General features: G+C 73.1%; 50 protein-coding genes and 1 pseudogene (1 of these 51 cut by a window edge). 24 read left to right on the forward strand and 27 right to left on the reverse strand.

Annotation, left to right across the window (positions count from 1 at the left end):
- Positions 1-291: pseudogene (locus ACH01S_RS44495) on the forward strand (sulfite exporter TauE/SafE family protein); the annotation flags it as partial.
- Positions 292-369: 78 nt separating this feature from the next.
- Positions 370-924: a G/U mismatch-specific DNA glycosylase gene (gene mug / locus ACH01S_RS19885; RefSeq protein ID WP_083980896.1), complete on the forward strand. Its 555-nt coding sequence runs from the start codon at positions 370-372 to the stop codon at positions 922-924.
- A 2-nt stretch (positions 925-926) separates the two neighbouring features.
- Here mug and ACH01S_RS19890 read toward each other — a convergent pair whose 3' ends face one another.
- From ACH01S_RS19890 to idi, 5 genes are all read right to left on the reverse strand, one after another.
- Complete coding sequence (locus tag ACH01S_RS19890; RefSeq protein WP_246237045.1) at positions 927-1,352, reverse strand: ASCH domain-containing protein; 426 nt, start codon at positions 1,350-1,352, stop codon at positions 927-929.
- Positions 1,353-1,545: 193 nt separating this feature from the next.
- Positions 1,546-2,367 (reverse strand): carbohydrate ABC transporter permease, encoded by an 822-nt coding sequence (locus ACH01S_RS19895; protein WP_067893535.1) that lies wholly within the window; start codon positions 2,365-2,367, stop codon positions 1,546-1,548.
- Positions 2,364-3,257 (reverse strand): carbohydrate ABC transporter permease, encoded by an 894-nt coding sequence (locus ACH01S_RS19900; protein WP_246237004.1) that lies wholly within the window; start codon positions 3,255-3,257, stop codon positions 2,364-2,366. Before ACH01S_RS19900 ends, ACH01S_RS19895 begins: the two co-directional genes overlap by 4 nt.
- A 4-nt stretch (positions 3,258-3,261) precedes the next feature.
- Positions 3,262-4,569: an ABC transporter substrate-binding protein gene (locus ACH01S_RS19905; RefSeq protein WP_067893376.1), complete on the reverse strand. Its 1,308-nt coding sequence runs from the start codon at positions 4,567-4,569 to the stop codon at positions 3,262-3,264.
- Positions 4,570-4,734: 165 nt separating this feature from the next.
- Positions 4,735-5,313, reverse strand: a complete 579-nt coding sequence (gene idi, locus ACH01S_RS19910) for an isopentenyl-diphosphate Delta-isomerase (protein ID WP_067893539.1) — start codon at positions 5,311-5,313, stop codon at positions 4,735-4,737.
- A gap of 168 nt (positions 5,314-5,481) precedes the next feature.
- Between idi and dxs the strand changes: the two genes are divergently transcribed.
- The gene (dxs, locus tag ACH01S_RS19915) at positions 5,482-7,431 is read left to right on the forward strand and encodes a 1-deoxy-D-xylulose-5-phosphate synthase (protein WP_067893378.1); all 1,950 of its coding nucleotides are present in this window, start codon (positions 5,482-5,484) and stop codon (positions 7,429-7,431) included.
- A gap of 236 nt (positions 7,432-7,667) precedes the next feature.
- Here the strand turns inward: dxs and ACH01S_RS19920 are convergent, their stop codons facing one another.
- From ACH01S_RS19920 to ACH01S_RS19940, 5 genes are all read right to left on the reverse strand, one after another.
- Positions 7,668-8,033 (reverse strand): hypothetical protein, encoded by a 366-nt coding sequence (locus ACH01S_RS19920; protein WP_067893380.1) that lies wholly within the window; start codon positions 8,031-8,033, stop codon positions 7,668-7,670.
- A gap of 71 nt (positions 8,034-8,104) precedes the next feature.
- On the reverse strand, positions 8,105-9,460 hold the full coding sequence (locus tag ACH01S_RS19925; RefSeq protein ID WP_148344609.1) for an FAD-dependent oxidoreductase: 1,356 nt from the start codon (positions 9,458-9,460) through the stop codon (positions 8,105-8,107).
- Positions 9,461-9,529: 69 nt separating this feature from the next.
- Entirely contained in the window at positions 9,530-11,002 is a 1,473-nt protein-coding gene (locus ACH01S_RS19930) for an amino acid permease (protein ID WP_067893384.1), read from the reverse strand.
- Positions 11,003-11,063: 61 nt separating this feature from the next.
- Complete coding sequence (locus ACH01S_RS19935) at positions 11,064-13,163, reverse strand: 3-hydroxyacyl-CoA dehydrogenase NAD-binding domain-containing protein (RefSeq protein ID WP_067893386.1); 2,100 nt, start codon at positions 13,161-13,163, stop codon at positions 11,064-11,066.
- Positions 13,160-14,362, reverse strand: a complete 1,203-nt coding sequence (locus ACH01S_RS19940) for a thiolase family protein (protein ID WP_067893389.1) — start codon at positions 14,360-14,362, stop codon at positions 13,160-13,162. The genes ACH01S_RS19935 and ACH01S_RS19940 overlap by 4 nt, the downstream gene beginning before the upstream one ends.
- Positions 14,363-14,545: 183 nt before the next feature.
- Here ACH01S_RS19940 and ACH01S_RS19945 point away from each other — a divergent pair, with 183 nt between their 5' ends.
- The gene (locus ACH01S_RS19945; protein ID WP_246237001.1) at positions 14,546-16,372 is read left to right on the forward strand and encodes an AMP-binding protein; all 1,827 of its coding nucleotides are present in this window, start codon (positions 14,546-14,548) and stop codon (positions 16,370-16,372) included.
- Here ACH01S_RS19945 and ACH01S_RS19950 read toward each other — a convergent pair.
- The 3 genes from ACH01S_RS19950 to ACH01S_RS19960 all read right to left on the reverse strand — a co-directional run bounded on the left by ACH01S_RS19950 (position 16,369) and on the right by ACH01S_RS19960 (position 19,237).
- Positions 16,369-17,613, reverse strand: coding sequence for a sensor histidine kinase (locus ACH01S_RS19950; RefSeq protein WP_255220282.1), 1,245 nt, complete (start codon positions 17,611-17,613; stop codon positions 16,369-16,371). The two genes, ACH01S_RS19945 and ACH01S_RS19950, sit on opposite strands and share 4 nt — an antisense overlap.
- Positions 17,610-18,272: a response regulator transcription factor gene (locus ACH01S_RS19955; protein WP_067893391.1), complete on the reverse strand. Its 663-nt coding sequence runs from the start codon at positions 18,270-18,272 to the stop codon at positions 17,610-17,612. The genes ACH01S_RS19950 and ACH01S_RS19955 overlap by 4 nt, the downstream gene beginning before the upstream one ends.
- 116 nt (positions 18,273-18,388) lie before the next feature.
- Positions 18,389-19,237, reverse strand: coding sequence for an NHL repeat-containing protein (locus ACH01S_RS19960; protein WP_218010327.1), 849 nt, complete (start codon positions 19,235-19,237; stop codon positions 18,389-18,391).
- 295 nt (positions 19,238-19,532) lie between these two features.
- On the opposite strand from ACH01S_RS19960, the gene ACH01S_RS19965 reads away from it, so the two are divergent.
- From ACH01S_RS19965 to ACH01S_RS19985, 5 genes are all read left to right on the forward strand, one after another.
- Positions 19,533-20,042, forward strand: a complete 510-nt coding sequence (locus tag ACH01S_RS19965; protein WP_067893544.1) for a hypothetical protein — start codon at positions 19,533-19,535, stop codon at positions 20,040-20,042.
- Positions 20,039-21,088 (forward strand): peptidoglycan-binding protein, encoded by a 1,050-nt coding sequence (locus ACH01S_RS19970; RefSeq protein ID WP_067893394.1) that lies wholly within the window; start codon positions 20,039-20,041, stop codon positions 21,086-21,088. The genes ACH01S_RS19965 and ACH01S_RS19970 overlap by 4 nt, the downstream gene beginning before the upstream one ends.
- Positions 21,085-21,771: an ABC transporter ATP-binding protein gene (locus ACH01S_RS19975; RefSeq protein ID WP_067893395.1), complete on the forward strand. Its 687-nt coding sequence runs from the start codon at positions 21,085-21,087 to the stop codon at positions 21,769-21,771. The genes ACH01S_RS19970 and ACH01S_RS19975 overlap by 4 nt, the downstream gene beginning before the upstream one ends.
- Positions 21,768-22,961 (forward strand): ABC transporter permease, encoded by a 1,194-nt coding sequence (locus ACH01S_RS19980; protein ID WP_067893398.1) that lies wholly within the window; start codon positions 21,768-21,770, stop codon positions 22,959-22,961. Before ACH01S_RS19975 ends, ACH01S_RS19980 begins: the two co-directional genes overlap by 4 nt.
- A gap of 102 nt (positions 22,962-23,063) precedes the next feature.
- A complete protein-coding gene (locus ACH01S_RS19985; RefSeq protein ID WP_067893400.1) occupies positions 23,064-23,426 on the forward strand; it encodes a hypothetical protein in 363 nt (120 codons plus the stop codon).
- 72 nt (positions 23,427-23,498) lie between these two features.
- Here ACH01S_RS19985 and efeU read toward each other — a convergent pair whose 3' ends face one another.
- The 4 genes from efeU to ACH01S_RS20005 form a co-directional block, all read right to left on the reverse strand.
- Positions 23,499-24,359 (reverse strand): iron uptake transporter permease EfeU, encoded by an 861-nt coding sequence (gene efeU, locus ACH01S_RS19990; RefSeq protein ID WP_067893402.1) that lies wholly within the window; start codon positions 24,357-24,359, stop codon positions 23,499-23,501.
- Positions 24,360-24,459: 100 nt separating this feature from the next.
- Positions 24,460-25,656 (reverse strand): ribonuclease D, encoded by a 1,197-nt coding sequence (locus ACH01S_RS19995; protein WP_067893546.1) that lies wholly within the window; start codon positions 25,654-25,656, stop codon positions 24,460-24,462.
- A gap of 282 nt (positions 25,657-25,938) precedes the next feature.
- Positions 25,939-26,505 carry a DUF3000 domain-containing protein gene (locus ACH01S_RS20000; RefSeq protein WP_067893403.1) on the reverse strand — a complete coding sequence of 189 codons (567 nt, stop codon included), beginning with the start codon at positions 26,503-26,505 and terminating at the stop codon, positions 25,939-25,941.
- Between the two features lie 154 nt (positions 26,506-26,659).
- Positions 26,660-26,866 (reverse strand): hypothetical protein, encoded by a 207-nt coding sequence (locus tag ACH01S_RS20005; protein ID WP_067893405.1) that lies wholly within the window; start codon positions 26,864-26,866, stop codon positions 26,660-26,662.
- 255 nt (positions 26,867-27,121) lie between these two features.
- Here ACH01S_RS20005 and hemE point away from each other — a divergent pair, with 255 nt between their 5' ends.
- On the forward strand, positions 27,122-28,138 hold the full coding sequence (gene hemE, locus ACH01S_RS20010; protein WP_370671580.1) for a uroporphyrinogen decarboxylase: 1,017 nt from the start codon (positions 27,122-27,124) through the stop codon (positions 28,136-28,138).
- On the opposite strand, the gene ACH01S_RS20015 is transcribed toward hemE, so the two are convergent.
- Positions 28,135-29,076 carry a DUF4349 domain-containing protein gene (locus tag ACH01S_RS20015; RefSeq protein WP_169809311.1) on the reverse strand — a complete coding sequence of 314 codons (942 nt, stop codon included), beginning with the start codon at positions 29,074-29,076 and terminating at the stop codon, positions 28,135-28,137. The genes hemE and ACH01S_RS20015 overlap by 4 nt on opposite strands.
- A gap of 193 nt (positions 29,077-29,269) precedes the next feature.
- Between ACH01S_RS20015 and hemG the strand changes: the two genes are divergently transcribed.
- From hemG to ACH01S_RS20030, 3 genes are all read left to right on the forward strand, one after another.
- Positions 29,270-30,769, forward strand: coding sequence for a protoporphyrinogen oxidase (hemG, locus tag ACH01S_RS20020; RefSeq protein ID WP_067893412.1), 1,500 nt, complete (start codon positions 29,270-29,272; stop codon positions 30,767-30,769).
- A complete protein-coding gene (hemQ, locus tag ACH01S_RS20025; protein ID WP_067893414.1) occupies positions 30,726-31,424 on the forward strand; it encodes a hydrogen peroxide-dependent heme synthase in 699 nt (232 codons plus the stop codon). The genes hemG and hemQ overlap by 44 nt, the downstream gene beginning before the upstream one ends.
- Positions 31,425-31,534: 110 nt before the next feature.
- Positions 31,535-32,125 carry a hypothetical protein gene (locus ACH01S_RS20030; RefSeq protein WP_148344607.1) on the forward strand — a complete coding sequence of 197 codons (591 nt, stop codon included), beginning with the start codon at positions 31,535-31,537 and terminating at the stop codon, positions 32,123-32,125.
- 21 nt (positions 32,126-32,146) lie between these two features.
- On the opposite strand, the gene msrB is transcribed toward ACH01S_RS20030, so the two are convergent.
- On the reverse strand, positions 32,147-32,548 hold the full coding sequence (gene msrB, locus ACH01S_RS20035) for a peptide-methionine (R)-S-oxide reductase MsrB (protein ID WP_067893418.1): 402 nt from the start codon (positions 32,546-32,548) through the stop codon (positions 32,147-32,149).
- A gap of 64 nt (positions 32,549-32,612) precedes the next feature.
- Here msrB and ACH01S_RS20040 point away from each other — a divergent pair, with 64 nt between their 5' ends.
- The 3 genes from ACH01S_RS20040 to ACH01S_RS20050 all read left to right on the forward strand — a co-directional run bounded on the left by ACH01S_RS20040 (position 32,613) and on the right by ACH01S_RS20050 (position 36,471).
- Positions 32,613-33,698 (forward strand): DNA polymerase domain-containing protein, encoded by a 1,086-nt coding sequence (locus tag ACH01S_RS20040; RefSeq protein ID WP_067893419.1) that lies wholly within the window; start codon positions 32,613-32,615, stop codon positions 33,696-33,698.
- Between the two features lie 71 nt (positions 33,699-33,769).
- On the forward strand, positions 33,770-34,549 hold the full coding sequence (locus ACH01S_RS20045; RefSeq protein WP_067893422.1) for an MBL fold metallo-hydrolase: 780 nt from the start codon (positions 33,770-33,772) through the stop codon (positions 34,547-34,549).
- A 299-nt stretch (positions 34,550-34,848) separates the two neighbouring features.
- Positions 34,849-36,471 carry a flavin monoamine oxidase family protein gene (locus ACH01S_RS20050; protein ID WP_169809312.1) on the forward strand — a complete coding sequence of 541 codons (1,623 nt, stop codon included), beginning with the start codon at positions 34,849-34,851 and terminating at the stop codon, positions 36,469-36,471.
- A gap of 75 nt (positions 36,472-36,546) precedes the next feature.
- Here the strand turns inward: ACH01S_RS20050 and ACH01S_RS20055 are convergent, their stop codons facing one another.
- Both ACH01S_RS20055 and leuA read right to left on the reverse strand, forming a co-directional pair.
- Positions 36,547-38,520 (reverse strand): Xaa-Pro dipeptidyl-peptidase, encoded by a 1,974-nt coding sequence (locus ACH01S_RS20055; protein ID WP_246236996.1) that lies wholly within the window; start codon positions 38,518-38,520, stop codon positions 36,547-36,549.
- Between the two features lie 192 nt (positions 38,521-38,712).
- Positions 38,713-40,386, reverse strand: a complete 1,674-nt coding sequence (gene leuA, locus ACH01S_RS20060; RefSeq protein WP_148344630.1) for a 2-isopropylmalate synthase — start codon at positions 40,384-40,386, stop codon at positions 38,713-38,715.
- A 319-nt stretch (positions 40,387-40,705) separates the two neighbouring features.
- Between leuA and ACH01S_RS20065 the strand changes: the two genes are divergently transcribed.
- A complete protein-coding gene (locus tag ACH01S_RS20065; RefSeq protein WP_067893430.1) occupies positions 40,706-41,401 on the forward strand; it encodes a FadR/GntR family transcriptional regulator in 696 nt (231 codons plus the stop codon).
- 12 nt (positions 41,402-41,413) lie between these two features.
- On the opposite strand, the gene ACH01S_RS20070 is transcribed toward ACH01S_RS20065, so the two are convergent.
- Positions 41,414-43,819: a HelD family protein gene (locus ACH01S_RS20070; RefSeq protein WP_067893432.1), complete on the reverse strand. Its 2,406-nt coding sequence runs from the start codon at positions 43,817-43,819 to the stop codon at positions 41,414-41,416.
- 218 nt (positions 43,820-44,037) lie between these two features.
- On the opposite strand from ACH01S_RS20070, the gene ACH01S_RS20075 reads away from it, so the two are divergent.
- Positions 44,038-45,732 carry an alkaline phosphatase D family protein gene (locus ACH01S_RS20075; RefSeq protein WP_067893434.1) on the forward strand — a complete coding sequence of 565 codons (1,695 nt, stop codon included), beginning with the start codon at positions 44,038-44,040 and terminating at the stop codon, positions 45,730-45,732.
- A gap of 51 nt (positions 45,733-45,783) precedes the next feature.
- On the opposite strand, the gene ACH01S_RS20080 is transcribed toward ACH01S_RS20075, so the two are convergent.
- Positions 45,784-46,875 carry an ATP-dependent DNA ligase gene (locus ACH01S_RS20080; RefSeq protein ID WP_067893436.1) on the reverse strand — a complete coding sequence of 364 codons (1,092 nt, stop codon included), beginning with the start codon at positions 46,873-46,875 and terminating at the stop codon, positions 45,784-45,786.
- A 75-nt stretch (positions 46,876-46,950) separates the two neighbouring features.
- On the opposite strand from ACH01S_RS20080, the gene ACH01S_RS20085 reads away from it, so the two are divergent.
- Entirely contained in the window at positions 46,951-47,652 is a 702-nt protein-coding gene (locus tag ACH01S_RS20085) for a dihydrofolate reductase family protein (RefSeq protein WP_067893438.1), read from the forward strand.
- Here the strand turns inward: ACH01S_RS20085 and ACH01S_RS20090 are convergent.
- A complete protein-coding gene (locus tag ACH01S_RS20090) occupies positions 47,634-48,359 on the reverse strand; it encodes a pyrimidine reductase family protein (RefSeq protein ID WP_067893441.1) in 726 nt (241 codons plus the stop codon). The genes ACH01S_RS20085 and ACH01S_RS20090 overlap by 19 nt on opposite strands.
- A 159-nt stretch (positions 48,360-48,518) precedes the next feature.
- Between ACH01S_RS20090 and ACH01S_RS20095 the strand changes: the two genes are divergently transcribed.
- On the forward strand, positions 48,519-48,920 hold the full coding sequence (locus ACH01S_RS20095) for a hypothetical protein (RefSeq protein WP_067893444.1): 402 nt from the start codon (positions 48,519-48,521) through the stop codon (positions 48,918-48,920).
- A 22-nt stretch (positions 48,921-48,942) separates the two neighbouring features.
- Here the strand turns inward: ACH01S_RS20095 and glgX are convergent, their stop codons facing one another.
- The 3 genes from glgX to ACH01S_RS20110 form a co-directional block, all read right to left on the reverse strand.
- Positions 48,943-51,033 carry a glycogen debranching protein GlgX gene (gene glgX, locus ACH01S_RS20100; protein ID WP_083980900.1) on the reverse strand — a complete coding sequence of 697 codons (2,091 nt, stop codon included), beginning with the start codon at positions 51,031-51,033 and terminating at the stop codon, positions 48,943-48,945.
- Positions 51,034-51,129: 96 nt separating this feature from the next.
- Positions 51,130-51,708, reverse strand: coding sequence for a GNAT family N-acetyltransferase (locus tag ACH01S_RS20105; RefSeq protein WP_067893447.1), 579 nt, complete (start codon positions 51,706-51,708; stop codon positions 51,130-51,132).
- Between the two features lie 50 nt (positions 51,709-51,758).
- The gene (locus tag ACH01S_RS20110; RefSeq protein ID WP_067893449.1) at positions 51,759-52,307 is read right to left on the reverse strand and encodes a DUF4262 domain-containing protein; all 549 of its coding nucleotides are present in this window, start codon (positions 52,305-52,307) and stop codon (positions 51,759-51,761) included.
- Between the two features lie 112 nt (positions 52,308-52,419).
- Here ACH01S_RS20110 and ACH01S_RS20115 point away from each other — a divergent pair, with 112 nt between their 5' ends.
- From ACH01S_RS20115 to ACH01S_RS20130, 4 genes are all read left to right on the forward strand, one after another.
- A complete protein-coding gene (locus tag ACH01S_RS20115; protein ID WP_067893453.1) occupies positions 52,420-53,211 on the forward strand; it encodes an SAM-dependent methyltransferase in 792 nt (263 codons plus the stop codon).
- A gap of 129 nt (positions 53,212-53,340) precedes the next feature.
- Positions 53,341-54,141: an SAM-dependent methyltransferase gene (locus tag ACH01S_RS20120; protein ID WP_067893455.1), complete on the forward strand. Its 801-nt coding sequence runs from the start codon at positions 53,341-53,343 to the stop codon at positions 54,139-54,141.
- Positions 54,138-55,136, forward strand: coding sequence for a sugar ABC transporter substrate-binding protein (locus tag ACH01S_RS20125; protein ID WP_067893457.1), 999 nt, complete (start codon positions 54,138-54,140; stop codon positions 55,134-55,136). The genes ACH01S_RS20120 and ACH01S_RS20125 overlap by 4 nt, the downstream gene beginning before the upstream one ends.
- Positions 55,137-55,151: 15 nt before the next feature.
- Positions 55,152-55,789, forward strand: partial view of a sugar ABC transporter ATP-binding protein gene (locus tag ACH01S_RS20130; protein WP_067893459.1) — the 5' portion only. 832 nt of this gene lie beyond the right edge of the window; the window shows 638 of its 1,470 coding nt (coding positions 1-638); its start codon is at positions 55,152-55,154; its stop codon lies beyond the right edge, outside the window.

Raw genomic sequence — 55,789 nt, forward strand, 5'->3', positions numbered from 1 at the left:
TGCCCGCCGCTCGCGCTGCTCTACCAGCGCGAGAGCGGCCCCCGCGTGCGCGCGACGCTCGCCGTGTTCTTCATCGTCGGCGCCCTGCTCTCCCTCGCCACCCTCGCCGCGGCGGGACGGCTCCCCGTCCGGCAGGTCACGGCGGGCGTTGCGCTGGTCCCGTTCGTCCTAGCGGGCTTCGCCGCCGCCGGACCCCTCCGCCGCTACCTCGACGACGGCCGCCTCCGCACCGCCCTCCTGGCCGTCGTAGGCACCTCCGCCCTAGCCCTGATCATCCGCAACCTCCTCTGACCCGCCCCGAACGGCTCAGAACTCGATGAAATGTGGTGGAGAGAGGGTGGTGGTGTTGGTCGTCCGTAATCTGGGTTGATGCGGCGACCGACGAAGGATGAGCTTGAGGCTGCTCGTGACCGTGTCATTCCGGACGTCCTGCCGCCGGACGGTGGGACGCTCCGGGTGCTGTTCAGCGGGATCAACCCCGGATTGTATTCGGGGGCTACGGGGCGGCATTTCGCGCGGCCCGGGAACCGGTTCTGGCCTGCGCTGTACCGGTCGGGGTTCACCGACCGGCTCCTGGATCCGTCCGAGCAGGACCTCCTGCCGTCCTACGGGCTCGGCATCACGAACCTCGCGCACCGGACCACGGCGCGGGCCGACGAGTTGACCGCCGACGAGCTTCGCGAGGGCGGGCGCCGGCTCGCCGAGCTTGTGGAGCGGCTCCGGCCGTCGTACCTCGCGGTGGCCGGTGTCACCGCCTATCGGACGGCGTTCGGGCGTCCGGGTACCCAGATCGGACCGCAGGACGAGACGTTCGGCCACGCCCGGGTGTGGGTGCTGCCGAACCCGAGCGGGCTCAACGCGAGCTGGCCGCTCGACCGGATCGCCGCCGAGTTCCGCCGCCTGCGCGAGGCGGCCGAGGCCTAGCGTCAGGTCGCGTTGTTGAGCGCGGCGGTCGCGGTGAACATGGCGGTCACCTCGGCGACCAGCGTGGCCTTCGGCTCCCACAGGCCGGGGCGGCCGAGCGCCACGATCGGGCGGGGGAGGGCCCGGACGTCCCTCAGGTGCCAGTGGTGGAGGCCCGGCTCCGCCCACGGCCCGCACTCGCACGGGCGGCCGCCCGCCGAGCACACGTCGGCGAGGTCGGCGACCGCGATGATCGCGCCGATGGTGGCGAGCGGGTCGCGCGGGTCCCAGCCGGCGGCCTGGATGAGCGGCGAGTCGCACGCCTTCAGGTCGACCCGCATGGACGCGTGGATCAGCAGCGGACCGCGGTAGGCGGTCGGCAGGCTCTGGTTCGAGACGGACTTCCCGCCACGCGCGATCGCGAACGCCCAGGGCTGCTGAACACTCATCGCCTGCACGCGGTCATCTCCCTGCCGTCGACGTCGGTCTTTCGCGGCGGGACGATCGGTGACGCGTTCGATTCCCACCGCGGAGCTCCTTTGATCATCCATGTGACGCGTGAGGGACCGGCCGGGTTGACGTCTCCGAGCGCCTTCCACTGCAATTCTCTCGGCGGTCCGAAAAACGGCTTTCCGGCGGACCTCAGCCCTTCAGCGCACCCGCCATGAGGCCCCGCATGAAGAACCGCCCGAGCAGAAGGTAGACGAGGACGGTCGGCAGCGACGCCAGGAGCGCCTCGGCCATCTGCTGGTTGTACTGGACGGCCACCGCGCCCGATCCGGCGGTGTTGTTCAGCATAACCGTGACCGGCCAACTGTCGGGAGCCCCGAGGAACACGGCGAACAGGAAGTCGTTCCACATCGAGGTGAACTGCCAGATCAGCGTCACCGCGAACGCGGGCCCGGACACCGGCAGGACGATCGACCAATAGGCGCGCAGCATCCCGGCGCCGTCCACCCGGGCCGCCTCGATCAGCTCGTCCGGAATCGTCACGTAGTAGTTCCGGAAGATCAGCGTGCAGATCGGGATTCCGTACACGACGTGCGCGAGGATCAGGCCGCGGATCGTCCCGGACAGTTCCATGTCCGTCAGCAGCCCGGCCAGCGGGATCATCACCGCCTGGTACGGGATGAACATGCCGAACAGGAAGAGCGTGAACACGACGTCCGCGCCGGGGAACCGCCATTTCGACAGGACGTAGCCGTTCAGCGAGCCGAGCGCCGCCGAGATCAGCGACCCGGTCACGGCGATCTTGACGCTGTTCTCCAGGCCGGGGCGCAGCGCGTGCCACGCCGAGCCCCAGCCGGACGTGCTCCAGTGCCCCGGCAGGCTCCACGCGCTGCTCGGGTCGGCCTCGTCCAGCGGCTTGAAGCTGGTGACGACCAGCACGTACACCGGGATCAGGAACAGCAGGACGAACGCCAGCAGCACCGCGAGCTTCACGGCCTGCGCCGGGCGCGTCATCGGGTCCGCTCCGCGCGCACCGACCACACCAGGTACGGGACGACCAGCAGCGCCACCGCGAAGAGCAGGTAGCTCGCGATGGTCGCGCCGTTCGCCGGGTCGTGCCGGTCGAAGATCTCGACGTAGGTCGCGACGGCCGGGACGTAGGTGATGATCTGCTTGCCCGCGATCGCCATGATCAGGTCGAACACCTTCAGCGAGATGTGCCCGAGGATGATCAGCGCGGACAGCGTCACCGGCCGGAGCTGCGGGAACACCACGTACCGGTACACCTTCCACTCGGACGCGCCGTCCACCCGCGCCGCCTCGCGCAGTTCCTCCGGGACGCTCCGGAACCCGGCCAGGTACAGCGCCATCACGTACCCGGACATCTGCCAGACCGCGGGCAGCGCCATCGCCGCCATGCCCCAGTCCGGGTCCTGCCACCAGTCGTTCGCCAGCGCCCCGAGGTGGAGCCTGTCGAAGAGCTGGTTGAACCCGACCGCGCGCTCCGGCGGGGCCGGGTTCATCAGCCAGCGCCACACGACCCCGCTGGCGATGAACGACACCGCCATCGGGAACAGGTAGACGACGCGGAACGACGCCTCGCCGCGGATCCCCTTGTCCATCAGGAACGCGAGGAACGCGCCGAGAACCAGCGCGCCGACGACGAACACGGCGGTGAACAGCAGGGCGTGCCGGACGGCGCCCGGCCAGCTCGGCTGGTGCCACAGGTCGGCGAAGTTCCTGCCCTTGTCGAACCCGTATCCGCTGACCTCGTCGTGCTTCCCGCTCAGCGCGACCCGCGTGTTCCAGAAGATGAGCCCGTAGACGAACAGGCCGATCGCGACGATGGACGGCGAGAGGAGCAGCAGCCCGGGCAGCCATTTCCTGGCGCGGCGGAGTCTCACCGGTTCACAGGCCGCTGTTCTTGGCCGCGCTCACCAGCCCTTGCTGGAGTTTGCCCGCGTCCTTGTCCTGGAGGAACAGGCCCACCGCCGTGTCGATGTCGGTGTGCCATTTGTTGTTCGCGTTGACGCCGTGCCAGAAGGAGCCCGCCAGCTTCGTGGCCGGGTTGTTCCACTGCTCGAACGCGTACTGGAGGTAGCCCGTGTAGAGGCTCTTGTCGGCGTCCTTGCGGGCCGGGATGGAGCCCTTCTTCGGGTTGAAGAGGTCCTGCCCCTCCTTGCTGGACACCTCCTTGAGCCACGCCTCGGCACCCGCCTTGTGGGGCGCGCCCTTGGGAAGGGTGAAACTGTCCGACAGCCACAGATAGGTGCCGTCGGTGCCGGGCGCGGGCGCGTACTTGAAGTCGGTGTCGAGTTTCTTGCCGAGGCCGTTCGGCGCGCTCCCGGTGAAGTAGCCGTAGGCCCAGTCGCCCATGATGTTGAACGCGGCCTTGCCGTCCACGACGGCCTTCGCGGCGCCCTGCCAGTCGGTGGACGCGGCCTCCAGCGTCGTATACTTCATGATCTCGGCGAAGTCGCCGAGCGCCTTGGTGACGGCCGGGGCGCCCCAGTCGGCGCCCGGCTTCCACAGCGCGTTGTAGGCGTCGGTGCCGAGGTCGCCGAGCAGGACGTTTTCCAGCAGGTGGTCGGCCGTCCACTGCGCGCCGAGCGACAGCGGGACCTTCTTCGTCCTGTCCTTGACGGCCTTCAGCGCGGTGACGAACTCCGCGACCGACTTCGGTGCGCCGGACACTCCGGCTTCCTTGAGGATGCCGGGGTTGTACCAGAGGACGTTCGACCGGTGGATGTTCACCGGCACCGAGTAAAGGTGCCCCTTGTAGGTGATCTGGTCGAGGAGTTGCTGCGGGTAGACCGACTTCAGGTTGTTCCGCTGGTAGAAGTCGTCGAGCGGTTCGATCTGACCGGCCTTGATGTAGTCGAGCAGTTCCGCGCCCGCGTGGCCCTGGAACGAGTCCGGCGGCTTGCGGTTCTGCAGTCGGCTCGCGAGGACGGCCTTGGCCTGCGTGCCCGACCCGCCGGCGATGGCGGCGTTGACGAACTTCGTGCCGGGGTTCCTCTTCTGGAAGTCGGCCTGCATCGCGGCCAGCCCGTCCGCCTCGCCGGGGCCGGTCCACCAGGAGAACACCTCGACCTTGGACTTGTCGTCGCCGGATCCCGAGTCCTCGTTCGCGCCGCAGGCCGGCAGGGCCAGCGCGCCGGTCATCGCCACGGCCGCGAACACCGTCCAGCGGCGCCTGGGAGCACGTACTCGCATCGTCCGTCCCTTCGGTTGCCCCGGAAAAGCAAGCGTCCGTTCGGACGCGAGGACGGGTCAACACCGAGGGTCGAAAAGTGATCTAGCGGTGATGCGAGCACCACGCTCCGTCGGCACGCGGCCGTGCCGCGGGCCGTGGCGAGGGCGGGGGCGAGGGCGCGGCGGCTACCAGGCGAGCGCGGGCGGCAGCCCGGCCGGGCCCGCGTCGGGCCAGTCCGGCGGCGCGCCGAGCGGGGCCAGCTCGGCGAGCTGGAGCCGGTACCAGGGCGACGCCTCGGGCCGTCCGGCCAGCTCCACGCACCGCTCCCAGGACCACCACTCGGCGTCCTCGACCTCGTCCGGGTTCGGGTGGACGGCCTCGTCCGCCGGGACGGTGGCCCGCACGACCGGGCAGCGCTCGTTCTCGACGGTGCCGTCGCCGGCGACGGCCCGGTACCGGAACCCCGGCAGGACGGACGTCAGCGCGGCGTCGGACATGCCGAGCTCGTCCTTCAGCCGCCGCAGGACCGCGTCGCGCAGCCCCTCGCCCGGGGCGGGGTGGCCGCAGCAGCTGCCCGTCCAGACGCCGGGGAACGTCCGCTTGCCGAGGGCGCGCCGAGTGATCAGTACGCGACCCTCCGTGTCGACGACATAGCAGGAGAAGGCCAGGTGGTAGGGCGTGTCCCTGTGGTGGCTCGTGTTCTTCGGCGCGGTTCCGACCGCCTCGTCATCCGCGTTGAGCAGCACGATCTCTTCGACGACCATGAACACTTCCTACCCCATCGGCACCGGTCGGGTCCGAATTTCCCGTGCGGGTCAGCCGTTTCGCACCCGCCCGCCAGGGTGCGCCTCTGCCCGGCGCGGGCGAACCGGGATTAAACTCGGAACGGCCCGAGCCAGGGGAACCGGTCCCCGACGGAGGAGTTGAAACGAGTGCGCCTGATTGAGTCGATCAAGGGTCCCGACGACCTCAAACGACTGGACGCCGCGCAACTGCCCCGCCTCGCCGAGGAGATCCGCGAGTTCCTCGTCCAGGCGGTCTCCAAGACCGGCGGGCATCTCGGGCCCAACCTCGGCGCGGTCGAGCTGACGATCGCGCTGCACCGGGTCTTCGACTCGCCGCACGACAAGATCCTCTTCGACACGGGCCACCAGGCCTACGTGCACAAGCTGCTCACCGGGCGCCACGACTTCGAGCGGCTGCGCAAGCGCGGCGGCCTGTCGGGCTACCCGAGCCGCGCCGAGTCCGAGCACGACGTCATCGAGAACTCGCACGCCTCGACCGCGCTGTCGTACGCCGACGGGTTCGCCAAGGCGTTCCAGATCCGCGGCGAGGGCGACCGCGCCGTGGTCGCGGTCGTCGGCGACGGCGCGCTGACCGGCGGCATGTGCTGGGAGGCGCTCAACAACATCGCCGCGGGCGGCGCCGACCGCCCGGTCATCATCGTCGTCAACGACAACGGGCGCTCCTACTCGCCGACCATCGGCGGGCTGGCCTCGCACCTGGCCGACCTGCGCGTCACCCAGGGGTACGAGAACGCGCTCGACCTCATCAAGAAGACCGTCCCGCGCGCCCCCGTCGTCGGCAACTTCACCTACGAGGCGCTGCACGGCATCAAGAAGGGCCTCAAGGACGTCCTCCAGCCGCAGGCCATGTTCGAGGACCTCGGCATCAAGTACGTGGGCCCGATCGACGGCCACGACGAGGACGCCGTCGAGCGCGCCCTGCGCCGGGCCCGCGGGTTCGGCCGCCCGGTCATCGTGCACTGCATCACCACCAAGGGCCACGGGTACGCGCCCGCCGAGAACGACACCGAGGACTGCATGCACGGTCCCGGCGCGTTCGACCCGGCCACCGGCGGGATCGCCCCGAAGAAGGGCGGCCCCGCCTGGACGAAGATCTTCGGCGCGGAGATGGTCGAGATCGGCCGCGAGCGCCGCGACGTGGTGGGCATCACCGCCGCGATGCTCTACCCGGTCGGGCTCGCCCCGTTCGCCGAGGCGTTCCCCGACCGCATCTTCGACGTGGGCATCGCCGAGCAGCACGCCGTCACGTCCGCGACCGCGCTCGCGATGGGCGGCCTGCACCCGGTCGTCGCCCTCTACGCGACGTTCCTGAACCGCGCCTTCGACCAGGTGCTGATGGACGCGGCGCTGCACCGGCAGCCGGTCACCTTCGCGTTGGACCGCTCCGGCGTGACCGGCGACGACGGGCCGTCCCACAACGGCATGTGGGACATGTCGATCCTGCAGCTCGTGCCGGGGCTGCGGGTCGCCGTCCCGCGCGACGGCGCCCGGCTGCGCGAGCTGCTGCGCGAGTGCGTGGCCGTGTCCGACGGGCCGACCGCGATCCGCTACCCGAAGGGCCCCGCCGCCGCCGACATCGAGGCGATCGACCGGGTGGGCGGCATGGACGTCCTCGCCCGGCACGACGGCTCCAACGGCACCCGCGTCCTGCTCGTCGCGGCCGGGTCGATGGCGACGCCCGCCGTCGAGGCCGCCGGGCTGGTCGCCGCGCAGGGCATCGGCGTCACCGTCGTCGACCCGCGCTGGGTGAAGCCGCTCGACCCGGCGCTGCTCGACCTCGCCCGCGAGCACGCCCTCGTCGCCGTCGCGGAGGACAACGGCCGCACCGGCGCCCTCGGCGACGCGGTCGCGCGGCTGCTGCGCGACGGCGAGGTCGACGCGCCGATCCGCACCTTCGGCATCCCGCAGGAGTTCCTCGACCACTCGGCCCGCGCCGAGATCCTCGCCGACATCGGCCTCACCCCGCAGGCCCTCGCGCGCGACCTCACCGAGTACGTCGCCCGCATCACCTCGGCGGACACCCCGTCGGCGCCGGACGGCGAGCCCTCCGACCGCGAGACCTCCGACCGCGACTGACCGGAAGTCCGCGGCAGTCCCCTGGCCGCGCTCACTCCCGGGTCGCCGGTTCCAGACGCAGGACGGCGACCCGGCCGGTGTGGCGCTCGATCTCCTCGACCGGCGCGGCCGGGGCGAAGGGCAACTCCGGGTCCCGGTAGCCGGACGCGGCCAGATAGGCGGCGAGGGCCGTGAGGCATGGATGGCGGGCGGATCCGCGCCGGACTTCGCGTGCTGCTGCCGTCGTAGGCGCCCGGCTAGACGCCGTCGGCCGAGAGCAACTGCCAGAAGTGGGTGATGGACGCCGCGGCCGTGCCGAGCTCGCGGCCCGAGTACGTCCAGCGGCCGCGCAGCAGCCAGGGGCGTCCCGAGCCGTCGCGGACGAAGACCTGGAGCGGGAAGCTGGCGTCGTGCGCGCGGATGACGCCCGCCGGGTCGACCGAGGGGTCGAGCCGCGGCTCGCCCTCGCACCGCACGCCCATCACGGACGTGCGCGGGTCCTGGCGCAGGAGCCCCTGCGTCAGGTCGTACACCAGTACGGAAACGTAGTCGGGCCCGAGCCATCTGAGGTCTGGCACCGTCTCGGGTGGGGGGAACCCGTACAGTTCTGGACCGCCGGTCACACGCCGCACCGTAGCGCCAGAGTGACATACCCGTCACTACCTGACGGCCGGGAGATTGTCGGGAATGTGAATCAGTCGCGGCCGCGGCACGCGGACGTCATCGCCTCCCAGCGCGCCAGTTTGACGCGCTCGCCCCGGTCGAGCGCGCGGGCGAGGGCGATCTCGGCGGCGTCCAGGTTCAGCCAGTCGTCGTAGGTGACGACGCGCAGGCCGCGCGATTCCAGCAGCTCCTCGATCGTGTGCTCGGGGGGCGTGCGCGTCCCGTCGGCGAGGACGTCCTCCAGCAGGTTGCGGACGGTCTCCGCCGCGTCCGACTTGTTTGTGCCGACGACCCCGGTCGGCCCTCGCTTGATCCATCCGGCGACGTACTCGCCCGGGATCGGGGTTCCGTCCGGGCCGATGATCCGCCCGCCCGCGTTGGGGACGGTCGACGTCCGCTCGTCGAACGGGACGCCCTCCAGCGGCACGCTCTGGTAGCCGACCGAGCGCAGCACCAGCCCGACGGGGAGCGTCTCGAACTCGCCGGTCCCGGTGACGCGGCCGGTCTCGTCCAGCCGGGTCCGCTCCAGCCGCAGGCCCTCGACCCGCTCCGTGCCGAGGATCTCGACCGGCGCCCGCCAGAACCGCACGTCGATCCGGCGCGGGCGGTCGGCGGGCGGCTCCGCCGTCCACGCGTTCAGCACCTTGACGTTGCCCCGGACGTGCCGGTCCTTCTCGGCGAGCTCGGCGCTGACCGGGTCGAGGTCCATGTCCCCCGGGCTGACGTGGATGCCCGCGTTCGGAAGCTCGCCCAGCTCGCGGGCCTCCTTGGTGGTGAACTTGGCCTGGGCGGGGCCGCGCCGTCCGATCATGTGGACGCGCTTCACGCGGCTGCGCGACAGCGCCTCGATGACCTGCTCGGGGACGTCGGTGGCGCGCAGCTCGTCGGCCGACTTGGCGAGGATGCGGACGACGTCCACGGCGACGTTCCCGACGCCGATCACCGCGACCTCCTCGACCGACAGGTCGAACGAGTGGTCGGCGGCGTCGGGGTGCCCGCAGTACCAGTTGACGAAGTCGGTGGCGGCGATGCTGCCCGGCAGCTCCTCGCCCGGAATGCGCATGTGCCGGTCGACCATCGCGCCGGTCGAGTAGATGACGGCGTCGTAGCAGCCGAGCAGGTCGGCGCGGCTGAGGTCGCGGCCGAGCTCGACGCAGCCGAAGAAGCGGACGGCCGGGTTCTCCAGCACCTTCTGCAGGTACCGGGCGATCGCCTTGATCGACGTGTGGTCGGGCGCGACGCCGTAGCGGACGAGGCCGTACGGCGAGGGCAATCGGTCGAACACGTCCACCCTGACGTCCCCGCCGGTCTGCTTGACGAGCGCCTCGGCCGCGTAGATCCCCGCGGGGCCGGACCCGATCACCGCGACGAGCACTGGAGAAGCCATGGCCGCCATTGTGCCCACCCGGCCGCCAAAAGGACACCGTGAGGCCCATCACGGCGGGCCTCCGATATTTCACGGGTTTCGGACGGCGCCCACCCTGCTCCTCCGGTACCCGTACGCGGCGTAGACGACGACCCCGATGACCAGCCACGCGGCGAACCGCAGCCACGTCTCCACCGGCAGGTTGATCATCACGAACAGGCAGCCCAGCACCGACAGGGCGGGGATGAGGGGCACCCACGGCGTGCGGAACGAGCGGGGCAGGTCCGGGCGCGTCCGGCGCAGGATCACCACGGCGACGGAGACGACGAGGAACGCGAACAGCGTGCCGATGTTGACCAGTTCGGCGAGCTTGGCGAGCGGGATGAACCCGGCGAGCACCGCGACGATCGTGCCCATCAGGATCGTCGAGCGGTAGGGCGTGCCGAAGCGCGGGTGGACGGCCGACAGCCAGGGCGGCATGAGGCCGTCGCGGCCCATCGCGAAGAAGATCCGGCTCTGCCCGAGCAGCAGGATCAGCACGACGGTGATGAGCCCGGCGACCGCGCCGACGTCGATGATCGTGGCGAACGCCGGATGCCCGACCGCCTTGAACGCGTCCGCGAGCGGCGCCTCGGTGCTCAGGTCCTTGTAGTTCTGCATGCCCGCGACGACCGTCGACACCGCCGCGTACAGCACGGCCGTGATGACGAGGGAGCCGATGAGCCCGATCGGGATGTCGCGCTGCGGGCGGCGGGCCTCCTCGGCGGCCGTGGCGACGATGTCGAAGCCGATGTAGGCGAAGAAGACGATGGCGATGGCGGCGAAGATGCCGAGCCAGCCGAAGCTCGCCGGGGTGATGCCGAACAGCACCTGCATCAGCGGCGCGCCGAGCCCGCCCTCCGACGGCGTCGGCTTCGACGGCGGGATGAACGGGTGGTAGTTCGCGCCCTTGACGAAGAACAGCCCGGCGACGATCACCAGCAGCACGACCGCGATCTTGATCGTCACGACGATGGCGTTGACCCGCGACGACACCTTGATGCCGAGGACGAGCAGCGCGGTCACGGCGACGACGAGCCCGATGGCGGGGACGTTGACGGTCCCGCCGTCGCCCGGCGGCGCGGCGATCGAGTCCGGGACGGTGATCCCGACGTCGTCCAGCAGCGAGGCGAAGTAGCCGGACCAGCCGACCGCGACGACGGCCGCGCCGAGCGCCATCTCCAGGATCAGGTCCCAGCCGATGATCCACGCCGGGAACTCGCCGAGCGTGGCGTAGGAGAACGTGTAGGCCGACCCGGCGACCGGGACCGTGGAGGCGAACTCGGCGTAGCAGAGCGCGGCGAGCCCGCACACCACGGCGGCGAAGATGAACGACAGCGCGACGGCGGGACCGGCCTTCTCCCGGGCGACCTGGCCGGTCAGGACGAAGATGCCGGTCCCGACGATGACCCCGACGCCGAACACGGTGAGGTCCAGCGCCGACAGGGCGCGTCGGAGCCGGTGGCCCGGCTCCTCGGTGTCCCTGATCGACTGCTCGACCGTCTTCGTCCGGCGCAGGTCCATCGCGCTTCCTCCGGGTGTTGATCACAGGGGTGTGCCAGCCCTATGCCCGGCAGCGCGCGGCTTATGTGGCGGCTTGGACGGGAAGCGACGCCACCCCCGGCTCCAGGAACCGGCGGCCGGTGACCCGCTCGGAGACGCCGGACCTGTCCAGGTACGGGGTGATGCCGCCGAGGTGGAACGGCCAGCCCGCGCCGAGGATCATGCAGAGGTCGACGTCCTCCGGGGCGGCGACGACGCCCTCGTCCAGCATCACCCGGATCTCGTCGGCGAGCGCCGCGAGCGCCCGGTCGAGCACCCGCTCCTCGGTGGACGGGCTCGTCCCGCCGCCGAAGATCTCGACGGCCTCCGGGTCGAGGGAGAAGTCCGGCAGGTAGACGCCGGACTTGCCGGCCGCGACGAGCTTGCCGAGGTTGTCCGACAGCGGGAACCGGTCCGGGAACGCGGCGTGCAGGGTCTCGTTGACGTGCAGCGCGATCGCCGGGCCGACGAGCCCCATCAGCACGAACGGCGGCATCGGCAGGCCGAGCGGCTGCGCGGCCCGCTCGGCCACGTCGATCGGCGTGCCCTCGTCCACGGCCTGGACGATCTCCGCCAGCAGCCGCAGCAGCACGCGGTTCACCACGAACGCCGGGGCGTCCTTGACCAGCACGCACGACTTCTTCAGCGCCTTGCCGGTCGCGAACGCGGTGGCGAGCGCCGCGTCGTCGGTCCACTCGCCCCGGACGATCTCCAGCAGCGGCAGCACCGCGACCGGGTTGAAGAAGTGGAACCCGACGACCCGCTCCGGCCGCCGCAGCCCGTCCGCCATCTCCGAGACCGACAGCGACGAGGTGTTCGTCGCGAGGACGCACTCGTCCGAGACGTGCTCCTCCAGTTCGGCGAACACCTTCCGCTTGACCGACATCTCCTCGAAGACCGCCTCGATGACGAAGTCGGCGTCGGCGAAGGCGTCCTTGGTCAGCGAGCCGGTGATCAGCGCCTTGAGGCGGCCCGCCTGGTCGGGGGAGAGGCGCCCCTTGGCCTGCAGCTTGTCGATCTCGGCGTGCGCGTGGCCGACGCCCTTGTCCAGACGCTCCTGGTCGAGGTCGGTCAGCACGACCGGGACTTCGAGGCGGCGCGCGAACAGCAGCGCGAGCTGCGAGGCCATCAGGCCCGCGCCGACGACGCCGACCTTCGTCACCGGCCGGGCGAGCGCCTTGTCGGGCGCCCCGGCGGGACGCTTCGCGCGCTTCTGCGTCAGGTCGAACGCGTACAGCCCGGCGCGCAGCTCGTCGCTCATGATCAGGTCGGCGAGCGCCTCGTCCTCCGCGGCGAAGCCCTCGTCGCGGGTGCGGTCCTTGGCGGCGGCGACCAGGTCGAGCGCCCGCGTGTAGGACGGCGCCGCCCCGTGCAGCTTGGCGTCGACGTTCCAGCGGGCCATCGCGACGGCGTCGTCCCACGCCTTGCCCGTGTCGACCTCCGCCCGGCGGACGGTGATCTCGCCGTTCAGGACGCGGGCCGTCCAGGCGAGGGACTCCTCCAGGAAGTCCGCGGAGTCGAAGACCGCGTCGGCGATGCCCAGCTCGTACGCCTGCGCGCCCTTCAGCATCCGGTTCTGCGCGAGCGGGTTCTCGATGACGACCTTGAGCGCCTTCTCCGCGCCGATCAGGCGGGGCAGCAGGTACGTCCCGCCCCAGCCGGGCACGAGGCCGAGGAACGCCTCCGGCAGCGCGAACGCGGGCACGCCGGACGAGATCGTCCGGTAGGTGCAGTGCAGGCCGAGCTCGACGCCGCCGCCCATCGCCGCGCCGTTGTAGTAGGCGAACGACGGGACCTCCAGCTCGCCGAGCCGCCGGAACACGTCGTGGCCGAGCCTGCCGATGGCCGCCGCGTCCGCCCGCCGCCGGATCAGCGGGACGCCCTTGAGGTCCGCGCCGACCGCGAAGACGAACGGCTTGCCGGTGACGCCGACCGCCGCGAGGTCGTCGCGCGCCGCGACGGCGTCGAGGGCGGCGCCCAGCTCGGCGAGGCCGTTCGGCCCGAACGTGTTCGGCTTGGTGTGGTCGTGGCCGTTGTCGAGCGTGATCAGCGCGAGGGTGCCCGCGCCGCCGGGCAGCGTCACGTCCCGCACGTGGGCGTGGGTGACGACCTCGTCGCTGAAGAGTTCCCCGAGCCCGCTCATTTGGTGCCTTCCCATCCAACGTTCTCCCAGAGAACCGTCCCGCCCATGCCCATTCCCACGCACATCGTGGTCAGTCCGTACCGGACGTCCCGCCGTTCCTCGAACTGCCGGGCGAGCTGGTTCATCAGCCGGACCCCGGACGAGGCGAGCGGATGCCCGACGGCGATCGCGCCGCCCCACGGGTTCACCCGCGCGTCGTCGTCGGCGATCTTGAAGTGCGCGAGGAACGCGAGCACCTGCACGGCGAACGCCTCGTTGATCTCGATGAGGCCGATGTCGTCCATGGTCAGCGCGTTGCGGGCGAGGAGCCGCTCGGTGGCCGGGACGGGCCCGACGCCCATCACCTCCGGCTCCACCCCGGCGAACGAGAAGTCGACCAGGCGCATGCGAGCGGTGAGGCCCAGCTCGGCGGCGACGTCCTCGGCGGCGAGCAGGCAGGCGGTCGCGCCGTCGTTCAGCCCGGCGGCGTTCCCCGGCGTGACCCTGCCGTGCGGACGGAACGGCGTCCGCAGGCGGGCGAGGTCGTCCATCGTGGTGCCGGGACGGGGCGGCTCGTCCTCGGTGGCGAGGCCCCACCCCTTCTCGGCGGAGCGGACCGCGGTCGGAACCAGGTCGGGCTGGATCTTCCCGGCCGCGTACGCGGCGGCGACCTTCTGCTGGCTGCGCAGGGCGTAGGCGTCCGCGCGCTCCTTGGTGATCTCGGGGAACCGGTCGTGCAGGTTCTCCGCCGTCGACCCCATCACGAGGGCCGACGGGTCGACGAGCTTGTCGGCGAGGAACCGCGGGTTCGGGTCGACGCCCTCGCCCATCGGGTGGCGTCCCATGTGCTCGACGCCGCCCGCGATGGCGACGTCGTAGGACCCGAACGAGATCCCCGCGCCGGATGTGGTCACGGCGGTCATCGCGCCCGCGCACATCCGGTCGATGGCGTAGCCGGGGACGGTCTTCGGCAGCCCGGCCAGCACGGCGGCGGACCGCCCGATGGTGAGGCCCTGGTCGCCGGTCTGGGTGGTGGCGGCGATCGCGACCTCGTCCACCCGCGCGGGCGGGAGTGACGGGTTGCGGCGCAGCAGCTCGCGGATGGCGCGGACGACCATGTCGTCGGCGCGGGTCTCCGCGTACAGGCCCTTCGGGCCCGCCTTGCCGAACGGCGTGCGGACGCCGTCGACGAACACGACGTCGCGTGCGGTGCGTGGCACGGTTCGTCCTCCCTGCGGATGGGGTCCGGCGGCGCCGCCGGGCCTTTGCTACCAGTCGGTAACCATTCATACTACTCGTCAGTAACCACTGACGCCGGTCCGCCCGTCCGGAGCGGCCCCGACCGGTCTTGTTCCGCAGGTGGCGGCTGGGTAACGTGGCCGGATATCACCGAGGAGGGCGCGGTGACGCACGCGAGGCCCGCGTACCGGCCGGGGATGCGCCGGCGGATCGGGCATATCCGCGATCTGACCGCCCTCCTACTCCGCACCGGGCTGCCGTTCGCGGGCGGCCCGCGCCGCGCCGGGCGCCAGCTCCGCATGTTGCGCCGCTGGGGCACCACGCTCGCCGGGCTCGTCGCGGGCGCCGCCGCGCGCTCCCCGTCCCGGACCGCGCTGATCGACGACGACGGCGCCCTCACCTTCGCCGAGCTGGACGAGCGCGCCGCGCGGCTCGCCGCCGGGCTGCCGCTGCGCGGCCCGCGCCCGCGCGTCGGCGTGCTCTGCCGCAACCACCGGGGCATGGTGCTGACGCTCGTCGCGTGCAGCCGGCGCGGCGCGGAGGTCGTCCTGCTCAACACCGGCGCCGGGGCGGGCTGGACGCGCGCCGTGCTCGGCGAGCTGCGGCCCACGCTGATCGTCGCGGACGCCGAGTTCGCGCCGCTGCTCGCCGACATGCCGATCGCGCTCCGCCGGACGGTGCTGTGGGCCGACCGCCGTCCCGGCCCCGATCCCGCCCCGCTGTCCGCGCCCGTTCCGCTCGCGGCGCTGCCGCCGCTGCCGCTGGCGCCGCCCCGGCCTCGGCCCGCGCCGGAGCCGGGCCGTCCGGTGCGCGGACGGAGCCTGGACGAGGTCATCCGCGCCGTCCCGGAGTCGGAGGCCGTGGCGGCGCCGCCGCAGATCCAGAGCCGGACGATCATGCTCAGCTCGGGCACCACCGGACGTCCGAAGGGCGCCCGCCGCCCGCCCCGCCCCGGGCTGTGGCCGCTCGCGTCGATGACGTCCCGGATCCCGCTGCGCGCCCGGCAGACGATGGTCGTCGAGGCGCCGCTGTTCCACACCTGGGGCTACGCCGCCCTGCAGATGGCGTGGGCGCTGCGCGCCCCGGTCGTGCTGCACCGCCGGTTCGACCCCGAGCAGACGCTGCGCACCGTCGCCTCCCACCGGGACGTGGCCGTGTTCGCCGTGCCGGTCATGCTGCAGCGCGTCCTCGACCTCGACCCGGAGGTCCGCGCCCGGCACGACACGTCCACGCTGCGGATCGCGGCGGTCAGCGGCGCCGCGCTGCCCGGCGACCTCGCCACCCGGTTCATGGACGAGTTCGGCGACCGCCTCTACAACGTCTACGGGTCGACCGAGGCATCGTGGGTGTCCATCGCCACCCCGCGCGACCTGCGGCTCGACCCGCGCACCGCCGGACGCCCGCCGCGCAACACCGCGCTCGCCATCCGCGACGCGGGCGGCCGCCGGGTCGGCCGCTCCACCATCGGGCAGATCTACGTCGCGAACGAGCTGCTGTTCGAGGGGTACACGGGCGGCGAGCCGATGGAGGTCCGCGACGGGATGCTCGCCACCGGCGACCTCGGCCATATCGACCACCGGGGCCTGCTGTTCGTCGACGGGCGCCGCGACGGCATCGTCGTGTCGGGCGGGGAGAACATCGTCCCGCGCGACGTGGAGGACGCGCTGCTCCGCCTCCCCGAGGTCCACGAGGTCGCGGTCGTCGGGGTGCCGGACGAGGACTGGGGGCAGCGGCTCGCCGCGTACGTCGTCCTGCGGCCCGGCGCCCGGCTGGACGCCGACGCCGTGCGCGCGTACGTGCACGCCCAGGTCGCCCGGTACGCGGCCCCGCGCGACGTCCACTTCATCGCCGAGCTGCCGCGCAACGCCACCGGCAAGGTTGTGCACCGCTGGCTCGCCGCGCGCCCCGGCCAGACCGTGCCGGAGGGCAGCGTCCGCTGGCCGCCGCCCCGGGACTCGGCCCACTCCCTCGACGCGGAGCAGGCCGGCTAGGTCGCGGCGACGGCGGTCAGGGCGGGTTCCGCCGACAGCGGCAGCAGGACGGTGATCGCCAGGCCGCCCTCCGGGCGCGGGACGGTCTCGATCGTCCCGCCGTGCACGTCCACCACCGCCCGGACGATCGACAGGCCGAGGCCCGCCCCGTCCGCCGACCCCGTCCGCTCCCGGCCCGCCGCCCGTTCCCCGCGCGGGGGGCGGTCGGGGCGCAGCCGGCGGAACGGCTCGAAGATCGTCCCGATCTCGTAGCTCGGCACCGCCCGTCCGGTGTTGACGACCTGGAGGAACGCCGAGCCGTCCCGGACGCCGGTGCGCACCCAGACGCGGCCGTCCCGCACGTTGTGCTTCACCGCGTTCTCCAGCAGGTTCACGGCGCAGCGCTCCAGCAGGACGGGGTCGCCGCTCACCGTCGCGGGCGCGAGCCTCGCCTCGACGTCGACGGCCGCCTCGTCCGCCTGGCCGTCGAGGTGGTCCAGGGCGCTGCGGACCACGTCCGGCAGCGGCGTCGCGACCCGCGCGGCGAGGTCGCGCTCCGAGCGGGCCAGCGTCAGCAGCCCCTCGATCAGCCGCTCGTGCCGGGCCGTGTTGCCGAGCAGGACGTCCGCGAGCGCCTTCGTCTCCGGCGGGTTCTTCCGGCTGGCGAGCGCGACCTCAAGGACGGTCCGGTTGATGGTGAGCGGCGTGCGCAGCTCGTGCGAGGCGTTCGCGACGAACCGGCGCTGGGCGTCGAACGCGCGGTTCAGCCGGTCCAGCATCCGGTTGAACGTGTCGGCGAGGTCCTTGATCTCGTCCTGCGGGCCGTCCAGGACGATCCGCTCGTGCAGGTTGCTCTCCGACAGCCGCCGCGCCGTCGCCGTGACCGTGTGCAGCGGGCGCAGCATCCGCCCCGCCACCACGTACCCGATCACCACGGCGAGGACGCCGAGGACCAGCATCGTCACGAGGGAGCTCTGCAGGAGCTGTTCGAGGACGTCGTGCTTCTGCTGGGTGAACTGGCGGTCGGCGTCCGCCTTCAGCGCCATCAGCTGGTCGACGTCGCCGTTCACGGCGAGGCTGCGCAGCCGCGTCACGGTCACCGGGGTGACCCGGTCGCTCATCGTGAACCGCTGGTCCATCGAGCGGACGGTCAGCAGGTACGTCACCCCGACCAGCACGGCCGACGTGACGAGGAACAGCGACCCGTACACGAGCGTCAGCCGCGTCCGCACGCTCAGCCGCGGCCTGCCCGGCCGCCTCACCGCGTCCCCAGCCGGTACCCCGACCCGGTGACCGTCTCGATCACCGGCGGGCCGCCGAGCTTGCGGCGCAGCGTCGCCATCGTGACCCGGACGATGTTGCTGAACGGGTCGATGTTCTCGTCCCACGCCCGCTCCAGCAGCCGTTCGGCGCTCACCACGCCGCCGTCCGCCCGCAGCAGCTCCTCCAGCACGGCGAACTCCTTCTTCGTCAGCCGCAGCTCCCGGCCGTCGCGCGCGGCCCGGCGCCGGTACGGGTCGAGCCGGATGCCGCGCCGCTCCAGGACGGGCGGCACCACCGGCCCCGACCGGCGCGCGAGCGCCCGCACCCGCGCGACCAGCTCGCCGAACACGAACGGCTTCGGCAGGTAGTCGTCGGCGCCGAGGGACAGGCCGTCCACCCGGTCGTCGACGTCGGCGGCCGCGGTCAGCATGAGGATCCGCGCGGAGCCGCGCCGCGTCACGAGCTCCCGGCACACGTCGTCGCCGTGGACGCCCGGCAGGTCGCGGTCGAGGACCACGACGTCGTAGTCGGTGTGCGACGTCCGCTCCAGCGCGTCGTCGCCGTCGTACACCACGTCGACCGCCATCGCCTCTTCGCGGAACCCGTCGGCGATGGTGTCGGCGAGCACGCGCTCGTCCTCGACGATCAGTACACGCATGCGGAGAGCATGACCGGTGAGGGGTTAAGCCTCGATAAACGCCCACTTCCGCCGGGGGGCGCCCGGCCGCACGCACTCCTGGGCGGCCGGGCGTCCCCCTCGCTAGTCCCGCGTTCTCACGGGGTGACCGCGACGGCGTTGTACGGGGTGTCGGGGGTCGGCGTCGTGTTGAACCGGGCGTTCGGCAGGTACAGGCGGGAGCCGGAGCGCGCGACGCTCGTCGGGACGTCGAACCGCGGGTCGGTCAGCTTCTTGACGACCTTCCCCTCGGTGGCGGCGTCGTTCAGCTCGATCACGGACACGGTGTTGAGCCGGTTCTGCACGGCGTAGACGGTGCGTCCGACGAGCAGGATGCCGTCCCCGGCCGTGAGGATCTCGCCGCCCAGGCCGATCGCCTTCGCGACGCCGGTCTCCGGGTCGACCTTGAACAGCTTGCCCGTGTTGGACTGGATGAGGACCAGCGACTTCCCGCCGTCCAGCGCCTCGATCCCGTTGGAGTTGAATCCCTCGCCCCACACGATGTCGCCGGTGAGGGGCAGGGTCTTGACCTCTCCGTCCCCGCTCAGCGGGACCCGGTAGAGCTGCTGGTTGGTCGAGTCGCTGAACCACGCCGCGTCCTTGGTGAGGGCGACGTCGTTGATGAAGGCCGCCTTCGTCGTCAGCTTGTACGACTTGACGACCTCCCCGTTCTCGGTGTTGACGACGCGCGCGTCCCCGGCCTTGCCACCGGCCACGTACAGCCGGTCCCCGCGCGTCTCCAGGCCGAGCGACGGCGTCCCCGGCCCCTTGCTGATCAGCTCTCCCTTCCCGGTCCGCAGATCGGCCCGGTAGATCGCCCCCGTCGACCGCGACCCGAAGAACGCCACGGGCCCCGGCCCGGTGGCGATCCCCTCGGGCTGGAACCCGTTCGGCAGCGCGATCTGGTCGGGCTCAGGCCCCGTGGCCCCCTGGGCGGAGCCCCCCACGGGAACGAGCAATCCAGCGGACAGGACGGCAATGACAATTCGAGACCACATGGCCCCCAAACTCCCGCAACCCACCCCCCGGCACCAGACCCACGAAACGGACCCGATGCACACTTTCCAAGTTCCCCCTGATCAGCAAGGACCCCGCGGACCCGCCGCCGCACATTCCGGCAGGCACCGCAAACTCCGGCACGCTCCGCCAACCCACCCGGACATCCGCTAATGCGCATTTAACGCGGGGGTCGGTGTGATGGCTCTTCGGTTCGGGGCCGGGTGGTTCCGGGGAGAGGACGGCATGGGATTCAAGGTGTGGGTCGTCGTGGTCGCGGTGCTGGTCGGGGGTGCGGGGTGCGGTGGCGGTGATGACGGGGGCGGTGTGGCCAGTGCGGGTGGGGCCGCCGCGGGCGGGGTTTCGGCGTCGCCCAGTGCTTCGCTTTCGGCGGAGGACTCTCGGCTCAAGTTCGCGCAGTGCATGCGGGAGAACGGGGTGGACGTCCCCGATCCGGGGTCGGGGGACGCGTCGGCGCTGCGGCTCGGGAAGGGCGCCGGCAGGGAGAAGTTGCAGGCCGCGTTGAAGCAGTGCCAGCAATGGCTTCAGGCGGGCGGGAAATTGCCCGACATGAAGGATCCGAAGAAGCGCGACCAGTACGTCGAGTTCGCGCAGTGCATGCGTGAGCACGGCGTGGACATGCCCGATCCCGGGCCGGACGGGAAGATCAGGCTGCCGTCCGAAGGGGTCGATCGGGGCGCGGTGGAGAAGGCGCGGAAGGCGTGCCAGGGGAGTCTGCCGGGGGCCGGGGAATGAGGCGGGCCGTGGTGGCGGGCGGGGTCGTCGTCGGGGTGGTCGTCGCGGGCGGGAGCGTTCTGGCGTGGACGTCGGACGGCGGGGAGGCGAAGGCCGGGTCCGGGATTCCTCTGACGACCGCCGTGGTGAGCCGGGGCGATCTCGTCGACACGGAGAAAGTGGACGGGAAATTGACGTATGAGGGCGTCCGGCAGGTGTGGACGGGGGCGTCCGGGGTGGTGACCTGGGCGCCGGAGGCGGGGGCGACGATCAAGCGGGGCGGGACGCTGGTGAAGGTCGCCGACAAGCCCGTGACGCTGATGTACGGCGGCAGCCCCATGTACCGGACGCTCGGGCAGGGCGACTCGGGCAAGGACGTCCGGGATCTGGAACGGAATCTGCGGGCGCTCGGATACGGCGGCATCACCGTCGATGAGGAGTTCACGGGTTCGACGGAGAGCGCCGTCCGGAAATGGCAGGACGACAAGGGGCTGGACGAGACGGGAATGGTCGGCCCTGATCAGGTGGTGTTCCTGGACGGCGCCGTCCGCGTCCGCGAGGTCGCGGCGCCGGAGGGGAAGCGGGTCGCGCGGGGGCAGCCCGTCCTGACGGTGGCGGGGACGCGGCGGCTCGTCCACGTCGACCTGGACGCCGACAAGCAGGATCTCGCCAGGAAGGGCGCGAAGGTCACCGTGGAGCTGCCGGGCGGGAGGACGGTCGGCGGGACGATCACCAAGGTCGGCAGCGTGGCCGAGAGCACCGGGACCGGGCCGGACAAGAAGACCACGGTCGGCGTCGACATCTCCCTCGGCGGCGCCGGGACGGGACGCCTCGACGAGGCCCCCGTCACCGTGGAACTGGAGAGCGAGCGGCGCGAGGACGTCCTGTCGGTGCCGGTCGAGGCGCTGCTCGCGCTCCGCGAGGGCGGCTTCGGCGTCGAGGTCGTCGCGGCGGACGGGGCGCGGCGGCTCGTGCCCGTCCGGACCGGGGCGTTCGGCGGCGGGCGCGTCGAGGTCACCGGGACCGGGATCGGCGCGGGCGTGAAGGTCGGGGTGCCGGCCCGGTGAACATCGTCGAGCTGGCCGGGGTGGCCAAGGAGTACGCGGGCGGCGTGGCGGCGCTGCGCGGCGTCGACCTCGCGATCGCGCCGGGGGAGATGGCCGCGATCGTCGGGCCCTCGGGGTCGGGGAAGTCCACGCTGCTGCACATGATCGGGACGCTGGACCGTCCGACCAGGGGGCGGGTGCGGGTCGCGGGGCACGAGGTATCGGAGCTCGGCGACCGGGAGCTGTCGGCGCTGCGGGCGCGGCACATCGGGTTCGTGTTCCAGCAGTTCCACCTGTCCGCCGGGGTGAGCGCGCTCGACAACGTCGCCGACGGCCTCCTGTACGGCGGCGCCTCCCGTAGGGAGCGCCGGGAGCGGGCGCGGGACGCGCTGGAGCGCGTCGGGCTCGGCCACCGGACCGGGCACCGCCCGCACGAGCTGTCCGGCGGCGAGCAGCAGCGGGTCGCGGTGGCGCGGGCCGTCGTCGGGGAGCCGGACCTGCTGCTCGCCGACGAGCCGACCGGCAACCTCGACTCCGCCGCGGGCGCGGAGGTGCTCGCCCTGCTGGACGAGCTGAACGACGCCGGGACCACCGTCGCGATCATCACCCACGACCTGGACGTGGCCGCCGCGGCGCCGCGCCGGGTCCGGGTCCGGGACGGCCTGATCGTCGCGGACGAGCGGATGGAGGTGGGCGCGGTATGAGCTCCGCACTGGCGCCCGCGCGGCTCGGCGCGGGCGACGTCCTGCGCGTCGGGCTCGGCGGGCTGCGGTCGCGTCCGACGCGGGTGGTGCTGTCCGCGCTCGGCATCGCGATCGGGATCGCGACGATGGTCGCGGTGATCGGGATCTCCTCGTCCAGCAAGGCGGACCTGCTGCGGCGGCTCGACCGGCTCGGCACGAACCTGCTGACCGCCGCGCCCGGCGACACGCTGTTCGGCGGGAAGGCGGCGCTGCCGGAGACGGCGCCGGAGATGGTCCGCCGGATCGGGCCGGTCACCGCGGTCGGCGCGACCGGCTCGGTGGACGCGACCGTCCGCCGCACCGACCGGATCCCGAAGGAGGTCACGCAGGGCATCGCCGTCCAGGCCGCGACGACGGACCTGCTCGGCACCCTCGACGTCGGCATGGCGGGCGGACGCTGGCTGAACGCGGGCACCGAGCGCTATCCCGGCGTCGTGCTCGGCGCGGAGGCGGCGCGGCGGCTCGGCGTGGACCGGGCGGGCGGCCAGGTGTGGATCGGCGGGCGCTGGTTCGTCGTCCTCGGCGTGCTGCGGCCCGCCGAGCTGGCGCCGGAGATCGACCGGTCCGCCCTCGTCGGCTGGGACGCGGCCCGCCGCCACCTCGGCTTCGACGGCCATCCGACGACGATCTACGAGCGGTCGGCGGACGGGGCGGTGGCCGACGTCCGGGCCGTCCTCGCCCGGACGGTCAACCCCGAGCACCCCGAGGAGGTCGAGGTCAGCCGCCCGTCCGACGCGCTGGAGGCGAAGGCCGCGGCGGCGGGCGCGTTCACCGGGCTGCTGCTCGGGCTCGGCGCGGTCGCGCTGCTGGTCGGCGGCGTCGGCGTCGCCAACACCATGGTGATCTCGGTGCTGGAGCGGCGCCGCGAGATCGGGCTGCGCCGCTCGCTGGGCGCGACGCGCGGCCAGGTCCGGACGCAGTTCCTCGCCGAGTCGCTGCTGCTGTCGGCGTTCGGCGGCGCCGCCGGGGTCGTCCTCGGCACGGTCGTGACCGCCGGGTTCGCGGTGTGGAAGGGATGGCCGCCGGTCATCCCAGTGTGGGCGCTCGGCGGCGCGCTCGCCGCGACCCTCGCGATCGGCACGGCCGCCGGACTGTACCCGGCGATGCGCGCCGCGCGGCTCCCGCCGACCCTCGCGCTGGCCGCCGTCTGAGTCTGGCGACGTCCCGACGAACCGGTGCATGATTGGGACGGGCCCGCAGAATTCACCCCGGGGCCCGCCGAAGTTCCGCCTGGGGGAGGTGCCTCGTACGCCATGCCGGTGCCACGCCCGCTCCGGGAGCGCTGCCGGGAGTTCCTCGGGATCGACGGGGAGATCCGCTACATCTTCCCCGCGCTGGCCTTCGGCGGCGGCGCGGGCTTCATCTTCGTCGTCACCGACGACCAGGTCGCGGTGATCTCCACCGGCGCGATGAGCCGCGGCACGCCGCGCAGCGTCTGGGGCAGCTACCCGCGCGGCACCCGGATCGGCCCGGTGGAGACCGGCGTCGGCGCCTCGTTCGAGTTCGGCGGGGCCGTCTTCGAGCTGGACGACGAGTACGTCCCGGTCGTCAACGCCGCCGACGCCGAGATCTTCGCCCGCGACAGCCTCCCGCGAGACCCCCTCCCCGACCTCTGAACAGCACGGGCCGGGCGGCCGGAGGCCGTCCGCGTCGTGACGGGGGTTCCAGGGGGGGCGCCCCCCTGGGAGTTACGGCGTTACGGGTTCGGTGGTCTTGGCCTTGGCGGGCTTGGACGTGGACGGGTTGCGCAGGAACAGGGCCATGACCGGGACCAGGTAGGCCAGCCACATGATGAGCTGGAGCCAGGTGATCTGCGGGGTGACGTTCAGGACGCCCTGGAAGACCGTCTGCATCCAGTCGCCCGCGTCGCCGAACTTGGCGAAGAAGGCGTGCGGCTCCAGCGCGACCGAGCCGAGGCCGGGGAAGACCTCGGCCTCCTGGAGGTCGTGGAAGCCGTAGCCGAACACGCCCGCGGCGACGACGATCAGGGCCGCGCCCGTCCAGGTGAAGAACCGCTTCAGGTTGATCTTGAGGCCGCCGCGGTACAGCAGGTAGCCGAGCGCGACGGCGACGGCGAGGCCGAGGAACGCCCCGGTGATCGGCTGGGTGGACCCGCCGGAGGAGTTGGAGATGTTCGTCCAGAGGAACAGCGCGGTCTCCAGGCCCTCGCGCCCGACGGCGAGGAACGCGACGGCGGCGAGCGCGAGCGGGCCGACGTTCAGCGCCCCCTCCAGCTTGCCTTCGAGCTCGGCCTTCATGAAGCGGGCCGTCTTGCGCATCCAGAAGACCATCCAGGTGACGAGCCCGACCGCGATGATCGACAGGATGCCGCCGAACAGCTCCTGCGTCTTGAACTGCATCTCCGAGGAGGCGGCGCTCAGCGCGATCCCGAACCCGGCGGCGAGCGCGACGGCGAGGGCGATGCCGGTCCAGACGGGCAGGAGGGCCGCGCGGTTGCCGGTCTTCACCAGGTACGCGATCAGGATGCTCACGACCAGGGCGGCCTCAAGCCCTTCCCGCAGCCCGATGAGGAAGTTGCCCAGTAGCATCGCGCGCTCCTCCTGATCACACACCTGTGTTTAGGCAAACCTAACCTAAGCCAGTGTGTTCCTCTCGCCCGCCCCTGACAAGATGTCCGGAACGTGAAGATCAGCCCTCCTTGTGCTCCAGCCGGTGGAAGGCGCGGGCGATGGGCTGAGCGGTCAGCTCGATCTGCCAGCGGCGGGCGCCGAGGTCGCGCAGGACGGCGGCGACGGCGGACGGCGACGCCTCGTCCGGCGGCGTCCAGGCGAGCCGCCGGACGAAGTCGGGCTGCATGAGGTTCTCCGACGGCATGGAGTGCTCCTCGGCGAGCGCGGCGACGACGGCGCGGGCGGCGGTGAGCCGCTTCGCGGCCTCCGGGTCGCGGTCGGCCCAGCGGTGCGCGGGCGGCGGCCCGTCGCCGGGCACGGTCGGCTCCGGCAGCCTGCGGTCCGACAGCGCGCGGGCGCGGGCGACGGCGCGCAGCCACGCCGACTGGTGCCGCCGGGCGCCGCGGCCGCGCATGGTCGGCAGGGCCTGCAGCTCGGCGGGCGTCCCGGGGGTCTGCTGCGCCAGCTCGATGATCGCGGCGTCCTGCAGCACCCGGCCGGGGGACAGGTCCCGCTCGCGGGCGATCTTGTCGCGGGCCTCCCACAGCTCGCGGACGGTGGCGAGCGCCCGCCGGTTCCGCACCCGGTGGATGCCGGACGTCCGCCGCCACGGGTCCGGACGCGGCGGCTTCGGCGGCGTGGTGAGGATCGCGGCGAACTCCTCGAGCGCCCAGTCGAGCTTGCCCGCGTCGGCCAGCTCGGCCCGCAGGGCGTCGCGCAGCTCGACCAGCAGCTCGACGTCGAGCGCGGCGTAGCGGAGCCAGTCCTCGGGGAGGGGGCGGGTCGACCAGTCGGCGGCCGAGTGCCCCTTCTCCAGCACGAAGCCGAGGACGTTCTCGACCATCGAGCCGAGGCCGACGCGCGGGTAGCCGAGCAGCCGCCCGGCCAGCTCGGTGTCGAACAGCCGGCGCGGCACGAGCCCGACCTCGGCGAGGCAGGGCAGGTCCTGGTTGGCGGCGTGCAGGACCATCTCGGCGTCGGCGAGCGCGGCGTCCAGCCCGGACAGGTCGGGCAGGGCGATCGGGTCGATCAGCGCGGTCCCGGCGCCCGCGCGGCGGAGCTGGATCAGGTACGCGCGCTGCCCGTACCGGTAGCCGGAGGCCCGTTCGGCGTCGACCGCGACGGGGCCGGATCCCGCGGCGAAGGCGGCGATGACACGTTCCAGTTCCGCCGCGCCCGTGACCACGGGCGGCACGCCCTCGCGCGGCTCCAGCAGGGGGACGGCCGGGGGGCCGTCGCCCGGCTCGTCCTCGGGCGGCCGGACGGCCTGCTCTGGAACGGTCCTTGGCCGCCTCGCGGCCGTGTTCTCCGCACCGGCGTCCCGCTCGGGCCCGGTCGCGCGCGTTTCGGACACTCCCACTGAACCTTTTTCATCCTCGGATCGACGAGCCGTTCGAGGCCCTGCGGAACACCGGCGGACGAAATCGGCAGCCTGCTCGCGTGTGCTCCCCCGCCTCGGTTCCGGACGCTGGTGGTCACGCCCCCTACCGTACGTCGCTCAACCGCCCGCGCCGCCAGGCCGGTCCGGCAGCGCGGCGACCCCGGACGGCGGGAGCCCCGCCGTGGTGCACATCACCTCGCACCACGCCGCCACGTGCGGGGCGAGGTCGTCGCCGGTCGGGGACCAGGAGGCGCGCAGTTCGAGCTCCGTCGTGGACGGCTCGCCCCGCTTGTCGCCGAAGCTCTCGGACACGGCGCGGGTGATCGTCCCGGAGACGCCGGCGAACCCGGCGGGCTCCAGCGCTTCGAGCAGCCAGTCCCACGCGACGGTGCCGATCAGCTCCTCGGCGGCGATGTCGGGCTCCAGGTCGGCGCGGATGTAGGCGACGACGCGGAAGCCGTTCGTCCAGCCGCCGCGGCCGTCGGGGTCGTAGAGGACGATGAGGCGGCCCATGGCGACCTCGGTGTCGTCGTCGCGGTAGACGCTTCCGGACAGGGCCGCCGCGTACGGCGCGAGGCTCTGCGGGGCGGGCATGTCCTCAAGGTCGAGCTCCGGCCGGAGGCCGGGCCCGTCGAGGATCTCGCGCAGCGTGTCGAGCGCCCGCTGGAAGGCAGGTGGGTTCATGGGTGGACCGGCCTGGGTGCGGGGGAGTGGTCGGGTGCGGGGGCGGGACTCGGGTCGGTGATGCCGGACATCGGAGCCGCCGCGGGCGACGGCCGGGGGACGCGGAGGGGAAGCAGGCACGGCACAGGTGGTTTCGTCTCGGGGGCCGGGCCGGTCAGGCCACGGCCCGCACGGTGGCGGCGCGGCGGTCGGCCGGGCCGGGCGCGGGGGCGGCGAGGGCGGAGGAGGAGGCGGCGGGCTGGGACCCGGTGACCGGCGCGGTCACCACCGAGCCGACGAAGACGGCCGAGCCGCATTCGACGCAGGCCCGCTCGGGACACTCCTCGCCATGACCGTCCGGACACGGCGGCTGCTCGAACATACGTTCATCACCGCAGGTGGAACAGTACAAGGGGGACCTCCCTCGGCTATGACACGCATCACGTTCGCACGCGCCGGTGACAGAATGCGGGACTTCGCTCGGCGTGTCCGGAAGTTCGTGCCGCTCAGGGGGGCGTCCGGGTGCTTTCCCACCGTCCGTCCATGGGACGATCGCACCGTGACCGCTGACGCATCCCGCACCGACGACGCGAACGCGAGCCCGCCCGAGCACGGCGGCCTCGCCGAGAGCCCCTTCCTGCTGGCGTGCCGCCGCCGGCCCGTGCCGCACACGCCCGTGTGGTTCATGCGGCAGGCCGGCCGGTCGCTGCCGGAGTACCTGCGGGTCCGCGACGGCGTCCCGATGCTGGAGTCGTGCGCCCGGCCGGACATGATCGTCGAGATCACGATGCAGCCGGTGCGCCGCTACGCGGTGGACGCGGCGATCTTCTTCAGCGACATCATGGTGCCGCTCAAGGCCGTCGGCGTGGACCTCGACATCAAGCCGGGCGTCGGGCCGGTGATCGCCGACCCGATCCGGGACGCGGCGGGCCTCGCCATGCTGCGGCCGCTCGTCCCGGACGACGTCCCGTACGTGACGGAGGCCGTCCAGGGCCTGGTGGGGGAGCTGGGCGCGACCCCGCTGATCGGCTTCGCGGGCGGCCCGTTCACCCTCGCCTCGTACCTGATCGAGGGCGGGCCGTCGAAGAACCACGAGCGCACCAAGGCCATGATGTACGGCGAGCCCGAGCTGTGGGACGACCTCATGTCCCGCCTCGCCGACCTCACGATCGCGTTCCTGAAGGTGCAGGTCGCGGCGGGGGCGAGCGCCGTGCAGGTGTTCGACTCGTGGGTCGGCGCGGTCGCCGCGCAGGACTACCGCGAGTCCGTGCTGCCGCACACCCGCCGGATCTTCGCCGAGATCGAGCCGCTCGGCGTCCCGCGCATCCACTTCGGCGTCGGGACGGGCGAGCTGCTCGGCCTGATGGGCGAGGCGGGCGCGGACGTCGTCGGCGTCGACTGGCGCGTCCCGCTGGACGACGCCGTCGCCCGCGTCGACGCGGGCAAGGCGCTGCAGGGCAACCTCGACCCGGCGATCCTGTTCGCGCCGTGGGAGACCGTCGAGCGCCGCGCCCGCGACGTGCTGGCCCGCGGGCGCACCGCCGAGGGGCACATCTTCAACCTGGGGCACGGGGTGCTGCCGTCGACGGACCCGGACGTGCTGGCCCGCCTCGCGGACCTCGTCCACGAGGCGAGCCAGGAGGACGCGCTCTAGCTGGACGGGGACGAGTTCTCCGGCGCGGAGGCGGCCGCCGGGGGGCGGCGGCGTCCGAAGCGGGCGCGCAGGCGGCGCCGGAAGACCAGCGCCGGGGCGCCGAGCACCGCCGCTGTGACCAGGAACGGCAGCAGCCAGCCCAGCAGGACGGCGACGCCGCCCGCGAACGCGGTGAGCGCGTCCCAGCCGTCGCCGAGCGCGCCGACGAACCCGCCCCGGTCGTGCTTCGTCTCGGCCGGGACGGACTTGCCCACCAGGACCACGGTCACGGTCGCGAACTGGGTGCGGTTCTTGAGCGCCTTCTGCCGCGCCTGGAGCGCCTCAAGGTCGGCCTCGCGTCCCGCGATCTCGTTCTCGATGTTCATGATCTCGGTGATCGAGCTCGCGCGTCCGAGCAGCTTGCGGTAGGTGTCGAGGGTCGCCTTGGCCGAGCGCACGCGGGCCTCGACGTCCGCGACCTCGCCCGTGACGTCCTCGGCCTCCTGGGTGAGCGACAGCTTCGCGCCGAGCCGCGTGCCGAGCTGGTCGAGCACCTCGCCGTACCGCGCGACGGGGATCTTCAGCGTGATCTCCGAGCGGGCCGGGTCGGTCGAGCTGGACTCCCGCTCGACATAGCCGCCGACCGCGCCGACCAATTGCTTCGCCTGGGTCGCGGACGCGTCCACGTCCTTCGCCCGGACCTGGAGCCGCGCCGTGTGGACGACCTCCCGCCCGGCGTCCAGCGGCGCCAGCGGGCGGGGCGTGCCGCCGCGCTCGCCGGTCCGCCCGGCCGTGCCGCCCGCCGGGGCGCGTTCGGCGCTCGGCGCGGCCGGGGCCCCGGCCACGCCGCGGTCGGCCGAGTCCGAGCCCCCGCCGGAGTCGCCGCCGCCCCCGCACGCCGCCAGCGTCCCCGCGACCAGCAGGACGGCCAGCGCGCCGGGGACGCGCGCCCGTCTCATGGTTCCCGGTCCGTTCCGCACAAGCCCGACGTTCCTGACGATCCGCATGGCGCTTGGACGAGGTGGTGCGGATCACCGTTCCCGCGCCCGAGTCGCGATCCGGGCACGAACGAGGCACACCGCAATCACGGCGGCGCGGCGGCCCGGCGGCCCCGGTGCGCGGTCCCGCGGGTCGTCTGGGAGGCTGGAGGACATGAGCACGTCCCGCGCCGTCAAGACCGCCAAGGCCGCGCACGCGGTGGTCGTCGGGGGCGGCATCGCGGGCCTCGCCGCCGCGCGCCTGCTGGCCCGCGACGGCCTCCGGGTCACCGTCCTCGAAGGCTCCCCGCGGATCGGCGGCAAGCTGCGGGTCAGCGAGATCGCCGGGATCCCGGTGGACGAGGGCGCCGAGTCGATGCTCGCCCGCCGTCCCGAGGGCCTCGGCCTGGTCGGGGCGCTGGGCCGGGCCGACGACCTCGTGAACCCTGGCACCACGTCCTCGGGGATCTTCAGCCGGGGGGCGCTGCGGCCGATCCCGTCCGGGCAGGTCATGGGCGTCCCGTCGGACCTGCGGGCGCTCGCCGCCGCGCGGGTGCTGTCCCCGGCCGGGCTGGCGCGCGTGCCGCTCGACCTGGTCCTGCCCGAGACGCCGCGCGGGGAGGACGTGTCGGTCGCCGAGTTCATCGGCGCGCGGGTCGGCCGGGAGGTCGTGGACCGGCTCGTCGAGCCGCTGCTCGGCGGCGTCTACGCGGGCCGTGCCGAGCTGCTGTCCTTCGACTCGACGCTGCCCGCCGTCGCCGCGGCCGCGCGCACCCGCCGGTCGCTGATCAACGCGGTGCAGGACGTCAGGGCCGCCGCGCCCGCGAACCCGGGCCCGGTCTTCGCGACCCTCCCGGACGGCCTCGGCACCCTCCCGCACCTGATCGCGGACGACATCGCCGCCGCGGGCGGCACGGTCAGGACCGGCGCCATGGCCCGCGAGCTGCGCCGCCGCGACGGCGGCTGGCGGCTCACCGTCGGCCCGGCCCGCGACCCCGAGCAGCTCGACGCGGACGCCGTGCTGATCGCCGTCCCGGCGGCGCCCGCGGCCCGGCTGCTGGAGCCGGACGTCCCCGCCGCCGCCCGCGAGCTGGCCGGGATCGAGTACGCCAGCATGGCGATCGTCACGCTCGCCTACCGGGTGGCCGCGTTCCCGCGCCCGCCGGAGGGGAGCGGGTACCTCGTCCCGGCCGTGGAGAGCGATCCCGAGCGGGGCGGGCGCGGGGTCAAGGCCGTCACGTTCAGCTCGGTAAAATGGCCTCACCTGCGAGACCACGACCCCGGCGTCCTCGCGGCGCGGTGCTCGATCGGGCGGTTCGGCGAGGAGCACGTCCTCCAGCGCCCGGACGAGGAGCTGGTCGCCGCCGCGACCGCCGAGCTCGCCGCCACCTGCGGCGTGTCGGAGCCGCCCGTCGAGAGCCGGGTGACCCGGTGGGGCGGCGGCCTCCCGCAGTACAACGTGGGCCACGCCGACCGCGTGGCCAAGGTCCGGGCGGCGGTCGCCGAGGTGCCGGGGCTCGCCGTCGCGGGCGCCGCCTACGACGGCCTCGGGATCCCCGCGTGCGTCGCCTCGGCGAGCGCGGCGGCGGCCCGGATCCTCGACCATGTGCGCAGCCGAGAAGGAGCAGACCATGACGCAGCCGGCGGGCAGGCCGAAGGCACGCGAACTCAATGACGTCATCCGCTACACCATGTGGTCGGTCTTCCGGGTGGCGCGGCCGGGGACGGTCGGCGAGCGCGACGCGGCCGAGGTCCAGGACCTCCTCGACCAGGCCGCCGAGAAGGACGTGACGACCCGCGGCGCCTACGACGTCGCCGGGCTGCGCGCCGACGCCGACTACATGTTCTGGTGGCACGCGCCGACGTCCGACGACCTCCAGGAGGTCTACACCCGGTTCCGCCGGACGGCCCTCGGCCGCGCGAGCGAGCCGGTGTGGTCGCAGATGGCGCTGCACCGCCCGGCCGAGTTCAACAAGAGCCACATCCCGGCGTTCCTCGCGGAGGAGGAGCCCCGCGCCTACGTGTGCGTGTACCCGTTCGTCCGGTCGTACGAGTGGTACCTGCTGCCGGACGAGGAGCGCCGCGCGATGCTCGCCGAGCACGGCAAGATGGCGCGCGAGTACCCGGACGTCCGCGCCAACACGGTCGCGTCGTTCGCGCTCGGCGACTACGAGTGGATGCTCGCGTTCGAGGCCGACGAGCTGCACCGGATCGTCGACCTGATGCGGCACCTGCGGGCCGCGCGGGCGCGCCTGCACACCCGCCTTGAGGTGCCGTTCTACACCGGGCGCCGCAAGCCGGTCGGCGAGCTGGTCGCGAACCTCGCCTAGCCGTCCTCGCCCAGCGTCCCGGCGACTTGCCCGGCCGTCCCGGCGACTCGTTCGGCCGTCCCGGCGGGGACGGGCCGAGCGGGCGGCGGATCGGCAGTAGGGTGCGGTCCGTGACCGAGTCTCCCGTCCAGTCTCCCGCCAAGCAGCAGTCCCGCGGCCGGCACGCGAAGCCGCCGTCCGCGCTCGCCGTCCGCTGGAACCGGCTGGTCGCCTCGCGGCGGCGCCGGCTGGTCCTCGCCGGGACCGGGCTCACCGCGGCGGCGGCGCTCGCGGCGGGCGCCGCGCTCGCGCTGCCCGGCGGTGGCGGCGGCCCGGGCCCCGCGTCCCGGACGGCCGCCGAGGCCCGCGCCGGGGCGTCGCCGTCCCCGCACGAGGAGGTGGACGCGGTCGGCGACCCCGACGAGGTCACCGACGCGATGCCCTACTTCGAGAGCAAGGACCCGGAGAAGAAGGTCGTCAAGCACGTCACGGACGTCCGGCGCAGCGGCAGCTTCGTCCGGGTCTACACCGACCTCAAGGAGAAGGACGAGAACTCCAAGCCCGCCCTCGACCTCTGCAAGTGGACGACGCAGTTCCTCAAGGACGGCGGCGACGACGAGCCCCGCGTGTTCGTCCACGGGGAGAGCGACGACAACGGCAGCGTCATCCTCGCCAACAAGCAGAGCGACAAGGACTCCTGCGAGGTCAGCGAGACCCCGTAGCCGGGCCCGCCCGCCGGGCGGCTACTCGGCGGGTTCGAGGGTCAGCGAGATCGAGTTGATGCAGTACCGGTCGTCGGTCGGGGTGGCGTAGCCCTCGCCGTGGAACACGTGCCCGAGGTGCGAGTCGCACACCGCGCACCGGACCTCGGTCCGGACCATGCCGAGCGAGCGGTCCTCGATCAGGGTGACCGCGTCCGAGTCGGACGGCGCGTAGAACGACGGCCAGCCGCAGTGGCTCTCGAACTTGGTCTCCGAGCGGAACAGCTCCGTCCCGCAGGCGCGGCAGCGGTACACGCCGACGGTCTTCGTGTCGGTGTACTCGCCCGTGAACGGCTTCTCGGTGCCCGCCTCCCGCAGCACGTGGAACTCCTCGGGGCTGAGCTCGGCCCGCCACTCTTCCTCGCTCTTGCGGATCTTCTCCATACCCTCGACGGTACCCGGCTCCCCGTCCCGGCCGCCTGTCCGACCTGTGGGTTAACGTGCTTGCATGGCCTCGCCCTACATCGAGATCCCGGTCGGGGATCGGCTCGTCAAGGTGTCCAACCCCGACAAGGTCTACTTTCCTGAGCACGGCTACACCAAGCGCCAGCTCGTGGAGTACTACATCGCCGTGGGGGAGGGCATCCTGCGCGCGACCCGGAACCGCCCGACGACGCTGGAGCGCTGGCCCGCCGGCGTCTTCGAGGGCGCCCGCATGGCCACCCGGGAGGACTACGCCCGCGGCCAGGCGGGCTACGGGGCGGGCAAGTCCGACGCGTTCTACCAGAAGCGCGTGCCGAAGGGCGCGCCCGACTGGGTCCGCACGTCCAAGATCGCGTTCCCGAGCGGCCGGTCCGCCGACGAGGTGTGCCCGACCGAGGTCGCCGTGATCGCCTGGGCGGCCAACCTCGGCACGCTGACCTTCCACCCGTGGCCCGTCCGGGACGGCGACGTCGACCATCCCGACGAGCTGCGCATCGACCTCGACCCGCAGCCCGGCACCGACTTCTCCGACGCGGTTCGGGTGGCGCTCGGCCCGGCCCGCGAGCTGCTGGCCGAGCTGGGGCTCACCGGGTTCGTCAAGACGTCCGGCAAGGGCGGCGTGCACATCTACGTGCGGATCGAGCAGCGCTGGACGTTCACCGAGGTCCGCCGGGCCGCCCTCGCGTTCGGCCGCGAGGTGGAGCGCCGCGCCCCCGCCGAGGTCACCACCCGCTGGTGGAAGGAGGAGCGGGGCGAGCAGGTGTTCATCGACTACAACCAGAACGCCCGCGACCGGACGATCGCGTCCGCCTACAGCGTCCGCCCGGCCCCGCACGCGCCCGTCTCCGCGCCCGTGACCTGGGACGAACTGGCCGACGCCGACCCGCACGACTTCACCATCGCCACCATGCCCGCCCGCTTCGCGAAGGTGGGCGACCTGCACGCCTCCATCGACGACGAGGCGTTCTCCCTGGAGGGCCTGCTCGACCTCGCCGACCGGGACGAACGCGAGCACGGCCTCGGCGACATGCCCTATCCACCGAACTATCCGAAGATGCCCGGCGAGCCGAAACGCGTCCAGCCGAGCAAGGACACCGACAACCGCTCGTGAGGGAATTTCCGGCCGAGGCCCCCGCTTGACCGGTGAGTACGCAACCGATCGATCAAGAGGAAGGCGGTCCCATGTCCGGCACGGAGTCACTGCTGAACGTCAGGTACCTCGGGGGGCCGAGCGCCGTCCTGCGGATCGGCGGGGTCCGACTCGTCACCGACCCGACGTTCGACCCGGCGGGCGAGTACCCGATCGGCCCGCGCAGCCTGACCAAGACCTCCGACGCCATCGCCGGACCGGACGACATCGGCCCCGTCGACGCCGTGCTGCTCAGCCACGACCAGCATCCCGACAACCTCGACACCGGGGGCCGCGCGTTCCTCGCCGACGTCCCGCTGACGCTCACGACCGAGGCCGCCGCCGGACGGCTCGGCGGCACCGCCCGGGCGCTCCCGAACTGGGAGGACGTCGAGCTTCCGCGCCCCGATGGGGGAACCCTCCGGGTGACGGGCGTCCCGGCCCAGCACGGCCCGGACGGCACCGAGCAGTTCACCGGCCCGGTCACCGGGTTCGTCCTGTCCGGGGACGGGCTGCCCACCGTGTACGTGAGCGGCGACAACGCGTCCCTGGACGTCGTCCGCGCGATCGCGGACCGGTTCGCGCCGGTCGACGTCGCGGTGCTGTTCGCGGGCGCCGCGCGGACCCCGGTCGTCGACGGCGACCTCACGCTCGGCAGCGCGGCCGCCGCCGAGGCCGCCGGGATCCTGCGCGCGGCGCGGGTCGTCCCGCTGCACTTCGAGGGCTGGGGGCACTTCACGCAGGGCCGCGACACGATCGCGCCCGCGTTCGCCGCCGCCGGTCTCGACGCCCGGCTCCACCTGCTCAAGCCGGGTGAGGAGATCGGCCTCTGACACCCCGCGGGCCCGCCGCCCCTGGAGGGGTGGGACGGCGGGCCCCTTCCGTCGAAAACGGGGTGCCGATAATGGCTTTGTGTCGAATTTCACTGACCGGTCCCGGACGGGGCGGGTTTCGCGTGCGGTGAGCTGTCACTCCCGCATCAAGTGATCAAATCGCGCTTTTTTATCGGCTATCAGTGAGCGCTTTTGTCATTTACCGTGCTGTCCGTTCATGTGTCGCCCGTCGACGTCTCCCCTGAAGGAGCATGATGGACCAGTCGCACGATGGCTCTTCGCGCCGCAGGTTCCTCGGCATGGCCGCGTCCGCGACCCTGCTGCAGGCCATGACCGGGGTCGCCCCGGCCCACGCGGCGCCCGCGCCCACCGGCGCCGCGGCGCCGCCGCGGAAGGGGGGCGGGCGGGGGACCGTGGCGATCCTCGGCGCCGGGGTCAGCGGGCTGACCGCCGCCCTCAAGTTCGTCGAAGCGGGGTACGCGGTGACCGTCCTGGAGGCGCAGGGACGTGTCGGCGGCCGCAGCTTCACCGCCCGCCGCGGCGACCGGATCACCGAGGTGTGGGCGGACGGGTCGGTCCGCACCCAGACGTGCCGGCTGGACCGCGGCCTCTACGCCAACCTCGGCCCGGCCCGGCTCTCCTTCGACGACCAGCGGGTCTTCGGGATGTGCCGGCGTCTCGGCATCCAGCTCGAACCGTTCCTCATGCAGAGCGCGAGGAACCTGTACCAGGCCGACTCGGCGTGGGGGCGGGCGCCGGTGCCGCGCACCCGGATCTCCAACGACGTCCGCGGGCTCGTCGCCGAGCGCGCGGCGGCCGCCGTCCGGAAGGGGCTGCTCGACGGTGAGCTGAGCGCCGCGCAGCGCGAGAGGCTGCTCGGCCTGCTGGACGAGTTCGGCGACCTCGACAAGGCCGACCACGCCTACAAAGGCTCGCTGCGCTCGGGAATCGCCAAACCGCTCGACGTCGACCAGCAGCCCGAGAAACTCGACCCGCTATCTCTTCCGGACCTGCTGGCCAGCGGATTCTGGGACCACTATTTCTACTGGGACCTAGGATTCGGCTACCAGGTCACCATGTTCCAGCCGGTCGGCGGAATGGACGCCATCGTCCGCGGAATGGCCGCCGCGCTGCCCGCCGGAACGGTCACGCTCAACGCGCCCGTCCATGCCGTCAGGGCGGCCGAGGACGGGGTGCGCGTCGCGTGGAAGGACGCCCGCGGCGAGCACGACACGAGGTTCGACTACTGCCTGAGCAGCATTCCCGTCCCGGTGCTGAGGGGGTCCGTCGAACTCGCCGGGTTCTCCGCCGAGTTCGGTCGCGCCGTCGCGGGCGTCGAGTTCGCGCCCTCGTGCAAGATCGGCTGGCAGGCGAACCGGCGGTTCTGGGAATCGGACGAGTACCGGATCTACGGCGGCATCAGCCTGATCGACAACGAGGTCACGCAGATCTGGTACCCGTCCTCCGGCTACTTCTCCCGCGCGGACAAGGGCGTCCTGCTCGGCGCGTACGCGTCCTACGGCAGCGGGCGCAAGCTCGGCGACCGCCCGCACGCCGAGCGGCTGGAGACGGCCCGGGCGGCCGGGGTGCGGCTGCACGCCGAGTTCGCCGACCGGTCCGTGATCCCGGACCGGTCGGGCATCTCCGTCGCCTGGCACAAGGTGCCCTACCAGCTCGGCGCCTGGGCCGACTGGGACCACACCCTCGCCGAGCACCGGGAGCGGTACGAGACCCTCGTCAACGTCCAGGGGCACGGCAACTTCATGGTGATCGGCGACCAGGTCAGCCCGCTGCCCGGCTGGCAGGAGGGCGCGATGATGTCCGCCGAGTGGGCGTTCGAGTCGCTCACCGGCGGCCGGCCCGCGGGCCGCGTGACCGTCCACCGGGCCCCCGACTCGCGGCTGCTGACGACCGGCCGCTGACGACCTGCCGACGGCGTGCCGACGCCGCGAGGCCGCCGCCCCAGGCGGGGGCGGCGGCCTCCTCAGTTCACCGGCTCAGGAGAACCTGCGTTCCTGGACGGGCAGCGTGACCCCGGACGGGCCCTGCCACGGCGTCAGCGACTTCGGCGCGACCAGCGGGCCCACGTGCCGCCCGGTCGCGACCACCGGGACGGTGATCGAGCTGCCGCGCAGGTCGACGGTCGCCTTCGCGCCCGTGGCCTTCTCCTGGTTGTAGTCGGCGTCGGTGCCGGCGAGGACGAGGGCCACCCGGTGCCCCTTCTTGAACACGTACTCCTGGCTGAGCGTCGTCCACTTGACGTCGTAGTAGCGGCCGGGCACGAACGGGCTCGGCTTGCTCAGCGACGTGGCGTTCTGCGCGTCCAGCCAGCCGCGCGCGACGACGTTCACCGCCGACTTCACCGTGGTGACCTGCGTCTGCTTGTAGCAGGCGTCGTCGTCGGGCGTGCTCTCACCGTGGCAGTCCTCGGTGGTGAGCGTCTTGATCCCGGAGCCGGCGCCGAGGTAGTCGACGCGGGTGTCGTCGCCGTAGTCGACGAGCAGCGCCGTCAGGTTGGCGGTGGGCTTGTCCAGCTTGACGCGCAGCGTCGCGTCCGGCGTGCCGGACAGGCGGCCGGTCTGCGGCAGCGGGTCGGACACGAACGCGGCCCGGTACGGCTGCGCCGTCTGCGGGTCGCTGACCATGGTGCCCTCCGGGTAGCCCGCTCCGGACGGGCCGGGGGCGTCGGTGAACCCCGCCGTGGCGCCCTCCGGGGCCTGCTGCGTGCCCAGCGTCCCGTTCGGGCCGGGCCGCAGGGTGAGCGGCCGCGCGTCGGGGGCGGGCCAGTCCGCCTGCGTGATCCACTGGTCGGGGCCGACCTCGATGTCGGCGGCCGGCGCCTTCATCACCCGGTTGCGGACGTTCATCAGCTCGTGGTCGAACCACTGGTGCAGGGTGTTGACCCAGTCGTCCCGGCGGATGTCGAACGGGTCGACGTGGCCGCGCTGCGACAGCCACACCTTCCGCTCGACGCCCTGCTTCTTGAGGCCCTCCCACCAGAGCGCGAAGTGGTTGTCCTTCACGTTGAGGTCGTTGACGCCGTGGTAGGCGAAGACGCTGGCGTGGACCTTGCTGACGTCTGTGATCGTGCCGCTGCGGTAGTCGGTGGTCTTCCAGTAGTCGTTGTAGTTGCCGGTCGCGTCGTCCTCGCCCTGGTCCAGGGCCGCGCGGACGGCGGCGCACTTGGCGGGCGGGTCGGTGTCGACGTAGTCGGCGAGCCAGGGCTGCTCGTCGTCGGTGTACTTCACGCCGTTCATCCGGCTGTAGTCGTACCAGCCGCTGATCGCCGAGATCGGGACGATCGTCTCCAGGCCCTGCACTCCGGTCGCGGCGACGCCGTTCGCGAGCGTCCCGTCGTAGGACTTGCCGATCATGCCGGTGCGGCCGGTGGTCCAGGTGGCCTTCGCCTCGCTGCCGTCCGGCCGGAACGCCTTCGCGCGCCCGTTCAGCCAGTCGACGACGGCCTTGCCGCCGAGCACGTCGGACGGGCCGCCGCTCACCGGGCAGCCGTCGGAGCGGGTCGTCCCGATCATGTCGGCGGCGAGGTAGGCGTAGCCGCGCGGGACGAAGTAGTTGTCGAAGAACAGCGGGAACTTGAGCGGGTTCCCGTTCGCGTCGTAGTTCTTGCGCTCGCTCTCGTTGCCGCGTCCCGCGTTGTCGTAGTACGGGCTCTCGTCCATGATCACCGGGACCTTGAGGCCGCTCTCGGTCTCCTTGGGCCGGATGATGTCGACGTTGACGCGGTCCTTCTTGCCGTCGCCGTCGCTGTCCACGCTCGACTCGACGTACACGTGCTCGCGGATCGCGTCCTTGTAGGAGAAGACCGGCTGGGTCACGCCGTGCTTCACGACGATCTTGGGGGGCGGCTTGGCGAGCGCCGTCGCGCCGCCGCCCGCCCCGGCGAGCGCCGCGCCGGTCAGCACGGCCACCGTCATCGTCCGCCGGGTTCGTCTCAGGGATCGCCTGGCCAAGACCCGCACCTCCCGATTCAGAAAATGATCTCTACGGGGGCACAGGGTCCTCGCCCGCGGACGCCGGGTAAAGGGCGGCGCTCGCCTATCTCGGACCGGATTTGGTCATGTCCTGCCCTTGCCTTCCCGGCCGCCGCGGGCCCGTCGCGGTGGACGGCGCGGTGGACGGCGCCCGCACCGGCCGGGCGGCGCTCAGCCCTTCGCGCGGTTGACCGCCGACAGCACGGCCCGCACCGACGCGGCGAGCACGGACGTGTCGCGTCCCGCGCCCCAGGACGTCGTCCCGTCCACGCGGCACTCGGCGTAGGCGACGGCCGCCGCGTCGTGGCCCTCCTCGGTCGAGTGCTCGACGAACCGGAGGACGTCCACCTTCACCCCGGCGGCGCGCAGCGCGTCGGTGAGCGCGGCGATCGGGCCGTTGCCAGCGCCGGAGTACTCGCGCTCGTCGCCGTCCACGCGGATCACGCCGGTGAAGTCGTGCCGCGCGGGGCCGGTGTGCGCCGTCCGCCACCGGACGAGCGCCACCGGGCCGGTGCGGTCGAGGTACTCGGCGCGGAACAGCTCCCACAGCTCGGCGGCCGTGATCTCCTCCCCGCTGCCGTCCGCGGCCCGCTGCACGACCTGGGAGAACTCGATCTGCACGCGGCGCGGCAGCTCCAGCCCGTAGCCGGTGCGCAGCAGGTAGGCGATGCCGCCCTTGCCGGACTGGCTGTTCACCCGGACGACCGCCTCGTAGCCGCGGCCGACGTCGGCGGGGTCGATCGGCAGGTACGGGACGTCCCACGGCAGGCTCTCCGGCGGGACGCCGAGCTCCGCCGCCCGCGCGGCGTGCCGGGCCATGCCCTTGCCGATGGCGTCCTGGTGCGTCCCGGAGAACGCGGTGTAGACGAGGTCGCCGCCGTAGGGGTGGCGCTCGTGGACGGGCAGCCGGTTGCAGTGCTCGACCGTCCGGCGGATCTCGTCGACGTCGGAGAAGTCCACCATCGGGTCGACGCCCTGCGCGTGCAGGTTCAGCGCCAGCGTCACGAGGTCGACGTTGCCCGTCCGCTCGCCGTTGCCGAACAGGCAGCCCTCGACGCGCTGCGCCCCGGCGAGCACCGCCAGCTCGGCGCAGGCGACGCCCGTCCCGCGGTCGTTGTGCGGGTGGACGGACAGGATCACCGCGTCCCGCCGGGCCAGGTTCCGGTGCATGTGCTCGATCTGGTCGGCGTACACGTTCGGCGTGGCGATCTCGACGGTGGCGGGCAGGTTCAGGATCACCGGGCGGTCGGGGGACGCGTCCCACAGCCCGGTGACCGCGTCGCACACCTCCAGCGTGTAGTCGGGCTCGGTGAAGTTGAACGTCTCGGGGGAGAACTCGAACCGGACGCCGGGGCGGGCGAGCCGGGCCACGTCGGCGGCGCCGTCCAGGATCAGCCTCCGGACGCCGTCGCGGTCCGCGCCGAGCACGACGTCCCGCCAGGTCGGGCCCGTCGCGGTGTACAGGTGGACGACCGCCCTCGGCAGCCCCTCGATCGACGCGAACGTCCGCTCGATCAGCTCGGTGCGCGCCGGGGTGAACACGACGGGGGTGACGTCGTCCGGGATCCCGGTCTCGGCCAGGTGCCGGACGAAGCCGAAGTCGGTCTCGCTCGCCGACGGGTAGCCGACCTCGATCTCCTTGAAGCCCATCGCGACGAAGAGGTCGAACATGCGGCGCTTGCGGGCGGTGTCCATCGGCTCGGCCAGCGCCTGGTTGCCGTCGCGCAGGTCGACGGGCACCCACAGCGGCGCGGCGGTGAGCCGCCGGGACGGCCACGTCCGGTCGACGGCGGGCACCGGCGACGGCACGCGGTCGTGGATCGAGCGGTAGCGGTGGAACGGCATCGAGCTGCCGCGCTGCGGGTTCCAGAAGGGCGCGCCCTCCGGCACGGGGCCGGACGGGGTGCGCAGGGTCGGGAAGGTCATGGGGCTTGTCCTCAACGATCGCCGGACGACCGGCGGCACCGGACCCCGCGGCGGGGTGCCGGTCCGGATCAGGCCCCGCCGCGGCGGCCGAGGAGAAGGACGCGCCATGCCATGACCGCCACCCTACTCACACCTCAGCTCCTCAGACAAGCTGAGCGGCCGCTAGACTCGGCGGACACCGCGTGGCGCCCACCACACGACGACATCCACGCGCAGAACCCGCCGGAGGAGGAACAGCATGCCGCTCGGCCCGCTGCGTCCCAGCCCGCTCGTCGAGCAGGCCGCCGACCGGCTCCGCGACCAGATCGCCGCCGGGACGTGGCCGGTCGGGACGAAGCTCCCCGGTGAGACGACCCTCGCGAAGGAGCTCGGCGTCGGCCGCTCGACCGTCCGTGAGGCGCTGCGGGCGCTGGCCGGGGCGGGGCTCGTCCAGGCCCGGCACGGCTCCGGCGTCTTCGTGACCGCCACCGAGCCGGACGAGGACTGGCCGACCCGGCTGCGCCGCGCGTCCGTCGCCGACGTCTACGAGATCCGCATGATGGTGGAGGTGCGCGCCGCCGAGCTGGCCGCGGACCGGCGGACCCCGGCCGACCTCGCCGCGCTCGACGCCGCCCTCGCCGCCCGCGACGCCGCCCTCGCCGGGCCCGCCGTCGAGGCGTTCATCGACGCCGACATCGCGCTGCACACCGCCGTCGTCGCCGCCGCGGGCAACCCGGTCCTCGCCGACCTGTTCGCCGGGTTCGTGCCCGTCCTGCGCGACGGCCTCCTCGACCTCGCCGCCCTGGTGGACGTCCGCGCCGCCGACGCGGTCCACGGCCGCGCCGCGCACGCCGCCCTGGTCGAGGCCGTCCGCGACCGCGACGCCTCCGCCGCCGGACGCATCATCGAGGCCGAGCTCCGCCAGACCCTCGCCGCCCTCCAGCACGCCCCCTGACGCCGCGCCCGCTCAGGCCAGGCTCGACAGGAGCGCGGGCAGCTCGCCGTCGTGGACGACGGTCAGCCGCCGCGTGGCACGGGTCAGCGCGACGTACAGGTCCTGGCCGCCCTTCGGCGACTCGGCGAGGATCCCGGCCGGGTCGGCCACGACGACCGAGTCGAACTCCAGCCCCTTCGCCTCCTCGGCGGTCAGCACGACGGCGGGGGAGTCGAGGGCCTCCGGGGTCGCGCCGACGGCGGCGTCCGGCAGCGCGGCGAGGACGCCGGGCCGCCACGCGGCGGAGGTGACCACGGCGAGCCGCCCCTCGGTGAACGCCCCGTCCGGCTCGCCCCCGGCGACGATCGACAGCTCGGACCGGACGAGCGGGCCGAGCTCGCCGACCGGCAGCGCGAGCGCGGCGGGCGGCGGGCCGTCGTCGCGGACGGGCACCGGCGGCGTCTCGCCGGGCGCGACGGCGGCGAGCACCTCGGCGGCGACCCGCATGATGGCGGCGGGCGTCCGGTAGTTGACGAGCAGGCGCTGCTCGCGCCAGCGGCCGGGGACGTACCGGTCGAGCATCTGCCCCCAGGACGCGGCGCCCGCCGCGCTGCCGGTCTGCGCGATGTCGCCGACGACGGTCAGCGACCGGGTCGGGACGCGCTTCATGACCGTCCGCCAGGCCATCGCGGACAGCTCCTGCGCCTCGTCCACGATCACGTGCCCGTACGCCCATTCGCGGTCGGCGAGGGCGCGCTGGGCGGTGGTGAGCGGCGGTCCGGCGTCCTCGTGCCGCTCGGCCAGGTCGCTCCCGGAGATCAGGTCGCTCGCGGTGAGCTTCTCGGCCTCCGCCGAGTCGGTGGTCTGGATGACCTCCTGCGCGTACCGGGCCTCCTCCGCGCGCTTGGCCGCGGCGGCGCGCGCGCGGGCCTTGTCGGCGGAGTCGTCCTTGCCGAGGAGGTCGGCGGCCTCGTCCAGGAGGGGGACGTCGGAGACCGTCCACGGGCTTCCGGCCGGGCGCCGCAGAAGCTCGGCCTCGGCCTCGGTCAGACCGGCCTGGGCGGCGACCTCGCCCGGGTCGGCGAAGAGGTCGGTCAGGAGCCGTTCGGGCGTCAGCTCCGGCCACAGCGCGTTGACGGCGGTACGGACGGCGGTGTCGTGCCAGAGGTCCGCCTTGGCGAGACGGAGGTCGGCTTCGTCCAGGAGGGGGACGTCCTCGGCCTCGTCGATGAGTTCCTGGATCCAGTCGGGCAGCCCGCCGTTCTTGGCGATCTCCTCCAGGGGCTCGTCCATGATGCGGTCGTACTGCTCGGCCCGGTTGAAGGCGAGGGCCTCCAGCAGGTCGTGGACGAACCGCCGCCGCTGCATGTTGTGGGGGAGGGGCAGAGCGCGCGCGGTGTCCCTGATCCGCTCGCACTTCTCGGCGTCCACGACCAGGGTGATGCCCTCGTACTCGACGCTCAGGCCCTCGGCGGGCGCGCGCTGCCGGTCGCGCACGGCCGCCTCGACCAGATCCGCCATCCGCAGGTCGCCCTTGACCACGGCGACCTCGGGCCGGTCCACGGCGGTCGCCTTCAGCCCCGGGTACAGCTCGCCGACCGTGGCCAGCGCGACGTCGGTCTCGCCCAGCCCCGGGAGGACCTGCTCGATGTAGCGCAGGAACGTGGCGTTCGGCCCGACGACGAGCACGCCGCGCCGTTCGAGGACGTCCCGGTGCGTGTAGAGCAGGTACGCGGCGCGGTGCAGGGCCGCGACCGTCTTGCCGGTGCCCGGACCGCCCTGGACGACGAGCACCCCTTGCAGCCCCGACCGGATGACCTGGTCCTGCTCCTCCTGGATGGTGGCGACGACGTCGCTCATGCGGCCCGTCCGGCCGCGGCGGAGCGTGGCGAGCAGCGCGGCCTCGCCGACGATGCCGCGCCGCTCGGACTCCGCCAGGCCCTCCAGGTCGAAGACCTCGTCGTCGAGCCGCGCCACCTCCCGCCCGCGCAGGTGCAGGTGGCGGCGCCGCGCGAGGGTGCCGGGCGCGCCGGGGGTGGCGGTGTAGAACGGGCGCGCGGCGGCGGCCCGCCAGTCGATCAGCAGCGGCTCGTGGTCCTCGTCGCGCAGGCCGATCCGGCCGATGTAGAACGTGTCGCCGGGGCCGTCGGCGTCCGCGCGGTGGTCGATGCGGCCGAAGCACAGGCCGTGCTCGACGCCGCCGAGCCTCGCCAGCCGCCGGGCCGCCTCCTCGGTCGCGACGGCGCTCTCCACCCGGGCCTGAAGCACGCTGCCGCCGCCAGCCGCCGGGCCCGCGCGCAGCGCCTCCTCGGCGCGCGCCCGCTCGACGTCGAGCCGCGCGTACACGCGCGAGACGTACTCCTGCTCGGTGCGCAGCGCGGCCCGGCGCGCCGTTTCCGCGCCGGAGGGGTTGACAGCGTCCGCTTGACGGAGTCCCATGTCTCGGGTACACTCCTATACATAGGATGGGTTTTTTGTGTGCGCACTGATGTAAGCCGCCACCCTACCATCCTTCCACGCGTCGTGCGCGATCTTTCCGGGCCGCCCAGAAGATCTTCTTTGTTGCGGCGGACGTCATCCGCGCGGTGCTCCGAGGTCACGGTCCTTGGTGAGGATTCCGGCGTTGCATGCCGGATTTCTCCGAAAGGTCGCGACACATGGCCGACTCCCTGGCCGCACCCCCACGTCCGCTCGACCGGCGCTCCTTCCTCGTCACCGGCGGTCTCGCCACCGCCGTCGCCGTGGCCGGCGTCCCCGGCGCCGCGCAGGCCGCCGCCCCCCGTTCCCGCGCCCTGCCCGGCGATCCGTTCACCCTCGGCGTCGCGTCCGGCGACCCCGACCCCGGCGGCTTCGTCCTCTGGACGAGGCTCGCGCCGAACCCGCTCGCCGAGGACGGCCGCGGCGGCATGCCGTCCCGGCCGATCCCCGTCGCCTGGGAGGTCGCGTCCGACGAGCGCTTCCGGCGCGTCGAGCGGCGCGGCACCGCCACCGCGCGGCCCCAGTCCGCGCACTCCGTCCACGTCGAGCTGAACGGCCTGCGGCCGGGCGGCGACTACTGGTACCGCTTCCGCGCCGGAAAGTACGTCTCCCCGGTCGGGCGCACCCGGACCGCTCCACACCCCGCCGCCTTCGGGCCCGCGCTCGCCATGGCGTTCGTGTCGTGCTCCCAGTTCGAGCACGGCTACTTCACCGCCTACCGGCGGCTCGCCGAGCAGCACCCCGACCTGATCCTGCACCTGGGCGACTACCAGTACGAGTACAAGAAGGGCGTCTACACGATCCCGGGCGGCAACGTCCGCGACCACGAGGGCCCCGAGACCGTCACGCTGGCGGACTACCGGCTCCGCCACGCCCAGTACAAGACCGACCGCGACCTCCAGGCCGCGCACCAGGTGGCGCCGTGGCTCGTCGTCTTCGACGACCACGAGGTGGAGAACAACTGGGCCGGCGGCGTGCCCGAGGAGGGGTCCGACACCCCGTCCCCGGCGGCGTTCCGCGCCCGCCGGGCCGCCGCGTTCCAGGCGTACTACGAGAACATGCCGCTGCGCCGGTCCTCCATCCCGGACGGCCCCGACATCCAGGTGTACCGGCGCGTCCAGTGGGGGCGGCTCGCGACCTTCCACATGCTCGACACCCGCCAGTTCCGCGACGACCAGGCGTGCGGCGACGGCTACAAGGACTGCCCCGCCGCGCTCGACCCGAAGCGCTCCATCACCGGTGACAGGCAGGAGAAGTGGCTGCTGGACGGCTTCCGCCGCTCCACCGCCCGCTGGGACGTCCTCGGCCAGCAGGTGTTCTTCGCGCAGCGCGACAACACCGCCGGGCCGGTCAAGAAGACCTCGATGGACTCCTGGGACGGCTACGTCGCGTCCCGCGACCGGATCACCAAGGGCTGGCTGGACGCGAAGGTCCGCAACCCGGTCGTGCTCACCGGCGACGTCCACGCCCACTGGGCGAGCGACCTCAAGGCCGACTACGACGACCCCGGCTCGAAGACGGTCGGGTCCGAGCTGGTCGCCACGTCCATCACCAGCACCGGCGACGGCGCGGACTCCAACCCGGCCGACCACCCCTACCTGAAGATCAACCCGCATCTGCGGTTCTACAACAACCAGCGCGGCTACGTCCTGACGAAGATCGGCAAGGACGAGTTCAGGGCCGACTTCACGACGGTGCCGACCGTGCGGACGCCGGGCGCGAAGGCGTCGGTCAAGGCCACGTTCGTCATCGAGGACCGCGTGCCGGGCGTCAAGCAGACCTACCTCCGCCCCTACCAGTCGGCCAAGGCGTCGGCGCGATCGGAGCGGGATCTAATCCGCCAGACCGTGGAGAACGAGACCGAGCGGCCCTGACCGCCGCGCGGCGGGGTCCGGCGCGGAGCCGGACCCCGTCACGCGCCGCCGTCAGCGGTCGGCGCGCGCGTTCGTCGCCCCGCCGGACAGGATGTCGCCCAGGTCGTAGGCGACCGGCACCTCAAGCTGCTCGTACGTGCACGACTCCGGCGTCCGGTCGGGCCGCCAGTTCCGGAAGCGGGCGGTGTGCCGGATGCGGTCGCCCTCCATCCCCTCGTAGGCCACCTCGACGACCAGCTCGGGACGCAGCGGCACCCAGCTCAGGTCCTTCTTGCCCGTCCAGCGGGAGACGGCCCCGGGCATGCGGTCGACGGTGGCCTCGCTCTGGCTCGCCCACTCCGACCACGGATGCTCGGCGAGGTTCTCCAGCCGGTAGGGCTGCAACTCGTCGACCAACTCGGCGCGGCGCTTCATCGTGAACGACGCCGCCACCCCGACGTGCTGGAGCTTGCCCTCGGAGTTGTAGAGGCCGAGCAGGAGCGACCCCACGATCGGCCCGGACTTGTGCCAGCGGAACCCCGCCACCACGCAGTCGGCCGTCCGCTCGTGCTTCACCTTGAACAGCACCCGCTTGTCGGGCTCGTAGACGGTGTCGCGCGGCTTGGCGATGACGCCGTCCAGCCCGGCGCCCTCGAACTCGTCGAACCAGCGCAGCGCCAGCTCGTAGGAGTCGGACGCGGGCGTCACGTGGATCGGCGCCTTCGCCCCGGCGAGCGTCTCGACCAGCCGCGCCCGGCGCTCCCCGAGCGGCACCTCAAGCAGCGACTCGTCGCCGAGGGCGAGCAGGTCGAACGCCACGAACGAGGCGGGCGTCTCCTCCGCCAGGAGCTTGACCCGGGACGCGGCCGGGTGGATGCGCTGCTGGAGGGCGTCGAAGTCGAGGCGCGTCCCCCGCGGCAGGACGATCTCGCCGTCCACGACGCACCGCTGCGGCAGCTCGCGCCTGGCCGCCTCGACCAGCTCGGGGAAGTACCGGGTGAGCGGCTTCTCGCCCCGGCTGGACAGCTCCACCTCGTCGCCGTCGCGGAACACGATGCAGCGGAAGCCGTCCCATTTCGGCTCGTAGAGCAGGTCGCCCTTGGGCATGGTCTTGACCGCCTTGGCCAGCATCGGCGGCAGCGGCGGGCTGATCGGCAGGTCCATGCCCCTATAGTGCGCCCTGCCACCGACAGTCCGGGACGGCGGGTCACCGCGAATCCGTCCGATAACCTGCAGGTCATGCGCCGTCTGCTGCCCGAACCCGCCGCCGGCGGCGTCGACCCGTACGTCGCCTACGGCGACGCGCCGGGCCTGCGGCTCGGCATGGTGATGAGCGCGGACGGCTCCGCCACCGACGCCGAGGGCTGGACGGACGGCCTCGGCGGCGCCGCCGACCTCCGCGTCTTCCGCACCCTGCGCGCCCTCGCCGACGCGATCCTCGTCGGGGCCGGGACGGTCCGGACCGGGCGCCTCGGCCCCGCCCGCCTGCGCCCCGATCTCCGCGCGCGGCGCGGCGGCCCGCCCGCGCCGATCGTCGTCGTCAGCCGCGCCCTCGATCTCGACTGGACGCTCCCGCTGTTCACCGAGGCGGAGACGCCGACCATCGTCGTCACCACGCGCGCCGCCCGGCGGAAGGTGCCGGACGGCGTCCAGGTGGTCGTCGCGGGCGAGGACGACCTCGACCTGCCCGCCGCCGTCCGGGCCCTCCGCGAGGACCTCGGCCTCGCGCGGCTGCTCTGCGAGGGCGGCCCGGCGCTGGCGTCCGCGCTGATCAGGGCGTCGCTCGTCGACGAGCTGTGCCTCAACATCGCGCCGACGCTGCTCGGCACCGCCCGCCACACCCGCCTCCTGGACGGCCTGGACGCCGAGGTCCCGCTCGACCCCGCCGCCCTCTACCTGGACGAGGGCGTGCTGTTCGTCCGCTACCGCCTGCGCGTGTAGCGCAGGAAGAGGAAGTCGTCGTCGCGGAGCGCGCCGGCGAGGGACAGCTCCGCCGGGACGGGCACCGGCGGCCCGTTCAGGATCCGCGTCGGGTCGCCGCCGAGGAGCTGCGGGCTCAGGGTGAGGCACAGCTCGTCCAGCAGGCCGACCGCCACCATCTGCGCGAGGACGCTCGGACCGCCCTCGCACAGGAGGCGCCGGTGGCCGCGCTCGGCGAGCGCGCGGACGGCGCCCTGGAAGTCGAGCAACGGCTCCCCGGCGACGATCACGTCGGCGCGCTCGCGCGCCGCCTTCAGCCGCGCCGGGTCGGCGGACGCGGCCGTCAGCACGATCGTCCGCGCGTCCTCCCTCGCCTCGGTGAAGACGGGCGCGTCGAAGTCCAGGTCGAGGGACCGCGAGACGATCGCCAGCGGCGGGACGGGCGTGCGCCCGTCCCGGACGCCGCCCCAGTCGTCGGTCGGCCGCACCGGGCCGTAGCCCTCGGCGCGGACCGTCTCGGCGCCGACGATCACGACGTCGGCGAGGCCGCGCAGCAGCAGGAACAGGCGCCGGTCGGCGGGCCCGCCGAGGCCCGCGCTGCGCTCGTCGCGCTGCGCCGCGCCGTCGAGGCTCGCGACCATGTTGGCGCGCAGCCAGACGCCGTCCGGCGGGTAGGCGTAGCGCTCGGCGAGGTCGACCTCGCCGTCCTCCGCGGTCAGGGCTCGCATGGGAGACCAAGCTACTGCACGGCCGCGAACGGCCCCCGGACCGGCCGCCGCGGTGACGGTCCGTACGGCAATCTGTACGAATCCGTCATGGCGGGGCCGCAGTCGGGCGACACTGGGGCGGGGGACGGGGATGAAAATTGCAGTGAAAGGAGCGGGGGGTTGAAATTCGCCGCTTTGGCCGCGTGGGTGGTCGCCGCCGTCGCGGGCGCCTACCTGCTGGTCGGCTGGCTGGCGCACGAGGGGCGGGCGACGAAGGTGACGCGGTACCCGGTCGCCGTCATGGCGGGCCATCCGCTGTCGGCGGTGGCCGGGCTCGGGGTCTGGGTCGGCTACCTGCTCACCGGGCGCGCCGAGTACGCGTGGGCCGCGTTCGCGGCCCTGATGGTCGTCTTCTTCCAGGGGGTCATGCTGTTCACCCGGTGGCTCGTCGGCGGCGGGGGCCGCCACGCGCGCGGGGCCGAGCGGTCGTTCCCGACGGCCGCGGTCGTCGTCCACGGGGGAGTGGCCGTGATGACGTTCGTCCTGGTGTTCCTCACCGCGATGGAGGTGACCCGCCCGTAGAGACCCGCGCCCAGAAGATCGCCTAGGGGATTCTGCGGAGTACCGCGAGGGACCGTCCGGCGACGGTGACGACGTCGCGCGCCTTGACGCGGGGCCGGTCGCCGGCCGTCCCGGGCTCCGCCGTGTCGAGCGCGACCTCCCAGCGCTCGCCGTACTCGCCGCCGGGCAGCGTGCACTCGACCGGCTCCGCGCCCGCGTTGACCAGCAGCAGGAACGAGTCGTCGCGGACGCGGCGGCCGCGCGGGTCGGGCTCGGTGATGGCGTCGCCGTTCAGGAACACGCAGAGCGACTTGGCGAAGCCGACGTTCCAGTCCTCGTCGGTCATGACCTCGCCCGCCGGGGTGAGCCAGGCGATGTCGGCGGCGGCGCCGGCGCCCCGCCCGGTGAAGAAGCGGCGGCGGCGGAACACCGGGTGGTCGCGCCGCAGCCGCGACAGCGTCCGGACGAACTCGGCGTCGTCGGAGTCGTCCCAGCGCACCCAGGCGATCTCGTTGTCCTGGCAGTAGGCGTTGTTGTTGCCGCGCTGGGTGCGGCCCAGCTCGTCGCCATGGGAGAGCATCGGGACGCCCTGCGACAGGAACAGCGTCGCGAGGAAGTTGCGGCGCTGCCGGGCGCGCAGTTCGAGGACGTCCGGGTCGCGGGTCGGGCCCTCCACGCCGCAGTTCCAGGACCGGTTGTCGTCGGTGCCGTCGCGGTTGTCCTCGCCGTTGGCGTCGTTGTGCTTGTGGTCGTAGGAGACGAGGTCGGCCAGCGTGAAGCCGTCGTGGCAGGTGACGAAGTTGATGGACGCGAACGGCCGCCGCGCGCTGTGCTCGTACAGGTCCGACGACCCGGTCAGCCGGGACGCGAACTCCGGCATCGTCGCGTACGCGCCGCGCCAGAAGTCGCGGACGGTGTCGCGGTACTTGCCGTTCCACTCCGTCCAGAGCGGGGGGAAGTTGCCGACCTGGTAGCCGCCCTCGCCGACGTCCCACGGCTCGGCGATCAGCTTGACCTGCGAGACGACCGGGTCCTGCTGGACGAGGTCGAAGAACGCCGCGAGCCGGTCGACGTCGTGCAGCTCGCGGGCCAGCGCGGACGCGAGGTCGAAGCGGAACCCGTCGACGTGCATCTCCAGGATCCAGTAGCGCAGCGAGTCCATGATGAGCTGCAGCGCGTGCGGGTTCCGGACGTTCAGGGAGTTGCCGCAGCCGGTGTAGTCGAGGTGGTAGCGCTTGTCGTCGTCGCGCAGCCGGTAGTAGGACGCGTTGTCGATGCCCCGGAACGACAGCGTCGGGCCGAGGTGGTCGCCCTCGGCGGTGTGGTTGTAGACGACGTCGAGGATGACCTCGATGCCCGCCTCGTGCAGCGCGCGGACCATCGCCTTGAACTCCAGCACCTGCTCCCCGAACTGGCCGGACGAGCTGTAGGAGTTGTGCGGGGCGAAGAACCCGATCGTGTTGTAGCCCCAGTAGTTGTCGAGGCCGCGCGCGACGAGCGCGTGCTCGGGGATCGACTGGTGCACCGGCATCAGCTCGACGGCCGTCACGCCGAGGTCGAGCAGGTGGTCGATCATCACCGGGTGGGCGAGGCCCGCGTACGTCCCGCGCTGCTCCTCCGGGATGCCCGGGTGCAGCTTCGTCAGGCCCTTGACGTGCGCCTCGTAGATGACGCTCTCGTGGTAGGGCACGCGCGGCGGGCGGTCGTCGCCCCAGTCGAAGAACGGGTTCACGACGACGTTCTTCGGCATGTAGGGGGCGCTGTCGTCCTCGTTCATCACGTCGGGGTCGGCGAACCGGTAGGAGAACAGCGACTCGTGCCAGCGGACGCCGCCCTCCACCGCCTTCCCGTACGGGTCGAGCAGCAGCTTGGACGGGTTGCACCGGTGCCCCTCGCCCGGGTCGAACGGGCCGTGCACCCGGTACCCGTAGCGCTGGCCGGGGCCGACGCCGGGCAGGTAGCCGTGCCAGACGAAGCCGTCCACCTCGGGCAGGTCGCGGCGCGTCTCGCGTCCGGAGTCGTCGAACAGGCACAGCTCGACCCGCCGCGCCACCTCGGAGAACAGGGCGAAGTTGGTGCCCGTGCCGTCCCAGGTGGCGCCCAGCGGGTAGGGGTCCCCGGGCCAAACCTCCATGCGCTCCACTCCTCGGCCGGTACGTCCTGGCTTGACGATTCTGGCCTACCCGGCGCCGCCCGCGCGGCACGGCCCGCCACGCGAGTGTCACGAGTGTCACCCTCGGTGGGGGAGGCGCCAGACGTCCTCGCCGTCGCCGGTGGTCGCGCCGGTGGCGCGCAGCCCGATCCGGGCCGCGACGGCCGCGGACGGGCGGTTGTCCGGGTGGACGGTCGCGACGACGTCCCGCACGCCGTGCGCGACCAGCCAGTCCACCAGCGCGCGGGCGGCCTCGGTCGCGAACCCGAACCCCTGGTAGGGCATCCCGATCACCCAGGCGACGGACGCGACGGGGCGCGGCGGCCCCGGCGTGACGGTCGACCCGGCGGACGGCGGCGCCACCGCGAACCCGGGCGGCGCGGCGGCGACGGTCGCCTGCACGTAGCCGATCGCCTGGCCGTCCCGGACCCGGCGGACGGCCCAGTTCAGCCAGCCCTCCTGGTGGAACGGCGCCGGGCCCGCGACGAGCCGGGCGTAGCGGGCGCGCAGCTCGGGCAGGGTGAGCGGCTCGCCGCCGGTGTAGCGGTGCAGCCGCCGGTCGGCGAGGACCGGTGCCAGCTCGTCGGCGTGCTGGACCGCCAGCGGCTCCAGGACGAGGCGCCGGGTCCGGATGGTCTCGGCGAGCGGCCCGTACACCCCGCCGATCGTATGTCCCGGCGACGGGAGGGTCCCGGTGGAAGCGCCGGTCAGAGCCGCCGCGTCCACGCCCCGGCGGGGTGCTGGCTCGGGCTGAGCCACAGCCACGGCTGGGAGTGGCGGAAGGTCAGGTCGGTGCCCGGCTGCCACGGGTACAGCCCCTCCGGGTTCGGCCAGACGACCTGGAGCATCGGCAGCGGCGGGCGCCGGTAGAACGCGACGGCCCCGCCGAACAGCCCGTCGTACCAGCGCGGGTCGACCTCCCGGAACGCGGCGGGCTGGCCGCGGACGACGCCGTCGCGGCGCTCGCCGTCGGCCGGGGCGCGCCCCTCGGCGGCGTGCCGGCCGAGCGCGTTCAGCGACTCCTCCATCTCGTACACGTCGCCGCCGCACATGGCGAGCTCGGGCGCGCGGTGGCTGTGCCACAGCCCGATCGTGTACGCCCAGCCGGGCCCGGCGTCGTCGGCCGGGACGAGGACGACGCTCCACCCGTACTCGGTGATGTGCACGATCGTGCGGAGCTGGAAGTTGTCCAGCTTGTCGCGGTCGCCGTAGTCGCGGCAGATCACGCACGTGCAGGGGGAACGGCCCTCGGACATGACCTTGAGTTTACGATCTATCGACCCTCGGTATCGCTGCGAGCCGGTGTCCGGAATGATTGGGCCGGCCGGGAGATCGGCCCGGCCCCACCCCGCGCGAGGAAGGCCCGCCATGGCCGACGCTGTCGAGCCCGACGCCGTCCAGTCCGAGATCCCGCACGCGGCGCGGATCTGGAACTACTGGATGGGCGGCAAGGACAACTACGAGTCCGACCGGGCCGCGGGGGACTCCGTCGCCGCCGTGTACCCGGAGATCGTCACGATGGCGCGGGAGTCGCGGCGGTTCCTGATCCGCGCGGTGACCTACCTCGCCGACGAGTGCGGCGTCCGCCAGTTCATCGACGTCGGCACGGGCCTGCCGACGATGGAGAACACCCACGAGGTCGCGCAGCACGTGGCGCCCGAGTCCCGGATCGTTTACGTCGACAACGACCCGATGGTGCTGGTGCACGCCCGCGCGCTGCTCGGCAACACGACGCCGGAGGGCGTGACCACCTACGTCCACGCCGACTACCACGACCCCGACCTGATCCTCGCGGAGGCGCGCGAGGTCCTCGACTTCGGCGAGCCGGTGGCGGTCATGTTCATGGGGGTGCTCGGCTACGAGCCCGACCTCGCCGTCGTGCGCGGCATCGTCGGGCGGCTGATGGACGCGGTGCCGTCCGGCAGCCACCTCGTCCTCTGGGACGGGACCGACACCGGCTCCGAGGTCGTCGACGGCGCCGAGAAGCTGGTGGAGAGCGGGGGCGTCCCGTACGTGCTGCGCGCCCCCGCGCAGCTCGCCCGATGCTTCGAGGGGCTGGAGCTGGCGGAGCCGGGGCTCGTCCCGATCACGGGCTGGCGGCCGGACGACGACGCCCCCGCGCCGATCGACGCCTACGGCGCGGTGGGCCGGAAGAGCTGACCGAAACACCGGATATGTCCGGGCGGAAATCGATATATTCTGGATGATCTTGCCAGTGTTCACATCCTGTGATCTTCGGGGTAATACGCTGCGCGTGATCGGCTGCGTCGTCGGCGTGAAGGGGTAGCGATGGACGACGAGGAATTCACCCCGTACACCCCCGACGTGGACACTCCCAACGCGGCGCGGATGTACGACTACTACCTCGGCGGAAAGGACAACTACCCGGCCGACCGGGCCGCCGCGGAGAAGATCATGGCGCTCGGCCCGAGCCGGGACATCTGCATCGCCAACCGGCGGTTCCTCGGCCGCGCCGTCCGGCTCGCCGCGCGGCAGGGCATCACGCAGTTCCTCGACCTCGGCACCGGGCTGCCGACCCAGGACAACGTGCACGAGGTCGCGAAGCGGGTGGCGCCGGACGCGCGGGTCGTCTACGTCGACAACGACCCTGTGGTGCTCGCGCACGCCCGCGCGCTGCGGGCCATCGACGACACCACGACGGTCGTGCGGCAGGACGTCCGCGAGCCGGGGCGGATCCTCGCCCACCGCGAGGTGGAGCGGCTGATCGACTTCTCCCGGCCGGTCGCGGTGCTGTTCGTGGCGATCCTGCACTGCCTGACCGACGAGGAGGACCCGTGGGGCGTGGTCCGGACGTTCGCCGAGCGGATGGCGCCGGGCAGCCACCTGATCGTCTCCCATCTGACCGACGACGCCCATCCGGAGATCGGCGCGGCGGCCAGGGAGGTCTACGACGGCGCGAACGCGCCGCTCATCCACCGCTCCCACGCCGCGATCTCGCGGTTCTTCGAGGGCTTCGACCTGCTGGAACCGGGGGTCACGGCGGTCAACGAATGGCGTCCGGACGACGAGGAGGACCGGACGCGTCCAGGCGGCGAATGGTTCTACGTGGGAGTGGGTCGAAAACCATGAAGAGGCAGTTAGCGGTAGCGGCGGCGGGTCTCCTCCTCCTGGCGGGGTGCGCGGATCCGGACGATGACGGCGGGAGCGCCAAGCCGGGCGGCGGCGCCAAGGACGTCGCGTTCTTCGGCTTCGCCAAGGCCAACTCGTTCTCGCAGGCGACGTTCGAGGGCGTGAAGGAGCAGGCGGGCAAGGCGGGCGTCAAGGCCGAGTTCTTCGACGCCAACTTCGACGCGCAGGCCCAGATCAGGCAGATGCAGGACGCGATCACGTCCAAGCGGTTCGGGGTGTTCGTCGTCCAGGCCAACGACGGGACGGCGTCCGTGCCCGCCGTGCGCAAGGCCGTCCAGAGCGGCATCGCGGTGGTCGTCCAGTTCACCCCGGTCGGGCCCCGCTACGGCACCGCCGACCCGCAGGTCCCGGGCGCGATCTCGCTGGTGGACGTGCCCGTCCGCAACGGCGAGCGGCTCGGCCGGCTCGGCGCGGGCGCCTGCAGGACGGTCAAGGCCAAGCCCTGCGAGGTCGCCTACCTGGAGGGCCTGAAGGCCCTGCCGCTCGACAACGCGCGCACCGAGGCCGTCGTGAAGACGCTGAAGAGCGCGCCGGACGTGAAGGTCGTCGCGCAGATCGAGGGCGGCTACACCCGCGACTCCGGACGCAAGGCCATGCAGGACCTCCTCCAGGCCCATCCCGGCGTGGACGTCGTCATCGGCTCGTCGCAGGCCCTCTTCGGCGCGGAGGGCGTCGCGAAGGGCAAGGACATCCGCTACGTGGGCAACGGCGCGTCCCGGCAGGCGGTGGCCGCCGTCCGCGAGGGCCGCTGGTACGGCATCCCGTACCTGCCGATCCGGACGGCCGGGGCGAAGGCCGCCGAGCTGGGCCTCACCAAGGCGCGCGGCGGGACCGTCCCGGCGGCGACCGATATGTCGACGCTCGTCCCGAACGGCGGCGAGCTGACCAAGGACCTGATCGCCTCGTCCGGGATCACCGGCGAGTACGACGAGTAGCCGCGGCCAACCAGGGTGGACGTCACGCTCGACGGGATCGGCAAGGGCTACGGCGGGACCACCGTCCTGGACGGGGTGTCGGTCACCCTGCGCGGCGGGCGGGTGCACGGCCTCGTCGGCGAGAACGGCGCGGGGAAGAGCACGCTCGCCCGCGTCCTGTGCGGGGCGGTGCGGGCCGACGCCGGACGCGTCCTCGTCGACGGCGAGCCCGTCGCGCTCCGGTCCCCGCGCGACGCGCTCCGGCACGGGATCGCGCTCGTCACGCAGGAGGGCGCGATCGTCCCGGGCCTCAGCGTCGCCGACAACGTCCTGCTCGGGACGCGCGGCGCGCTCCGCGCCCGCGCCGCGGACCGGGACCGCCTCGCCGCCCTCGCCGCGCGGGCGGGGTTCGACCTCGACCCGTCCGCCCGCGCGGGCGACCTTCCGCTCGCCAGCCGCCAGCGGGTCGAGATCCTGCGGGCGCTGGCGCGCGGCGCGCGGCTGATCGCGCTGGACGAGCCGACCGCCCTGCTGCCCGCGCCCGCCGCCCGTCGCCTGCTCGGCCTGGCCCGCGACCTCGCCGCGCGCGACGGGCTCGCGGTCGTCCTCATCTCGCACCGGCTGGAGGAGGTCCTGGACGCCTGCGACACCGTCACCGTCCTGCGGGACGGCCG

Source organism: Actinomadura chibensis NBRC 106107 (assembly GCF_001552135.1).
Classification (GTDB): domain Bacteria; phylum Actinomycetota; class Actinomycetes; order Streptosporangiales; family Streptosporangiaceae; genus Spirillospora; species Spirillospora chibensis.

What these genes read in the sequence shown, in the direction of transcription:
- ACH01S_RS20065 (WP_067893430.1), top strand. Translation starts at nt 40,706, where the DNA reads ATGCCGCTCGGCCCGCTGCGTCCCAGCCCGCTCGTCGAGCAGGCCGCC.
- hemQ (WP_067893414.1), top strand. Translation starts at nt 30,726, where the DNA reads ATGACGCAGCCGGCGGGCAGGCCGAAGGCACGCGAACTCAATGACGTC.
- ACH01S_RS20090 (WP_067893441.1), bottom strand. Translation starts at nt 48,359, where the DNA reads ATGCGAGCCCTGACCGCGGAGGACGGCGAGGTCGACCTCGCCGAGCGC.
- leuA (WP_148344630.1), bottom strand. Translation starts at nt 40,386, where the DNA reads ATGCCGTTCCACCGCTACCGCTCGATCCACGACCGCGTGCCGTCGCCG.
- ACH01S_RS20045 (WP_067893422.1), top strand. Translation starts at nt 33,770, where the DNA reads ATGTCCGGCACGGAGTCACTGCTGAACGTCAGGTACCTCGGGGGGCCG.
- ACH01S_RS20070 (WP_067893432.1), bottom strand. Translation starts at nt 43,819, where the DNA reads ATGGGACTCCGTCAAGCGGACGCTGTCAACCCCTCCGGCGCGGAAACG.
- msrB (WP_067893418.1), bottom strand. Translation starts at nt 32,548, where the DNA reads ATGGAGAAGATCCGCAAGAGCGAGGAAGAGTGGCGGGCCGAGCTCAGC.
- ACH01S_RS19905 (WP_067893376.1), bottom strand. Translation starts at nt 4,569, where the DNA reads ATGCGAGTACGTGCTCCCAGGCGCCGCTGGACGGTGTTCGCGGCCGTG.
- ACH01S_RS20085 (WP_067893438.1), top strand. Translation starts at nt 46,951, where the DNA reads ATGCGCCGTCTGCTGCCCGAACCCGCCGCCGGCGGCGTCGACCCGTAC.
- ACH01S_RS20110 (WP_067893449.1), bottom strand. Translation starts at nt 52,307, where the DNA reads ATGTCCGAGGGCCGTTCCCCCTGCACGTGCGTGATCTGCCGCGACTAC.
- ACH01S_RS20000 (WP_067893403.1), bottom strand. Translation starts at nt 26,505, where the DNA reads ATGAACCCACCTGCCTTCCAGCGGGCGCTCGACACGCTGCGCGAGATC.
- ACH01S_RS20040 (WP_067893419.1), top strand. Translation starts at nt 32,613, where the DNA reads ATGGCCTCGCCCTACATCGAGATCCCGGTCGGGGATCGGCTCGTCAAG.
- idi (WP_067893539.1), bottom strand. Translation starts at nt 5,313, where the DNA reads ATGGTCGTCGAAGAGATCGTGCTGCTCAACGCGGATGACGAGGCGGTC.
- ACH01S_RS19955 (WP_067893391.1), bottom strand. Translation starts at nt 18,272, where the DNA reads ATGCGTGTACTGATCGTCGAGGACGAGCGCGTGCTCGCCGACACCATC.
- efeU (WP_067893402.1), bottom strand. Translation starts at nt 24,359, where the DNA reads ATGCTACTGGGCAACTTCCTCATCGGGCTGCGGGAAGGGCTTGAGGCC.
- ACH01S_RS19985 (WP_067893400.1), top strand. Translation starts at nt 23,064, where the DNA reads ATGCCGGTGCCACGCCCGCTCCGGGAGCGCTGCCGGGAGTTCCTCGGG.
- ACH01S_RS20050 (WP_169809312.1), top strand. Translation starts at nt 34,849, where the DNA reads ATGGCCGCGTCCGCGACCCTGCTGCAGGCCATGACCGGGGTCGCCCCG.
- ACH01S_RS19890 (WP_246237045.1), bottom strand. Translation starts at nt 1,352, where the DNA reads ATGAGTGTTCAGCAGCCCTGGGCGTTCGCGATCGCGCGTGGCGGGAAG.
- ACH01S_RS20120 (WP_067893455.1), top strand. Translation starts at nt 53,341, where the DNA reads ATGGACGACGAGGAATTCACCCCGTACACCCCCGACGTGGACACTCCC.
- ACH01S_RS20125 (WP_067893457.1), top strand. Translation starts at nt 54,138, where the DNA reads ATGAAGAGGCAGTTAGCGGTAGCGGCGGCGGGTCTCCTCCTCCTGGCG.
- ACH01S_RS20075 (WP_067893434.1), top strand. Translation starts at nt 44,038, where the DNA reads ATGGCCGACTCCCTGGCCGCACCCCCACGTCCGCTCGACCGGCGCTCC.
- ACH01S_RS19965 (WP_067893544.1), top strand. Translation starts at nt 19,533, where the DNA reads ATGGGATTCAAGGTGTGGGTCGTCGTGGTCGCGGTGCTGGTCGGGGGT.
- ACH01S_RS19980 (WP_067893398.1), top strand. Translation starts at nt 21,768, where the DNA reads ATGAGCTCCGCACTGGCGCCCGCGCGGCTCGGCGCGGGCGACGTCCTG.
- ACH01S_RS20115 (WP_067893453.1), top strand. Translation starts at nt 52,420, where the DNA reads ATGGCCGACGCTGTCGAGCCCGACGCCGTCCAGTCCGAGATCCCGCAC.
- ACH01S_RS20005 (WP_067893405.1), bottom strand. Translation starts at nt 26,866, where the DNA reads ATGTTCGAGCAGCCGCCGTGTCCGGACGGTCATGGCGAGGAGTGTCCC.
- glgX (WP_083980900.1), bottom strand. Translation starts at nt 51,033, where the DNA reads ATGGAGGTTTGGCCCGGGGACCCCTACCCGCTGGGCGCCACCTGGGAC.
- ACH01S_RS19970 (WP_067893394.1), top strand. Translation starts at nt 20,039, where the DNA reads ATGAGGCGGGCCGTGGTGGCGGGCGGGGTCGTCGTCGGGGTGGTCGTC.
- ACH01S_RS20080 (WP_067893436.1), bottom strand. Translation starts at nt 46,875, where the DNA reads ATGGACCTGCCGATCAGCCCGCCGCTGCCGCCGATGCTGGCCAAGGCG.
- ACH01S_RS19930 (WP_067893384.1), bottom strand. Translation starts at nt 11,002, where the DNA reads ATGGACCTGCGCCGGACGAAGACGGTCGAGCAGTCGATCAGGGACACC.
- ACH01S_RS19935 (WP_067893386.1), bottom strand. Translation starts at nt 13,163, where the DNA reads ATGAGCGGGCTCGGGGAACTCTTCAGCGACGAGGTCGTCACCCACGCC.
- ACH01S_RS19895 (WP_067893535.1), bottom strand. Translation starts at nt 2,367, where the DNA reads ATGACGCGCCCGGCGCAGGCCGTGAAGCTCGCGGTGCTGCTGGCGTTC.
- ACH01S_RS19925 (WP_148344609.1), bottom strand. Translation starts at nt 9,460, where the DNA reads ATGGCTTCTCCAGTGCTCGTCGCGGTGATCGGGTCCGGCCCCGCGGGG.
- ACH01S_RS20015 (WP_169809311.1), bottom strand. Translation starts at nt 29,076, where the DNA reads ATGAGACGGGCGCGCGTCCCCGGCGCGCTGGCCGTCCTGCTGGTCGCG.
- mug (WP_083980896.1), top strand. Translation starts at nt 370, where the DNA reads ATGCGGCGACCGACGAAGGATGAGCTTGAGGCTGCTCGTGACCGTGTC.
- hemG (WP_067893412.1), top strand. Translation starts at nt 29,270, where the DNA reads ATGAGCACGTCCCGCGCCGTCAAGACCGCCAAGGCCGCGCACGCGGTG.